Here is a 54,134-nt window from a genome sequence, read left to right on the forward strand (position 1 = left end):
CACCCGGGAAGGACTCCACCCCACCGGCCAACCGCGACAACGCCACCGCCACCCGACCATCGGGCAGCACCCGCACCCGCGGCCGGTACTCCAGCCCCGACTCCACCCGACGACCGGTCACGTACACATACGTCCCACCACCGGTCGGGGTCGACGCCAACCCGAACGACGCCCGGACATCGACATCGGTCGCCGACACCCCACCCAGATACGCCCCGGTGTTGTGACCGGCCCCCGGCAACTCGAACGACGCCACACCCGGGCTCACCGACAACCGGCTGGCCCCGGCCCACGCCGTCCACGCACCACCGACATCCGCAGACCCCAGCCCACCCGACACCACCCGGTTGAAGGCGTCACTCGCGATCGATGGCAGCCCTTCCGGGGTGTGGACGGTGACCTGGTGCTCGGTCGCGGCCGTCCCGTTGCGGTCGTCGGTGACCGTCAGCCGCACCGTGTAGGTGCCCTGCGCGGCGTAGGTGTGCGCCGCCGTGGGGCCCATACCGGTCGCGCCGTCACCGAAGTCCCACGCGTAGGCGGCGACCCGCCCGTCCTGGTCGCTGCTACCGGAGGCGTCCACCGTGGCGGTGAGGCCGGCGACGGTCGCCGTGAACACCGCCGTCGGCGGGACGTTGGCCACCGTTACCCCGGTGCCCGCCGCGTGGTGCCGGGCGACCTGTTCCGCGGTGAGCACGGTCGGGTACACCGCCACCTCGTCGATGGACCCCGGGAAGTACGGGGCCCCCGACCAGCTCCGGTCGCCACCGATCCGCCAGTAGCCGGCGGGGATCTCCTGCGCCGAGATTCCGTCCGTGCGGCTGGCGACCAGCTTCCCGTCCACGTACAGCGACAGCCCGTTCGGGCCGAGCGTCGCGACCACGTGGTGGTACGACCCGTCGTTGTAGGTCTGCTGGCTCACGAGCTCGAACGGCATCCCCGGCCAGACCGCGAAGTGCAGCCTGCCGTCCGGGTCGAGCCAGAGGTGGCGGTCGTAGTTGTTGCTCAGCCCGGTCCGCTGGTCACCGAAGCCGATGATCTTCCCCCCGGTCGTGCTCCGGGTCTCGAACCACGCCTCGATGGAGAAGGTGTGCGGGCCACGCCGCGGCGACTGGGTAGCGAAGGTTCCGCTGGTGCCGTCGAAACGGGCACCGGCGTCGGAGTCGCCGCGGAGGGCACCGGTCACGCCGCGGGTGACCCCGCCGCTCGCCCCGAGGTCGTCGACGCCGCCCTGGTCGAAGGCGGTCGCACCCGAGCGCTCCCCCAGCGGCCAGTAGCCGGTGGCTCCGTCGGCGTGCACCAGGTCTGCGTAGAGACGTGCGACCCCAGCTCCCGACGAGGTCCCCGAGGCCGTGCCGATGACCACCTCGTTGCCGTACGGGTCGGACACCGTGACGCGATAGCTGTGCGCCCCGGCCGGCACCGCGCGATCGGTCCACGCCAGCGGTGCAGCCTGCCACCACTGTGAGGAACGGGTGAAGGTGGCGACGGGCGCCGTGGCGCCGTCCCGGTACACCCGGTAGGTGAGGTACCGGTTGTCCAGATCGGTGGCGCCCTGCCAGCCCACCCGCAGCGTGCCGGCGGCCACGGGCGTGACGCTCACCGCGCCGTTGACGCGGGGACCCTGTGCGTTCGGGGCGATCGAGGGCATGGCGAAGCGGACCAGGCCCTGCTGCGCCTTTCCGTTCACCGAGGGGAACTCGCCGCCGTACAGGAGGTACTGACCGTTGCCCGAGACGCTCCAGCCGCCCTGGTACTGGCGGGTGTAGGTGCCCACCGCGAACTCGGGGAACCAGGTGAGCAACGACGGCGCCGGCTGGCCGTTGAGGTTGTTGTTGCCGAGCGTGTCGCTGCCCACGCGGCCCGAGGCGGCGAGGCTCACGGCGGTGGCCCGCTTCCAGACCTGCGGGTCCTGCTCGGGGAAACCACCGATGTTGTTGCAGCGGTGGGCGTGCGTGGCGGTGTAGAGCGCGCCGTTCATCGGGAAGCTGGAGTAGCTGTCACCGCGGCAGTCGGCGATGAACCGCACGCCACCGCCAGCGGCGTCGGCGGCGAAGGCCCCCTCGAGGTTGCCGGGGCCGTAGTAGTCGTACGCCGTGCCGTAGACGGTCGCACCATCCGTGGACAGGCTCCAGACGGCGGAGTGCGCACCCTGGTTGGTCAGCAGCTGGTTGAGGGCGAAGGCGCGGTTGGCTCCGGAGACGGGGTCGAGCGCCGCGACCGCCGTGGCACGCGCCCCGTTCATCGAGTAGAAGCGGCCGCCGACGACGACCTGGTTCCCGCCGCCGGTGACCACGATCGCCATGACCTCGTTGGAGGTCCGACTGTTGGCGGCGGTGTCCGTCGTGCCGCCGATCGCCTTGCCGTTCGCGTCGAAGAGCGGCATCCGGTTGCCGTCCGTCGGGCCCGTGCCGGGGACCGGGGCCCACGGCAGCAGCGAGCCGTCGGCCGCCGACACCGCAGCGAGCCGGGTGCGGCTGACGCCGCCCACGGCGCTCAGGCTGCCGCCGAGGTAGACGGTGGAGGCGGTGGCGGCGAGGGCGCGGACCTGCCCGTTGACACTGGGCGCGAAGTTCTCCACCAGCGCACCGGTGCGGGTGTCGTACGCGGCGATCCGGTTGCGGACCTGGCCGTCGGCGCGGGTGAAGTCGCCGCCGACGTAGATGCGGGAACCGTCCGGGGAGGCGGTGACCGCCAGGGCCTGCCCGTTGAGGTCCGGCGCGAACGACGTAACCAGCTCACCGGTGCGGATGTCGTACGCCAGCAGGTTGTTCCGCACCGTCTCCCGGGTGCCCGGGGCGGCCCCGGCCGGACGGGCCCGCGTGAACGAGCCGGCCGCGTACACGGTGTCGCCCACGACGACCTGCGCCCAGACGACACCGTTGATTTGCACCGTCGGCAGGGCGTCGGCGGAGACCGTGACCGGATCGGTCGCGCTCACCGCCGGCGGCGCCGTGTCCGCGTGCGCCACGGGCACCCCGACACCGAACGCTGCCGCCGCGAGCACACCGCTCACCAGCCCGGCCAGCGCCCGCCTGGGCACACCGCTCGACCGTTCCCCCATGGATGGACTCCCCGCTCGTCTCCGTACGCAACCGTCCACCGAGGACGGTGCCGAACACTAAGCGTGACCAGAATCCGTACGACAGGGGCCGTCACCCCACTCGATCAGGTGACGACCAGGCACTATGCACACCACAGGCGAGCCAGCGGTGACTCTCCGTGTGCAGACGGACAGAGCTCCACCCCCCGGAACGCCGACGACCCCCGCCGCCGCGACGGATCGCAGCGGCGGGGGTCGCCGGTGGGGGGGCAGGCGCCGCTCAGGGCGCAGCTCCCGTGAACAGCAGTAGCGGGGCCCCGGCCTGGTAACCGACCTCGACGGTGACCGAGTCGCGGGCGTCGGCGGGGACGGTGAACACGTAGACGCCGTCGGCGGAGGCGCCAGCGGCGACCATGCCGGTGAAGGGCCGCTGGGACGGGTCGTCCAGAGGGGACGCCGGCGCCCGGTCGGGGCCGTAGTAGAGGTTGACGGCCACGCCCGACAGCGATACCGCCGCCGATGTGCCGTTCTCGATCCGCACGGTCACCCGCAGCGCCGGTCCGGCGATGTTGCCCGGGCCGACCGCGGTCCCCTCGATCGCCTCCAGGGAGGGCAACGTCGCGACGATGCCGTTGCCCACAGGCGCCGGCGCGTCGAGCGGCACCTCCGGCAACGACGGCGGCGGAGCGTCGACGTCCTCGGTCGGTCCGGTCGGCTCGGGTGTGGGGGGCGGCGGCGGGACCGTCGGCTCCGCTGACCCCGTCGCCTCCGCGGGCTGAACCGATGACGGGGCCGCCGGATCAGCGCCGGCCGAGTTCGTCCGGTCGTCCTCACCCGTCAGGAGCAGCACCAAGCCGAGGGCCGCGACGAGCAGCACGGCCACCGCCGGGAGCAGCCACCGCCGGACGGCCGCGGCCCGCGGGGCAGGGGGCGGCGGGGGCAGCCCGTCGTCGTGGGGAGTGTTCATTGCGGCAGCCTTCCGATCTCGCCGAACCACTTGAGGCACGCCAGCGCGAGGTAGCCCGCGGTGGCGAGGAACAGCAGGGAGTAGGCGCCGACGAACACGTCGGGCGTCCCCAGCAGGACGAACACCCAGCAGAGCAGGCCGTAGTCCGTGGGCACGACCAGGAGCGAGCGGAGCACGCTGGGGCGCTCGTCGGTGCGCTCGGCCCGCGTCCGCGCCCCGTGCCGCTCGCGCAGCGCCTCGTTCAGCATGGTGCCGAAGAAGAGCACCGCGGCGACGACGCAGAACCCGAGGGGCACCAGCAGCCACACCCCCCGGGGCACCGCCTCGGAGCGGTAGAGGTGGATCAGCACGGCCAGGTGCAGTGACGAGGTCTTGGCCGCGTCCACCATGTGGTCGAGCCACTCGCCGGCGGGCGACCCGCCACCGCGCAGCCGGGCCAGCTGCCCGTCCGCGGCGTCGAACGCGTACCCGACCGCGAGGAGCACGGAGACGGCCACCCCGGTCGTCCACGACGGGCTCCCGAGCGCGAGCAGCACGATGGCCGAGGTGGTGAACACGGCGCTGACGCCCGTGACCACGTTGGGGGTCAGCCGCGCGTGGAAGGCCGCCGCAGCGAGGACCCGGCCCAGCTTGCGGTTGACGAACCGCGAGTAGGCAGGCGCCCCCTGGGCACCCTTCTGCGCCGCGGACAGGCGGCGCACCGTGGTCCGGAAGTCCTCGGCTCCCGTCGGGGCTGGCTGCGCGGCGCGGGTCGCCGTCACTGCTGAGCCCCGGGGAACGGGATGACGTCGGACGCCAGATCGGCCGGCCCGCCCGCCACCGACTCGTCCCTCGCCGCCGCCCGCGGGAAGGGGACCGGCGCAGGGAGCGGGCCGGGCTCGGGGAGGCGCCGGCCCGACGGGCGTCGGCTCGGCACCTGGCGCCCGGCCAGCCGGCGGGCGAGCTGCTCGTAGCCGGCGGCGACCGAGTCCCAGTCGTATCCCCGGGCCAGTTCGCGTGCCCGCACGCCGGCGCGGCGGACCGCGCCCGGGTCGGCCTCGGCGGCGTCCACGAGCGAGGCCACGTCCGCGGGGCTGCCGAAGAACCGGCCGGAGTCCTCGATCACCTCACGGTTGAAGTCCACGTCGTAGGCCAGGACGGCGGTACCGGCGCCGATCGCGCGCAGCAGCGAGGGGTTGGTGCCACCGACCGAGTGACCGTGCAGGTAGGTGTAGGCGTGGGCGTAGAGCTGGTCGAGCTGCTCCTGGTCCCACACGCCGCCGAGGAAGCGCACCCGCCCATCGGCGAGCCCGTGCACCCGTGCGGTGTACGCGTCCGAGTAGGGGGCGGAGCCGACCACGACCAGCGGCTTGCGCGCCCGGCTGCGCCGGTACCCGTCGACGATGACGTCGACGTGGTTCTCCGGCTCGAATCGGGCGACCACGAGGTGGTACCCGCCCGGGGTGAGCCCCAGCTCGGCGAGCTTGCCGGTGCCCGGTTCGATGATCGGGGCGCCGTAGGTCAGCAGTGTCGTGGGCACCCCGAACTCCGACCGGTAGTAGTCGGCGATGCCCTGGGCGTCGGCGATGAGGGCATCGGACCAGCGGACCGCCAGCGCCTCGGCCGCGCGGTAGTAGCGCTGCCCGATCGGGCCCCACTTGGCGCGCTTCCACTCCAGCCCGTCGACGTGCGTGGCGACCGGGATCCGGGCGGCGCGCAGGGCCGGGATGAGGGGGGCGTTGGCCGCGTTGAACACGAAGGCCGCGTCCGTGCGGTGCGCCAGCAGGTGGGCCACGGAGAGCGCCGAGTGGCTCAGCGTCTCCAGCGACCGCTTGCGGGCGGCGGGGAGGTGCACCAGCTCCATGCCGAGGTGGCGTTCGGGCCGAGCCTCCTGACCCGGGGCGGTGCGGCAGTACACGACCACCTGGTGCCCCCGCTCGGCGAGCCGGCGACCGACCTCCTCGACCGCGGTCTCGAACCCGCCGTACCGCGCGGGTACGCCGCGCGTGCCGACCATGGCGATCCGCATGGCCCCTCCGTCCGTCTCCTGGTGCAGCGGAACCGGCCACCTGGGTGCCGTTCCACGTCCTCTGACCAGGAGCTTCGTCGCCTCGCGGGCCGGGGCGGACGGTTCCGGGGGCCGGATGACCCGTGCGGGTGACGCTCGCGAGGGGGAGGTCAGTAGGCGCCGGAGCGCGACAGCACGGCCCGCCCGGTCTTCCAGAGGATCACGACGTCCAGCGCCAGCGACCAGTTCTCCACGTACCGGAGGTCCAGGCGCACGGACTCCTCCCACGAGAGGTCGCTGCGGCCGGAGATCTGCCAGAGCCCGGTGAGCCCGGGCTTGACCAGCAGCCGGCGGCTCACCGAGGAGTCGTAGCGCGCCACCTCGGCGGGCAGCGGTGGGCGCGGCCCCACCAGCGACATGGCTCCGCCGAGCACGTTGAGCAGCTGGGGCAGCTCGTCGAGGGAGAGCCGGCGCAGCAGCCGCCCGACCGGCGTGACCCGCGGATCTGCCCGGATCTTGAACAGCGGGCCGTCGGAGATGTTCTCCGCGCGCAGGGCGTCGAGCTGCTGGTCGGCGTCGACCACCATGCTGCGGAACTTCAGCATCGTGAAGGTCCGCCCACCCAGGCCGACCCGCTCCTGGCGGTAGAGCACCGGGCCGGGGCTGGTGAGCCGCACGGCCGCGGCGATGAGCAGCAGCACCGGCGAGAGGGCGAGCAGCGCCAGAGCCGCCACGGCGCGGTCCATGCCGCCCTTGACGACGCGTCGCCACCCCTCGAAGCACGGCTCCTCCACCGCCAGCAGCGGCAGCCCCTCGAAGGGGCGGATGTGCAGCCGCGGCCCGGCGACCTCGATCAGGCCCGGGGCCACGAGGAGCTCGAGCCCGGTGCCCTCCAGCTGCCAGGACAGCTGCCGCAGGTACTGCGCCGCCGTCTCGCTGGCGGAGGTGACCGCGATGGTGTCCGCCCCGTAGGTGTCGGCGAGGAGCAGGACGTCGTCCAGGCCCGCCACGGGGACGCCGGCGCGCTCGGCGACCCGCACCCGGTCGGCCGGGGTGACGGCGGCGGCGACGACCTCCAGCCCGCCGAAGCGTTCCCGCTGCAGCCGCCCGACCAGCTCCAGCACCGCACCGCCACGCCCCACGACGACGACCTTCTTCGTGCACCGGCCCTGCGCCCGGAGGGCGCGCAGCCGGGTGCGGGCGGCGTACCGGCCGAGCAGCGTGGCGGCGGTGAGGGCAGGGATGGCCACGACGACGAGCGCGCGACTCAGCTCCAGCGCGGCGGCGTAGGAGAGGAAGCTGGTCCCGCCCAGGAGCAGCAGGCCTGCGCGGCCGACACGGCGGTACTCGTCGCTGCCGGTGCCGTACGACCGTTCGGAGTAGGCACCGGTGGCCGCCAGGAGCACCGGCCAGGCCAGCACGAGACCGAGCGCGGCCCAGAAGAGCGCCGTGCCCGGCCCGGCGGGTGCGGCACGGGCCAGCAGCACGGTGCCGCTCGCGACGGCGGCCAGCACGCTCTCCACCCCGACGAGCGTCACCGTGTAGGACCGCACCCAGGCCGGCGCGGAGCGACGGGCGGGCAGCCGCGTACGCCCGGGAGCGGCGGCGGATCCGCCGGGGGCCCCCGGCAGGATCACCTCACCCGAGCTCGCCTGCTGGCGGTCCAGAAGCATGCGTCCCCCCGAACGTCACGCACCGTAGTCGGCTACTGCCGTCGGCCGGCGCGCGGCGGCCTGAGCAGGGAAGCAACCCGGCACGTAGCGGTGCTGATCGAGAGCAACCCTCACAGCGCGTCAGGGCGGGCGTCAACACGAAGCGTCACCCTGTCACCCGATAGGGCCGCGGAACGCCCGGCGACGGTCGTCAGCCGCGGGGGTGGACCTGGTTCTGCGCGGCCTCCAGGCCGCTGGTGAGGAGGAGCTCGGTGGCGTCTGCGGCCTCCACGAGCAGCAGATCCAGCTCCTTGCGCTCGGTCGCCGAGAAGTCCTTCAGCACGAAGTCGGCGGGGTCCTGCCGACCGGGAGGCCGGCCGATGCCGACCCGCACCCGCAGGTAGTCCTTGGTGCCGGTGGACCGGGTGATCGAGCGCAGCCCGTTGTGGCCGCCCTCCCCACCCCCGCGCTTGAGCCGCACCACCCCGAAGTCGATGTCCAGCTCGTCGTGGACGACGACCAGCTGCTCGGCCGGGAGCTTGTGGTAGTCGAGCAGGCCGCGCACCGGGCCACCGGACTCGTTCATGTAGGTCGTGGGCTGCGCGAGCACGACTCGCCTGCCCGCCAGCCGGCCCTCGCCGGAGACCGCGCGGGAACGGGCACCCTTGCCCGGGGCGAGCCGGATCCCGGCTCGACGGGCGAGCTCCTCGAGGACCATCGCGCCGACGTTGTGCCGGTTGCCGGCGTACGCCGGCCCGGGGTTGCCCAGCCCGACGACCAGGTAGGGCCCCTCGGGCGGCGGGGACGCCGCAGGGGCGCCGGCGGTGCCGGCGCCCCTGCGGGCCGTGCTCTCGATCAGCGGATGCCTCAGTCGTTCTTGCTGTTCTCGGCGGCGTCCATCGACTCGCCGCTGCCCTGCGCCAGGGGCTCGGGGACGACGTCGCCCTCGCCGGCGCCCTCGGCCGCCTCCGCGGACTCCTCGCGCTCGATGCCGGCCTCGGCCTCGGCGTCGGCGAGCTCGGCCTCGAGCGCCTCGGCCGTGGGCGCACCCAGGAAGCCGATGACCAGTGCCTCGGGGTCGGTGATCAGGGTCGAACCGGCCGGCAGGACCAGGTCGCCGGCGGTGATGTTCTGCCCGGCGTCGCGGCCGGTGACGTCGACCTCGATGCTGTCCGGCAGGCGCGTCGCGTCCGCCTCGATGGAGACGGTGTTCAGCTGGTGGTTCGGGATGGCGTCCGGCGCCGGCTGACCGACGACGACGATCGGCACGTCGACGGTGGTCTTCTCGCCGCGGCGGACGACCAGCAGGTCGACGTGCTCGTGCACGCGGGTCAGCGGGTCGCGCTGGACGGCCTTGGTCAGCGCCAGCTGCTCCTTGCCGTCCAGGACGATGGTCAGCAGGGCGTTGGCGCCACCGTTGCGCAGCGCCGCGGCGAACTCGCGCGCCGGCAGCGAGAGGTGGACGACGTCCTGGCCGTGCCCGTAGAGGACGGCGGGGACGCGGCCGGCGCGCCGGGTGCGGCGGGCGCTGCCCTTGCCGAACTCGGTGCGGGTCTCGGCCTCGAGACGGTAGTCAGCCACGGTGAATGTGCTCCTCGGAAGGTGGATCGGTCTGCGGGCCGGCGACCGGGCGCAGCACACCCCACGGGGCACACGCACGTCGATCACGGAGTACGGGTGGACCGTCTCCCTCGCCGGGCAACGGGAGCCAGGTTACCCCAGCCCGGTCAGCCGCCGAGCACCGCGTCGAGCACCTGCCGCGCGCAGTCGTCGACCGTCCGCCCACTGGTGCCGACGGTGACCTCGGCATCGGTCGGCGCCTCGTACGGATCGCTGATCCCGGTGAACGCCGGGATCTCCCCGCGCCGCGCCTTGGCGTAGAGCCCCTTGCGGTCGCGCGCCTCGCAGTCCGCCAGCGACGTCGCCACGTGCACCAGCACGAAGCTGCCCGGTCCGGCCTGCCGCTCGACCTCCCTGCGGACGGCGGTGCGCACCTCGGCGTAGGGGGCGATGGGGGCGCAGACCGCGACACCGCCGTGCTTGGCGATCTGCGCGGCCACCCAGCCGATGCGCAGGACGTTGGTGTCCCGGTCGGCCCGCGAGAAACCCAGGCCCGCGGAGAGGTGGTGGCGCACCTCGTCGCCGTCGAGCAGCGTCACGGTCCGCCCACCCTCGACCAGCAGCTCCACCAGGCGGGCGGCGATGGTCGACTTGCCGGCGCCGGAGAGCCCGGTGCAGAAGACGACGAGCCCCCCGGTGCGGGGCGGGGCGACGCCGAGCTCGCTGCCCAGCAGGGTCGCCCCGTACGCGGCGGCGACCTCCTCGGCCGGGACCTCGGGGCTCCCCGGCGTCACCGGGACCGGCAGGACGACGACCTCCCGCCCCCCGGTGCGGACCGGTCCCCAGGCGGCGGCACGCTGCGCCAGCGCCGCGGAGTCCGGCGGGAGCCCGGCCGCCGGCAGCAGCACCAGCAACCGGGGCGGCAGGCTCGAGACGTCGGCCGGCGGGGCACCGACCCAGGCGGCCGGGGACTGCCAGCCACGCTCGCGGAGCCGGGCCGCCACCGCGGCCGGCGGCTCCCAGCGCGGCACCTCCGCGACGGTCAGGTCCTCGCCGTCGGAGGTCGCCACGACCACGCCCTGGGCGTCCTCGTACTCCTCCGCGGCGGGCAGGTCCGGCGCGGAGCCGACCAGGCCGAAGTGGTAGCGGGCGACGGCGGCGACCTGCGCGTCACCGAGTCTGCAGCGAGCCGGCACGCCGGCCATCCTCCCAGGGGACGACCGGCGGGCGCGGACCGGTGTGTCAGCTGGCGCCGTCGAACAGGCTGGTGACCGAGCCGTCCTCGAAGACCTCCTTGATCGCCCGCGCGAGCAGCGGGGCGATGGAGAGGACGGTGAGCTTGTCGAACTGCCGCTCCGGCTCGATCGGCAGCGTGTTGGTCACGATGACCTCGCTGACCTTGCTGTTGGACAGCCGCTCGACCGCGGGGCCCGACAGCACGCCGTGCGTGGCCGTGACGATCACGTCGGCGGCGCCCGCTTCGAACAGCGTCTCGGCGGCCTTCACGATCGTGCCGCCGGTGTCGATCATGTCGTCGACCAGGATGCAGACCCGGCCCTCGACCTCACCGACGACGCGGTTGGCGACGACCTCGTTGGCGACCAGCGGGTCGCGGGTCTTGTGGATGAAGGCCAGCGGGGTGCCGCCGAGCTTGTCGCTCCACCGCTCGGAGACCCGGACCCGGCCGGAGTCCGGCGAGACGACGGTGATGTCGCGGTCGCCCCAGCGGTCGCAGACGTGCTTGACCAGCAGGTCGAGGGCGAAGAGGTGGTCGACCGGGCCGTCGAAGAAGCCCTGGATCTGGGCGGTGTGCAGGTCGACGGTCATCAGCCGGTCGGCGCCGGCGGTCTTGAACATGTCGGCGACCAGCCGGGCGGAGATGGGCTCGCGCCCGCGGTGCTTCTTGTCCTGCCGGGCGTAGGGGAAGAACGGCGCGACGACGGTGATCCGCTTGGCCGAGGCGCGCTTGAGCGCGTCGACCATGATCAGCTGCTCCATCAGCCACGTGTTGATCGGGGCGGTGTGGCTCTGCACCACGAAGGCGTCGCAGCCGCGCACCGACTCCTCGAAGCGCACGAACAGCTCGCCGTTGGCGAACTCGTAGGCGGCCGTCGGGGTGGGGGTCACGCCCAGGTGACCGGCGATCTCGTCGGCCAGCGCGGGGTAGGCCCGGCCGGAGAAGAGCATCATGCTCTTGTTCGTCGTCTGCCGGATGGCGCTCATCGGCTCGCTGCCCCTAGCTGTCGGAGTCCGCACGGGAGGGCCCGGACCGGTCCTCCCCGGGTGCCTCGGTCCGGTTCTCGGCCGCTGCCGCGGCCTCCGCAGCGGGCGAACCGGGCCGTCGGCGACGTACCCAGCCTGCCACATTGCGCTGGGGTGCCCGGGCGACGGCCATCGCCCCGGGGGGCACATCGGAGGTGATGACCGACCCCGCGGCGGTGTAGGCGCCGTCGCCCACCGTGACCGGCGCCACGAACATGTTGTCGGCGCCGGTGCGCGCGTGGTCGCCGATCGTCGTGCGGTGCTTGGCCACGCCGTCGTAGTTGACGAACACGGTGGCCGCCCCGATGTTGGTGCCGCGGCCGATCGTGGCGTCGCCGACGTAGGACAGGTGCGGGATCTTCGCGCCCTCCCCCACCTGCGCGTTCTTCGTCTCCACGAAGGTGCCGACCTTCGCCCCGGCCGCGAGGTCGGTGCCCGGCCGCAGGTAGGCGAACGGGCCGACCGAGACCCGCGGACCGATCCGCGCACCGACCGCGTGCGCCCGCACCACGGTGGCCCCCTCCCCCACCTCGGTGTCGACCAGCGTGGTGTCCGGGCCCACGTGGGCAGCATCACCCACCGAGGTCACCCCCTGGAGGTGCGTGCCGGGCTCCAGGACGGCGTCGCGGCCCACCGTCACGGTGACGTCGACCCACGTGGTGAGCGGGTCGACGACGGTGACGCCGCTGCGCATGAGCTCGGCGAGCACCCGGTCGTTGAGGGTGCGCCGGCGGGCGGCCAGCTCCACCCGGTCGTTGCAGCCGAGCACGTCGTCGGGATCCTCGGCACGCACCCCGCCGACCGGCGCCCCGTCGCCGACGAGCAGACCGAGGACGTCGGTGACGTAGAGCTCGCCCTGGTCGTTGCCGGCGTCGATGCGGCCCAGCGACGACCGGAGGACCGCGGCGTCGCCGACGTAGACGCCGGCGTTGATCTCGCGGATCGCCCGCTGCTCCGGTGTGGCGTCGCGCTGCTCCACGATCGCGCGCACCCGGCCGTCGGCGTCCCGCACGATGCGGCCCAGACCGGTCGGGTCGGCCACCTCCGCGGTGAGGACCGTGAGCACGTTCCCCGCCCGCAGGTGCTCGTCCACCAGGCGCGCCACGGTCGCCGCCCGGAGCAGCGGTGCGTCACCGTTGACCAGCAGCACCGGCCCCTCGAGTTCCGGGACCGCGGCCAGGGCGACCGCGGCCGCGTGCCCCGAGCCCAGCTGCTCCTCCTGGACGACGGGCAGCGCGGTGGGCGCGATCTGCGCCAGGTGCTCCTCGACCTGGTCGCGACCGGAGCCGACCACCACGACCGTCGCGCCGGCGCCGAGCGGCTCCGTGGCGGCGAGCACGTGGCCGAGCATGCTGCGCCCGCCCAGCGGGTGCAGCACCTTCGGGGTGGTCGAGCGCATGCGGGTGCCCTGCCCGGCGGCCAGGACGACGACGGCGGCCACCGCCGGCGCGGCGTGGGCAGGGGCCGGCTGCACGTGGGTCACGGAACTCCTCGATCGGCGTCGGCGGGTTGCGCTGGGGGACTCGGACTCGAACCGAGACTTCCCGGCTCCAAAGGCCGGCGGGCTGCCGATTACCCCATCCCCCATCCCCGGGCCGTGCCGGCCCGGAGGGCGCCGGGGAGCGGCGCCCGGGACGAGCCTAGGGCCCCGCCGGCGTGGGCAGCACCCGCGTGGGGACCGATTCCCCGCCGTCGGCTCGCCGACTCACCCGGGGTGCCGTACGTTACGGCCACGCAGCCGGGCCCCAGTGCGCGCCGGCCGATCCCCCACCGGTCGCCCTCGGAGGCCCCTTGTCTGCTCCTGCCCGCACCCGGCCCATGGCTCCTCCGCGTCCCGCGGAACCGCACGCCGGGCTCCCGGCCAACGCGATCGGCCGACGCAAGAGCGTCCTGGAGATCGTCACCCTCTACGTCTTCGTGGTGGTGCCCTTCCTCGCCCTGGCGGCCGTCGTCCCGGCCGTGTGGGGCTGGGGGCTGTCCTGGCTCGACGTGGGGCTCGCCGTCGGCTTCTACTTCTTCACGCTCCTCGGCGTGACCGTGGGCTACCACCGGTACTTCACGCACGGCTCCTTCAAGGCCAAGCGCCCGCTCCGGCTGCTGCTGGCCGTCGCCGGGTCCATGGCGGTGCAGGGCCCGGTCGTGCAGTGGGTGGCCGACCACCGGCGGCACCACGCCTTCTCCGACCGCGACGGCGACCCGCACTCGCCGTGGCGCTACGGCAGCGACGCCCGCGCGCTGCTCAAGGGCATGTTCCACGCCCACCTCGGCTGGCTGTTCGAGCGGCGCAAGACCAGCCAGGAGCGCTACGCACCCGACCTGATGAAGGACTCCGCGCTGGTCACCACCGACCGGCTGTTCGTGGTGTGGGCGGCGATCAGCCTTTTCCTCCCGGCCGTCATCGGCGGCCTGGTGACGATGAGCTGGGCCGGCGCCTGGACGGCGTTCTTCTGGGCGGGGCTGGTCCGCATCGCGCTGCTGCACCACGTCACCTGGTCGATCAACTCGGTCTGCCACGTGGTCGGCGACCGCCCGTTCGTCTCCCCGGGCCGTGACCGCGCGACGAACTTCTGGCCGCTGGCGATCCTCAGCGCGGGCGAGTCGTGGCACAACCTCCACCACGCCGACCCGACCTGCGCCCGGCACGGCGTGCTGCGCGGGCAGATCGACATCAGCGCCCGCACCATCTGGGTGTTCGAGAAGCTCGGCTGGGCCTGGAACGTCAAGTGGCCCGACCCCGTGCGGCTGGCGGCCAAGCGGCGGCTGCCCGCGGCCACCGGCAGCTGAGCTCCGGAGCCCGCGGGGCGATCCCGCGGGCTCCCGTCAGGCGGTCGGCCGGGCCCCGGGGACCGGGCCCGTGACGGCCCGCACCGTGCGGAACGCGCCGACGCCGGCGAGCTCGGCCGCGAGCCGGACGGCGGACCGCTCGTCGGCCGCGAGCGCGGCCACCGTGGGTCCCGAGCCGCTCACCAGCACGGCGCGGGCGCCGGCGTCCTCGGCCGCGCGCAGCGCCCGGCGCAGCTCCGGCCGCAGGGCCAGGGCGGCCGGCTGCAGGTCGTTGACCAGGGCAGCGGCGAGCTCCGTCGTCGAGCCCGAGCGCAGCGCGGCGAGCACCGGGTCGGCCGGCGTCGGCCCGGCCGCGTCGGGCAGCCGGCCGGCGGCGCGCATCCGGTCGAGCTCGGCGTAGACGGCCGGGGTGGACAACCCCTCCCCGGCGATGCCGAGCACCCAGTGCCAGCGCCCGCCGGTGAGCACCGGTGAGACCTGCTCCCCCCGGCCCGTGCCCAGGGCGACACCGCCGACGAGGGCGAACGGCACGTCGCTGCCCAGCTCGGCGGCGAGCGACAGCAGGTCCTCGCGGCCGGCCCGGGTCCCCCAGAGCGCGTCCAGCGCCACCAGCGTCGCCGCCGCGTCGGCGCTGCCGCCGGCCAGCCCCGCGGCGACCGGGATGCTCTTGGACACCTCCAGGTCGGCGTCGGCGCGGACGCCCGCGTGCGCGGCGAGCAGCTCCGCGGCCCGCCAGACCAGGTTGGTGCGGTCGGCGGGCACCTGTCCCGGGCCGTCGGCCGCGCCGGCCCCTTCCCCGGTCACCCGCAGGGACAGCCCCTCGCCCGGCCGCGCGGTGACGGTGTCGTGCAGCGACACGGCGAGGTAGACGGTCTGCAGCGCGTGGAACCCGTCGGCGCGCAGGGGTCCCACGCCCAGGTGCACGTTGATCTTCGCCGGCGCCCGGACGACCACCGCGTCCCGGCCGCTCACGGCTGCACCGCTCCGGTGCCGGCCAGCCGGGCGAAGTCGGCGAGGGAGAGCTGCTCACCGCGGGCGGAGGGCTCGATGCCGGCGGCGCGCAGGCGCGCCTCGGCCGCGGCGGGGCCGCCGGCCCAGCGAGCCAGCGCCGCCCGCAAGCCCTTGCGCCGCATGCCGAAGGCCGCGTCCACCACGGCGAAGGTCGCCTCCCGGTCCCCCGCTGGGGGCGGCCGGCGGACGAGGGCCACCAGCCCCGAGTCGACGTTGGGCTCGGGCCAGAAGACCCGGCGGCCGACGTTGCCGGCCCGGCGCACCTCGCCGTACCAGGCGGCCTTGACCGAGGGGACGCCGTACGCGGACGTCCCGGGCGCGGCGGCCAGCCGTTCGGCCACCTCCGCCTGCACGAGCACCAGCGCCCGGTCGAGGGTGGGCAGCAGCTCGAGCAGGTGCAGCAGCACCGGCACCGCGATGTTGTAGGGCAGGTTCGCCACCAGCGCGGTGGGCGGGGGCCCGGGCAGCTCCTGGACCCGCAGCGCGTCGGCCTGGACCACGGTGAGCCGGTCGGCGAGGTCGGGGCGGCGCGCGGCGACGGTCTCGGGCAGGAGCGCGGCCAGCCGCGGGTCGATCTCCACCGCCGTCACCTGCGCGGCGGCCGGCAGCAGGCCGAGGGTCAGCGAGCCCAGCCCGGGACCCACCTCTAGGACGACGTCATCGGGCCGCAGGTCCGCGGTCCGCACGATCCGCCGGATCGTGTTGGCGTCGTGCAGGAAGTTCTGCCCGAGGGTCTTGGTGGGGCGCAGGTCGAGCCGCTGGGCCAGCTCGCGGATGGCGGCCGGGCCCAGCAACCCGTCCGGCTGCTCGGGTGCGGTGCTCAGCGGATCAGCTGAACAGGCGGGGGCCGCAGTGCGGCCACTGGCCCGCTCCGGAGCGCTGGTACAGCAGCTGGGCGCGGTAGGTCTGCTCGTCGGCCGACGCGGCCGCCGGGTCACCGGCCCCCCCGACCGCGTTCCAGGTGGCCTGCGAGAACTGGTACATGCCGCGGTACTTGCCGGTGCCGCTGACCGCGTTCGGGCGCCCGCCGGACTCGCACGCGGCCAGCGCCGACCAGTTCAGGCCGTCGGCGGCAGGGCGGTTGGTCGGGCGGGCCTTGGTGCCGACCGTGACGTGCTCGTCGACCGGCGCGCGGGTGACGGTGCGGGAGAGCTCCTCGCGGCCGGTCTCGCGGCCGTCCTCGACGGTCACCCGGTAGGTCGTCGACTGCTCGCCGTCGACGCCCGGGACGGTCACCGTCTCGTCACCCTGGAAGGCCTCGGCGTCCTTGGTCTCCACCCGCCCGTGGGCGATGGGGGTCGTCTCGGTGACCTCGGAGACCTGCACCCGGTACACCTGCAGCCGCATGCGGTTGAGCAGGGCCTGGGACGGCCGCAGGCTGGTGCGGTCGGTCTCGCTGAGCGCGATGCCCTGCTCGGCGAGCAGGTCGCCGGCCGTGGCGGCGGTGGTGGTGACCACCCGCTCCTGCCCGTCGGCGACCAGCACGACGTCCTTCGGCGTGGTGATGCTCAGCTGCATCCCCTCCAGCGGGAGGCGATCGCTGCGGCTGGCCGAGAGCACCAGGCCGTCGGTGCGGAAGCCCAGCTGGTCCAGCGCCTCCTCGACCGACAGGGCGGTGACCTGCACCTGGCGCGAGACGCCGTCCACGGTCAGCTCGAGCGGCCGGGCCCGGGTGAGGACGACGGCGTCGCCGTCGGCCACCGCCTGATCGGGCGACGGGAGCACGACGTCGTGGGCGGTGAGCGTGAGCCCCTCGTCCTCCAGCACCTCGGCCACCGTGCCGGCGTAGGTGCCGACGTCCCGGGTCTGCCCGTCCACGGTCAGCGAGACGGACTTCTGGGCGAGGAAGAAGGCCAGCGTCCCGCCCACCAGTCCGAGCAGGACGAGGGCGAAGAGGCTGAGCTGCAAGGAGCGGCGCACGACACTTCCAGGGGTCACAGAACCCGGGCAGGAGGGTGACGGGGCCGCCGGAGCGGCCTCGGCCGCTCGGCGGCCCGGGCGGCGGCCGGCGGGTTCCCCCGCGATGGCGCCACCCGGTCGTTCCTCCACCCCGGCTGTCGGTCACGACACGATAACGAACACTCTGCGCATGGCGATGGTGCACGAGCAGTGAAGCAGCAGTCGCCGCCTCCGCTGTGTCGACTCGCCGACACGAGCAGTGACGACCGCGCCGGGTTCGGGCGCCGTGCGGGACGACCGCCGCCCGAATGCGCGGTGATCAAGCACACGGCGTAAGGGGTGCCCCGGACGGGCACGCGCCGATCTCAGCCGGCGAGCGCGACCGCGCTGGACCGCACCGGGCGCAGCCAGCTCAGCAGGAAGGCGGCCACCGCGAGCCCCGCGGCCAGCGCGGAGAAGCCCCCGGCCACGAACGCGACGGGCAGCACGTCGAAGCCCTCGCCGATCTGGTCCCCCAGGTCCAGGCCGACCCGGAGCAGCAGCGTGCCCAGCGGCAGCAGGGCGCTCACGCTCGCGGCGGCGACGACCAGGTGCGCCGTCCACGTGCGCAGCGCCTCGTCCACGGGCACGTCGGCGCCGTCGGCGGGCAGCGGACGGAGGAGGGCGCGCAGCAGCGCCACCTCGGCCAGCAACCAGGCGGCCAGCGGCACGGCGACGGCCGCCCAGGCCACGGCACCCCCGAGGTCACCCGAGGACCACAACCACCCGGCCAGCAGCAGCTCGGCGGCGACCACCACCCGCATCGTCCACACCAGCCAGCCCGAGATCTGCTCCCCCTGGCGCGGTCGCCGGGCCGGCGAGCTCAGCTGCCAGCGCGGTCGCGGCCGGGTGACCTCGGCCAGCAGGACGCCCGCCAGCGAGCCGACCACGAGCAGCGGCAGCCACAGGAACACCGAGGCCTCGGCGAGCACCACCACGCTGGCCACGATCCCGGCGATGCCCAGGAGCAGGCCCAGCCACCGCCAGCGACGGCCGTGCAGCGCCTGACGCTGCAGGACCGCGGCCCCCTCCCGGGTGGGCTGGGCCAGCTCCACCCCCGCGGCGGCGACGGCCCGCCGCCCGGCCGCCAGCCCCCAGGCGCGGGCCAGCAGGACGCCCGGCACCAGCAGAGCGACGAAGACCACGACGGCGATGAGACGACCCACGGTGTTGATTGTCGTCCTACCGGACGACACCGCCACCAATTGCCGTCCCCATTTGCGCGGAGCCCTCCCCGTCCCGCCCCGCGAGCCATCCGGGCCCCCGCTCGGCGGGACCCGCTCCGCGGTGACGGGATGGAACGGCCACCCTTCGGGGACCCGCACCGAGCGGAGCGCGGCGCGGGGGGAGGGTGGTCCTTCTACCAGCTGCCGAAGACGCGCTCGGCGGTGGCGGTGAGGGCGTGGCAGAGCTCCGTCAGGTCGGTCCCGGTCACCTCGGCGAGTGCGCGGACCGTGTGCGGCACCAGCCGGGAGGCATTGGGGCGACCCCGGAACGGCACCGGGGTCAGGAACGGGGAGTCGGTCTCCACCAGCAGCTGGCCGACCGGGGTCAGGGCCGCGGCCTCGCGCAGGTAGCCGGCGTTGGCGAAGGTCAGCGTGCCGGCGAAGGAGAGCACGTACCCGCGCGCCACGCACGCCCGCGCGAACGCCGCGTCACCGGAGAAGCAGTGCATGACGACGTGCTCGGGCGCGCCCTCGTCGTCGACGACCCGGAGGATCTCCTCGTGCGCGTCCCGGTCGTGGATGACCAGCGCGACGCCGCGCTCCTTGGCGATGCGGATGTGCGCGCGGAACGACGCCTCCTGGGCGGCCCACCCGTCGGGACCGGTGCGGAAGCGGTCCAGCCCCGTCTCCCCCACCGCCCGCACGCGCGGCAGCGCCGCCAGGCGGTCGATCTCGGCGAGCGCGTCGTCGTCCGCCTTACCCGCGCCGGCCTCGTTCGGGTGCAGCGCGACGGCGGCGAGCACGTTGGGGTGCCGGGCCGCCAGCTCGGCCGACCACCGGGACGACGCGACGTCGACCCCGACCTGCACCAGCCGCGGGATCCCGACCGCCTCCGCCGCGGCGATCTCCGCGTCGACGGCGGCCTCGGACGCCCACTCGCCGTGCTCGTCCCCGGCCGGCCGCTCCCCCAGCACGATGTCCAGGTGGGTGTGGCTGTCCAGCGCGGGCGCCGGCAGCGGCTCCGGGGACGGCGGCGCCTCGCCCCGCTTGTTGGCGCGGGCGGAGGCCGACCGGCTCACTGCGCCTTCTCCTCCAGCCGGGCCAGCTCCTCGGCGACGACGGAGTCGTCGAGCTTCTTGAAGATCGGCGTCGGCGGGGCCAGCGGGGTGCCCGACGGCGGGAGCGGGGTGGAGCCCCAGCCGGCCTGCCCCTCGTCGTAATCCCCGGTGATGATCGGGTACGGCGAGCCGTCGTCGAGGTCGGTGACCTCCTCGATCCGCGGGGCGGGCGACCACACCCCCGTGCCGCCGAGCAGCTCGTGCACCTTCTGCGCCGAGTGCGGGAGGAACGGCGTCAGCAGGGCGTTGCAGTCCTTGATCGCCTGCAGCGCGGTGTGCAGCACGGTGTCCCGGCGGGCCGGGTCCTCCTTGAGCTTCCACGGCGCCTGGTCCGACAGGTACTTGTTGGCCTCGCCGACCACGCGCATCGCCTCGCCGATGGCGGCCTTCTGCCGGTTGCGGGACAGCAGCTCGCCGACGGGTGCGAACGCACCGGACGTCGTGTCCAGCAACGCGCGGTCGGCCTCGGTGAGCTCGCCCGGGGTCGGGACGGCGCCGACGTTCTTGGCCGCCATCGACACCGTGCGGTTGACCAGGTTGCCCCAGCCGGCGACCAGCTCGTCGTTGTTGCGGCGCAGGAACTCCGCCCAGGTGAAGTCGGTGTCCTGGTTCTCCGGCCCGGCCACGGCGATGAAGTAGCGCAGCGCGTCGGCGTCGTACCGGGCCAGGAAGTCCCGCACGTAGATGACCACGTTGCGGGAGGACGAGAACTTGCGCCCCTCCATGGTGAGGAACTCGCTGGAGACCACCTCGGTGGGCAGGTTGAGCCGGCCGAGCGAGCCCGGCGTCCCACCCTTGTCGCCCTCGCCGTTGTAGCCGAGCAGCTGGGCGGGCCAGATCTCGGAGTGGAAGACGATGTTGTCCTTGCCCATGAAGTAGTAGGCGGACGCATCCGGCGTCTGCCACCACTGGCGCCAGGCGTCCGGGTCCCCGGAGCGGCGGGCCCACTCGATCGACGCCGACAGGTAGCCGACGACGGCGTCGAACCAGACGTAGATGCGCTTGTCGTTGCGGTCGCGCCAGCCGTCCAGCGGCACCGGGACGCCCCAGTCGATGTCGCGGGTGTAGCTGCGCGGCTTGAGGTCCTCCAGCAGGTTGACGCTGAAGTTCAGGACGTTGGGCCGCCAGCTCTTCCGGGTGGCGAGCCAGTCGCCGAGCGCCCGGGTGAAGGCGGGCAGGTCGAGGAAGTAGTGCTCCTCCTCGACGAACTTCGGCGTCTCGCCGTTGATCTTGCTGACCGGGTTGATCAGCTCGACCGGGTCGAGCTGGTTGCCGCAGTTGTCGCACTGGTCGCCGCGCGCGCCGTCGTACCCGCAGATCGGGCAGGTGCCCTCGATGTAGCGGTCGGGCAGGGTGCGGCCGGTCGAGGGGCTGATCGCGCCGAGCGTCGTCTTCGGGAAGACGTAGCCGTTCTTCAGCAGGCCGAGGAAGATCTCCTGGCTGATCTGCGCGTGGTTGGCCGTCGTCGTCCGGGTGAACAGGTCGTAGCTCAACCCCAGCGACTGCAGGTCGCCCACGATGATCCGGTTGTTCCGGTCGGCGATCTGCCGGGGCGTGATCCCCTCGGCGTCGGCGGCGACCGTGATCGGGGTGCCGTGCTCGTCGGTGCCGCTCACCATCAGCACCCGGTCACCGGCCATCCGGTGGTAGCGGCTGAAGACGTCGGAGGGGACGCCGAAGCCGGAGACGTGGCCGATGTGCCGCGGGCCGTTGGCGTAGGGCCACGCGACGGCGGTCAGGATGTGCCGATCACTCACGCCGGTGAGCCTAGGCGGCGCGCTCGCCGCCGGTCGCCCGGGCGGGCGGCCGACGCCGGGTCAGGGCTGCGAGACGACGCTCGACGCGGGTCCCGCCGGCTCGACGTCGACCGGCTGGAGGACCGCGAGGCCGCCCAGCACGAGGGCGATGCACCCGAGGGTGAGCGCGCACAGCGACCGGTGGACGGTCACCGGATCGGGACGGCGCACGCGGACCCGCGGCCCCCGCAGCACCCAGGCCCGGGCGGTGGGCGCGTCCACGAGCAGCAGTTTCCCGATCGGTAGCGCGAAGGCGGCCGCGAACAGCAGCGGCAGCGGCAGCCCCCCGGTCAGCGCGGTCGGCAGCGGCAGCAGGACCGCCATGCCGCCCAGCACCGACACCGCGGCGAGCTCGACCACCGAGGTGACGACGAGCAGCTTCCGGTCGGAGCCCTCGATCAGCGCCGCCCCGGCACCGGCGGTGAGCACGATCCACCCGGCCAGCACGAACAGGGCGCCGGCCACGACCCAGCCGGCCGGGCGCACCGGGGTGGCGAGCACGGCATCGGCCCGGGTCAGGCCGACCGCGAGCAGGCCGACGGCCTCGAGGACGGCGAGCACCCCCGCCGCGAGCACCGGGACCGGGATCCGCCGCGCCGCGGCATCCGGCGCGGGCCGCGCCGCGTCGAGCTGCGGCGCCCGGGCGGCGGTGCGGACGTCGAGGACGGTGCTCGCCACGAGGAATCTCTCCCTGACCGGTCGGGGGTGTCCCCCGACTGGACGGTCGATCGCAGAGGTGGCTGGAGCACCGCCCGGGCCGGCTCCCCCTTTCGGGTGGGACCGCGGTCGCCGGGCCGCGCGCAGGACGGGCCGCGTGGGCCGGGTACCCCGTGCGCGCCTACGCTCCTACTCCCGGACGACGACCCGCGAGGAAGGCGGCACCCGCGATGAGCACCCGGGACCAGCACCCGGCCGCCCCCCGGGGGCCGGTCGTCGGCGCGACAGCGGCGACCCCGCCGACCCTGCGACCCCAGCCGGCCGGCCTCCCGCACGGTCGGCCCACCCGCCGCCCGGCCGACGGCGCGGTCGTCGACTGCGCCGTCTACGTGGACGGCCGGCGGCAGGAGGCCGTGGCCCCCGACGCCGCGCTGCGGATGGCCGAGGAGCGCGGCGGCTTCGTGTGGCTCGGCCTCTACGCACCGAGCGAGGAGGAGCTGGGAGCGATCGCCGAGCGGTACGACCTGCACCCGCTCGCGGTCGAGGACGCCGTCTACGCCCACCAGCGCCCGAAGCTGGAGCCCTACGACGACGCCCTGTTCATGGTGCTCAAGACCGCGACGTACGTGGAGCACGAGGAGCTCACCGCCACCAGCGAGGTCGTCGACACCGGCGAGGTGATGGTCTTCCTCGGCCCGCGGTACGTGATCACGGTGCGGCACGGGGAGCACGGCGGCCTCGCGCACCTGCGGCAGCGGCTCGAGGAGCAGCAGGAACTGCTGTGCCTGGGGCCGTCAGCGGTGCTGTACGCGGTCGCCGACCTCGTCGTCGACACGTTCGTGGAGGTGGCGGCCGCGGTCGAGGAGGACGTCGAGGAGCTGGAGGCGTCGGTCTTCAGCCCCGAGCGCACCGACGACATCGGCCGGCTGTACCAGCTCAAGCGGGAGCTGGTGTCACTGCGACGGGCGGTCTCCCCCCTGGAGGTCCCGCTGCAGAAGCTCGCCGAGCGGCCGGTCGACGTCGTTCCCGCGGCGATGCGCTCCTACTTCCGCGACGTGCTCGACCACGCCCTCCGGGTGCGGGACCAGGTCGGTGGCCTCGACGAACTGCTCACGTCCATCCTGCAGGCATCGCTCGCGCGGACGACCATGGCCGACAACGAGGACATGCGGAAGATCTCCGCCTACGCGGGCATCATCGCCGTCCCCACCGCGATCGCCGGCATCTACGGCATGAACTTCGACTACATGCCGGAGCTGCGCTGGCCGTGGGCCTACCCGGCCGTGCTGCTGCTGATCGCAACGGTCATCACGCTGCTGTACCGCGGCTTCAAGCGCAACGGCTGGCTGTAGCCGCCTCCCCGCGCCACGGAGTGTGCACTCGTCGGGGTCACCGGCGGCGCGGTACGCCCGGGAACTGCACAGCCGCGGCCAAGCGAGCGAGGAGCTCGGCCGGTCGGTGCAGGTCCGCGGCAGTCACGAAGACGACGCGCCAACCCGCCTCCTGGAGCCGGTTGAGTCGTCGGCGGTCCCGGGCGAACTGACCGGGCTCGCCGTGCCACGCCCCGTCGTACTCGAGAGCCACCATCAACTCGGGCCACGCGAAGTCGACTCGCGCTACGAAGCTCCCTCGATGACGGACTTCGTACTGGGCGACCGGCACGGGCAGCCCGCCGCGGACGACGAGCAGTCGCAGGCGGGTCTCCTGGGGTGACTCGGCGAGCCCGTCGGCCAGCGCGCACGCGCGTCGGGCCTGCGCCGCTCCCGGGCCGCATGCGACCGCTGCCCGCCGCCGCACCTCGGCCAGGTCGATCACCCGTGCCGCAGCCAGGCGGTCGAGCGCGATGACGGCGTCGTCCCCCGGCAGGGCGGCCGCCACCCGGACGGCGGTCGCCTCGGGACTCGTGACCCGCGCGCCGAGCCACCAGCGCACGTCCTCCCCCGCCAACGTCGCCCGGCGGACCCGGATCCCGGCGACCCGAACCGGCCGGTTCGACGGGGAGGCGGTCAGCTCCACGTCGTCATCGGGCCCGGCGAGATCCACGCCCCAGAGGACGGCCGCACTGCAGCCGGTCACGACGGCGTCCGGACGCACGAGCGTCGCGGCGGCCAGGACGCGCAGCTCGTGGTCGACCACGACGTCGCGGTGGACGTAGACATCGCGGAAGAGCCGGCGCCAGGCGCTGCTGCGGAGCTGGTCCGGTGTCAGCAGGCCTTGCGCCACCGCAGCACTGCCCCGGAAGGGGCCGCCGCGGAGAGGTCGGGGCTGCATCGGGGGCCGGGGCACCGCCGAACCGTGCCGGATGCGGCGACCTGCGGGTCGGGCCTGTCCACAGGCGCCGCCGATGTGCGCTTCTCGGTGCCTGTCGCCGCTGGGAGACCCCGATCAGCGCACAGTTGCGGTCAGGTGGCCTTGGCGGCGACCACGGCGTCGAAGACGGTGCGCTTGGGCAGGCCGGTGCGCTCCATGACCGCCCGGATGGCGTCCTTGCGGGTCGCGCCCGCGGCCTCCTCGGCGGCGACGGCGGCGGCGAGCTCCGGCCCGGTCAGCTCCACCGCCCGCTGCGGCGCACCCGCGATCACGAGCGTGATCTCCCCGCGCACCCCCTCGGCCGCCCAGCCGGCGAGCTCGCCGAGCCCACCGCGCCGCACCTCCTCGTACGTCTTGGTCAGCTCGCGGCAGACCGCCGCCGGCCGGTCCTCGCCGAGGACGGCGGCGGCGTCGGCCAGCGCGTCGGCCAGCCGGTGCGGCGACTCGAAGAACACCATCGTGCGGCGCTCGTCGGCCAGCGCGGTGAACGTCGAGCGCCGCTCCCCCGCCTTGCGCGGCAGGAAGCCCTCGAAGCAGAACCGGTCCACCGGCAGCCCGGAGACCGCCAGCGCGGTCGTCACCGCCGAGGGCCCGGGCACCGAGGTGACGGGGATCCCGGCGTCGATCGCCGCCCGCACGAGCGTGTACCCGGGGTCGGAGACCGACGGCATCCCGGCGTCGGTGAGCAGCAGCACCGTCGCGCCGGAGGCCAGCGCGTCCAGCAGGCCGGGCAGCCGCGCGCGCTCCACCGACTCGTGGAAGGTGACCACCCGGCCGGTGAGCGTGACCTCGAGGTCGGCGGCCAGGCGGTGCAGCCGGCGGGTGTCCTCGCACGCCAGCACGTCGGCCGTGGCCATCGCCGCCCGCAGGCGCGGGCCGACGTCACCGGGCTGCCCCAGGGGCGCCCCACCCAGCACCAGCCGTCCGCTCACCCGTCGAGCCTGTCACGACCGGACCGGTGGCTGCGCCACCTACCCTGACCGCATGGCGGTGCTGGCGCCCGGGCGGGCGGAGTCGGACCCGCAGGCGCCCCCGCAGCCGGCCACCCCCCGGGTGCGCCGCCCGCCGTCCCCCGCGCGCCGCCGCGACGTCGTCCCCCCGCTGCCGGACGACCGGTGGACGGCCTGGACGATCGCCGCCGTCCTCGGCGCGCTGGCGCTGACCCTGCGGCTCTGGGGCATCGGCTACCCCCGGGCGCTGGTCTTCGACGAGGCGTACTACCCACCCCAGGCGCGGGAGCTGCTCACCTGGGGCTTCGAGTACAACCGCGGCTACTCCTACATCGTCCACCCACCGCTGGGCAAGTGGCTGATCGCGCTGGGCGAGCAGGCCTTCGGCTACAACTCGTTCGGCTGGCGCTTCCCGTCCGCGGTGGCCGGCTCGATCGCCGTCGTCATCCTGTTCCGGCTGGCCCGGCGGCTCACCGGCTCGACCGTCGTCGGCCTGTTCGCCGGGGCGCTGCTGCTCGTCGACGGCCTCCAGTTCACGCTCTCGCGGATCGGGCTGCTCGACATCTTCCTGCAGCTCTTCGTGCTGGCCGCCGTCTCCTGCCTGGTCGTCGACCGGGACGTGGTCCGCGCCCGGGTGCGTGCGGCCGCGCCGGTCGGCCCCACCGGCTTCCGGCTGGGCCCGCGCGGGTGGCGGATCGCGGCCGGTGTCCTGTTCGGCTGCGCCTGCGCGGTCAAGTGGAGCGGGGTCTGGTTCCTGGCCTTCTTCGCCGTCCTGTCGCTGTTCTGGGACCGCGCGGCGTGGCGGGAGGCGGGGGCGCCCCGGCCCACGCGGACGGCGGCGCGCCGGGGGTTGCCCGGCGCGCTGTGGGCGCTGGCCGCCGTCCCGGTGCTCACCTACCTGGCCAGCTTCACCGGCTGGTTCCTCGGCGAGACCTCGCAGGGCAGGGCCTGGGCGCAGCAGCACCCGGACACCGCGTTCCCGTGGGTGCCGGACGCCCTGCGCTCGCTGTGGCACGAGCACGCCGAGTGGCTGCGCTTCCACAACGGCCTGTCCAGCCCGCACCCGTGGGAGTCCGGGCCCTGGTCGTGGCTGGTCACCGGCCGGCCGATCCTGCTGTGGAACCCCCAGGGCCTCGTCGACGCCGAGGGCGATCAGGTCATCCGGTACATCCTGATGCTCGGGACGCCGACGCTGTGGTTCCTCTTCGCCCCGGCGACGCTGTGGCTGCTCTGGCGGATCGTCGCCCGGCGGGACCCGGCCGCCCTCACCGTCGCCGTCGGGATCGCGGCGGGCTGGCTGACCTGGTTCGTGAACCTCGAGCGCACGATGTTCCTCTTCTACGCGGCCCCCGCGCTGCCGTTCTTCGTCCTCGCGGTCGCCCTGCTGCTCCAGGACGTCGTGGGCCGGCCGGGCGCCGACGAGTGGCGTCGGCGGGTGGGCCTGGCCACCGCCTGCGGGTACATCGCGATCGTCGTGGCCACCTTCGCGTTCTTCTGGCCGGTGCTGACCGGGCAGCCGCTCTCGCACAGCGAGTGGGTGCAGCGGATGTGGTTCCCCTCCTGGTACTGAGCGGCCCCGCCCGCGCCCGGTGCGCCCGTCCCACCGGTCCGGTGCGTACCGGAACGCCCCGTGCGGCCGGGTTCTGGCCGACACTCGACGCGACGCGCCGAGCCCGGCCGCAGCTCCCGAACCGGAGAACCCCATGACGCCGCCATCCGCACGACCCGCCCTGCACGATCCCGCCGTGGCGCCGCCCGGCGCCGGCTCCCCGACCTGGGTGCTCGTCGAGCAGGCGCTGGTGCACAAGACCGCGCCGGACGAGGTGCTGGCGACCGAGCTGGCGACCCTCGCGGGGGACCGGACCGCCGTGGCGGCGCGCTGGCCGGCGGCGCACGGCCGGTACGACCGGCGGGCCGGGACCGTGGGCCACCTGCTGCTGGTCGTCGAGACGATCCGCCAGGCCGGGCTGTGCCTGGCCCACCGTCGGCTGGACGTCCCGCTGGGCGAGCAGTTCGTGTTCCACCGCATCAGCACCCGGCTCGCCGCGCCGCTCGCCGAGCTCCGGGGAGCCGCCCCGGCCGGGACGGTGACCGTCGTCCAGCCCACCGTCCGGCTGCGGGCGGGCCGCCCGTCGGGCGCGTCGCTGCGGGCCGAGATCTGGCACGGGGCGCAGCTCTGGGCGACCGCCGACGCCGACTACTCGTGGCTGCCGCCGGCTGTCTACGCGCGGCTGCGGGCCCTCGGCCGGGACCGCGGCGCCGGCGGCGGGACACTGGTGCCCAGGCCGCGGGACGCCGGCGAGGGCGACGGCCTCGCCCACCGCTCCCGGGTCGCCGTCGACCTCACCGACCCGACCTACTTCGACCACCCGGTCGACCACCTGCCGGGGGTGCTCCTCGTCGGCGCGGCGCTGGCCGCGGTCACGGACCGCCCCGATCTGCCCGGAGCCGCCACCCGGCTGGCCGGCCTGGACCTCGCCTTCGACCGGTTCGCCGAGCTCGACCGGCCGACCTGGGTGCGCACGGACGCCGGCAGCGGGCGATCGAACGGCGTGCCCGTGCAGCTGGGGCAGGACGACGACGTCGTCGCCCGGGGGCGGGTGTTCCTCGGCGGCTAGCTCAGGCGAGGGGCTCGGGGCGCAGCTGCGGGAGGATCAGCGCCCAGAAGGAGTCGAGCCGCGACTCCAGGTCGCGTCGAGCGCTCAGCTCCTGGGAGACCTGCTGCATCCCGAAGAAGCTGGCGACGATGACCTGGGCGGTGCCCACCGGGTCGGCCCGGTGGCTGATCTGCCCCCGCTCCTGGCCCTGGGTGATCAGCTGGGTGAGCGCGTGCTGCCAGCCGACGTAGGGCTGGGGCAGCTTCGCCAGCGCCTCCGGCGGCAGCTCGGCCATCAGCCGCTTGGAGGCGCGGGTGACCGGATCGGTCGCGAACTGGCGGCCGGCCACGTACGTGACCGCGACGAGGGCGTCGAGCGCGTCGTCGTGGGAGTCCAGGACGCCGCGCAGCATGACCGGCCACGTCTCGAACATCTGGTGGACGACCGCGACCGCCACGCTCTCCTTGGACTCGAAGTGCCAGTAGAGCGCCCCCTTGGTCATGCCGGTGCCGGCGACGATGTCGCTCAGCGAGGTGGCGGCGTAGCCGCGCTCGCCGAACTCGCGGGCGGCGACGTCGATGATCAGCTGCCGGGTGGCGGCGCTGTCACTGGCCCGCCCCCGCGCGCGCCGCGGGGCGGGTGAGGCCCCGACCGGTGACCGAACCATGGAACCGCCTCCCGTGGGGACGCCGTGGCCCCGTGTCGCGGGGCAGCCTAGCGGTCGGGAGCGGCCGATCGACCCTCCGACGCAACGACGACGGCGCCGCCGGGGGAAGAACCCCCGACGGCGCCGGTCCGTCGTCCGGTGGAGCTGAGGGGATTTGAACCCCTGACCCCCTCGATGCGAACGAGGTGCGCTACCGGTCTGCGCCACAGCCCCTTGCGCGGGAAAGACTACCGCCCGCTTCGCCCGGCCCCGCCACCGGGGCGGGGCCGGGCCCCTGCACGGTCCCGCCGCGAGCGTGCGCGCGGTGGGGGCAGGGGGTGTCTCTCAGCCGTTGGCCGCCCGGGCCGGGCGGTACTCGTCGATGTCGGCGAAACCGATGTCGTCGTCGTCCAGCCCGACGACGGCGCTGTTCTGCCATCCCATGGGCGCCGGCGTCCGCGCGGCCACCACGCGACCAGGCCGCAGGGCGTGCACCGGGGCCAGCGGGATGCTGGGGTGCGACAGGGCCGGCAGCGCCTCCTGGGCGACCGTCTCGTGCACCTCCGGCGACGTGCGCTGGACCGGCGCCGGAGCGGGCCGGGCGGCCGGGCGCGCCGGGCGCGCCGGTGCGCGGAGGGTCTGGCGCGCCGCCGCCCGGGCGGCGCGACGCGCGGCGAGCCGCTCGCGCCGGGCCACCTTGCGCAGCACCAGCACGTACCCGACGGTCGCGGCGGTGGCGACCGCCTGCAGGATCCACAGCCACGGCGTGACCAGCAGGGCGCCGGCCAGCGACGCGAGGGTGAGCAGCACCAGACCGCCCAGCACCCGGCGGCGCACCGCGTGCACGTCCACCTTGAGCTCGCCGGTGGTGCGCAGGACCTCGCGGTCGATCGACACCCGCTCGGTCGCCGCGTGCCGCACGGCGTCGGCCGCGCGACGCCGCTGCAGGGTCCGCCCCGAGTCAGCAGGCTCGCCCCGGCCCTCCTGCGCGTCGCCGCGGGTCACCACCATGGGCACCAGCACGACGAACCACAGCACGACCAGAGCTGCCAGAAGCACACCCGATCCCATACGACACCACCTGTCACATCAGTCACTCGCCAGGCGAGGCTAAGCAGGGACGGCACCGGGAACCGGGAGGCGCGCGGGCGTGTCGCTGATGTGTTGTGGGACCGGTGTGACGGGAGACGGCGTGTCCGCCGCGCACGGCCCCGCGACGGCGACCACCCGTGCTATGCCGCGAGTCGATCAGTCGACGGGTCGACCCGGCCCCGACCGCTGCCAGCGGTCGAGCACTCCCCGCGGGAGATCCTCGGCGAGCAGCGCGTAGCCCAGGTGGTCCCGCCAGTCGCCGTCGATGTCGAGGTAGCGGCGCAGCAGCCCCTCCTGCTGGAAGCCGAGCCGCTCCACCAGCCGCCGGCTGGGCAGGTTCTCCGGCCGGATGTCGGCCTGGAGCCGGTGCAGACCGGCCGGACCGAACGCGTGGTCGCACACCAGGGCCACGGCCAGCGAGGCGACCCCGCGACCGGCCACCGAGCGGTCGATCCAGTAGCCGAGGTACCCGGCCCGCAGCGCCCCGCGCACGATGTTGTCCACGGTCACCTGCCCGGCCAGCCGACCCTCGACCCGGACCACGAACGGCAGCGCGGTGCCCAGCCGAGCCCGTCGGGCCATCACCCGCCGCATCGCCCGGTACGCCCCCGGTGTGTGCCGGGCCCGCCACGAGACGGCGGCGGTCGGCTCCCAGGGGCGCAGCCAGTCCTCGTTGGCCAGCCGCACCCGGCTCCACTCCGCCGCGTCCCCGCGGCGCGGTGGGTGCAGCTCCACCGGTCCCCAGGCGAGCCGGGCGGGCCAGCCGGGGTGCAGCAGCGGATCGGTCACGGCGGGCTCGGGTCAGCCGCCGAGCAGCAGCGGCATGACCGTGACCAGCCCGCCGGCGGCCACCTCGGTGACGTCCTCGTCGATGACGATGAGGCAGTTCGCCCGGGCCATCCGCGCCAGCAGGGCGTCGGTGGCCTCGCCCACCGGCTCGACGACGTAGCCGCCGTCGGGGTGGCGCATCACCGTGCCGTGCAGGTACTGGCGGTACCCGAGCGGGGAGAGCAGCTGCTGCCCGGAGATCGCCTGCACCGTGCGCCGGAACAGCTGCCGCTTGCCCAGCATCAGGCGGATGGCGGGGCGCACGAAGACCTCGAAGGAGACCAGGGCGGCGACCGGCTCCCCCGGCACGCAGATGACCGGCACCTGGTCGCGCCCCAGCCGGCCGAAGCCCTGCGCGGGACCGGGGTGCATCGCCACCTGGCGGAAGCGCATCTCGCCCAGGCCGGCCAGCGCCTCCTGCACCATGTCGAACCCGCCACCGGCGAAGGTGCCGGCGATCAGCACCAGGTCGCTGCGCAGCAGCTGGCTCTCGAGCACCTCGGCCAGGCGCCGCTGCTCCCCGGGGAGGATGCCCCAGCGGTAGGCGTCGGCGCCGGCGTCCCGGGCGGCGGCCGCCAGGGCGTAGCTGTTGACGTCGACCACCTGCCCCGGGGTGAGAGGGGAGGTGATGTCCACCAGCTCCGGGCCGGCACTGAGCACCGCCACGCGCGGCCGGGGCCGCACGAGGACGCGGTCCCGCCCGACGGCGGCCAGCAGGCTGATCTGCGCCGGCCCGATCGGGGTGCCGACGTGCACGGCCGGATCCCCCGGGTCGACGTCGTCGCCGGTGCGGCGCACGTAGCTGCCCACCGGCGGCGCGGCCTGGACGGCGACCCGCGCCGCACCGTTGTCGGTCCACACCGCCGGGACGACGACGTCGGCACCGGTCGGGAGCATCGCGCCCGCGGCGACCCGCATGGCCAGCCCGGGGCCGATCGACGACGGCGCGCTGGCACCGGCCACGCTCTCCCCCACGACGGGCAGCTCGACCGGCTGCGCCACCGTGGCCCCGGCGACGTCCTCCGCGCGGGCCGCGTAGCCGTCGAGCGCGGCCTGGTCGAAGGCCGGCAGCGCCCGCTGGCTGACCACGTCCTCGGCGCAGAGCAGCCCCTGGGCGTCGAGGACGGCCAGCTCGATCGGGTCCGGCTGCGGCACCGCGGCGAGGATCTCGTCGAGGTGCCGCTCGACGGTGCGCACGTGCGGGGAGACGTCCGAGCGGCCGTCGGCCGGCAGCGGCACCGGGCCGGTGAGGGCGCGCTGCGCCGGCACCTGGTCGACCGGGGCTACGACCGGACCGGTCCGCCGGGGTGGGGCCATGGGCATGTCGACCTGGGCGGTGTCCCGGTGGCCCCGGAACTCCCCGCCCCCGTTGCTGTCGTCGTCGCTCTGCCCGGACATCCCCACCACCGTCGTCCCGCCGTGCCGTCTGCCGACACCGGCCCGTGCGGCAGCGCCGGACCCGGACGGGTCCGGCGCGGGGCCGCGGGTCCGATCGTGCCCTCGTGGGCGCCGGTCAGGACGACGACGCGCCCTCGGCGGGCAGCTCCGTGACGAAGTCGCGCAGCCAGCCGCGCAGCGACGGGCCCAGGTCGTCCCGCTCGACGGCCAGCCGGATGACCGCCTTGAGGTAGTCGAGCTTGTCACCGGTGTCGTACCGCCGGCCGCCGAAGACCACGCCGTGGACGGGTGCGCCGCGCTCGACGAGGGTGGCCAGCGCATCGGTCAGCTGGATCTCGCCGCCGCGGCCGGGCGGGGTCTCGCGCAGCACGTCGAAGATCTCCGGCGCCAGCACGTAGCGCCCGATGATGGCCAGGCTGCTGGGGGCCTCGTCGACCGGCGGCTTCTCGACCAGGCCGGTGACGGCGACGACGTCGCCGCCGTCGGCGGTCGGCTCGACCGCCACGGCGCCGTACTTGTCGATGTTCTCCCGGCCGACGTCGAGCAGGGCGATCACCGAGCCGCCGTGCTCGGCCTGGACGGCCAGCATCTGCTCGAGCAGGTGGTCGCGGGCGTCGATCAGGTCGTCGCCCAGCAGCACGGCGAACGGCTCGTCCCCGACGAAGGCGGCCGCCTGGAGCACCGCGTGACCGAGCCCGCGCGCCTCGCCCTGCCGGACGAAGTGCACCTGCGCGACCTCGGTGGACTCGTGCACGGCCGCGAGGCGCCCGGCGTCGCCCTTCTTCTCCAGGGCGGCCTCGAGCTCGGGGGTGCGGTCGAAGAAGTCCTCGATGGCGGCCTTGTTGCGGCCGGTGACCATGAGCACCTCGGGCAGGCCGGCCCGGGCCGCCTCCTCGACGATGTACTGGAGGGCCGGCCGGTCGACGACCGGCAGCAGCTCCTTGGGGACGGCCTTGGTGGCCGGCAGGAAGCGAGTGCCCATTCCTGCGACGGGGATGACCGCCTTCCGGGCCGTACGGGTCTGGGGCATCGACATGCTCCGCAGCCTAGCTAGCCTGCGCGGATGGGCACGTCGGCAGAGTGGGGCGCGGCCAAGGCCGCGCTCCGCGCGGAGCTGCTGGGACGGCGCGCGTCCCGCCCGGCGCGTGAGCGCGCGGCGGCCGCCCGGACGGTCGCCGCGACGCTCGCCGGGCGGCTGGCCGGCGTCCCCACGGTCGCCGCGTTCGTGCCCGACGCGACCGAGCCCGGGCACGGCCACCTCCCGGCGGCGCTCGCCGACGGGGCCCGCCTGCTGCTCCCGGTCGTACCCGCCCACGGCCGGGAGCTGGACTGGGCGGAGCACTCCGGGGAGCTGGTGCCCGGGCGGTTCGGTCTGCTCGAACCGGCCGGGCCGCGACTGGGCCCGGCCGCGCTCGCGGCGGCCGGCGCCGTCGTCGTCCCGGCGACGGCGGTGGCCCGGGACGGGACGCGGCTGGGCCGCGGCGGCGGCTACTACGACCGCGCCCTGCGGCACGCCCGGCCGGAGGCGGTGCTGGTCGCGGTCGTCTTCGACGACGAGCTCGTCGACCGGTTGCCGAGGGAGCCGCACGACGTGCGGGTGACGGCGGTGGTGACGCCGTCGGGCGGATGGCAGGCGCTACCGGCGGGTCACTGACACAGTGGGCGCACCCCAGCCCCCGACGCCGTGGGAGTGCCCGTGTCGACCGAGATCGTCACCATCCTCGCGCTGGTCGTGATCTTCGCGATCGCGACGTTCCTGCCGATCAACATGGGGGCGCTGGCGTTCGTCGCCGCGTTCGTCGTCGGCACGCTGTCGGTGGGGCTGAGCACCGACGACATCATCAGCGGGTTCCCGGCCGGGCTCGTGCTGACGCTGATCGGCGTCACGTACCTGTTCGCGATCGCGCAGAACAACGGCACCGTGGACCTGCTGGTCCGCGGCGCGGTGAGGATGGTCGGCGGCCACGTCGCCGCCATCCCGTGGGTCATGTTCTTCGTGACCGCGGTGCTGACCGCCATCGGGGCGCTCTCCCCGGCCGCGGTGGCGATCATCGCGCCGATCGCGCTCACCTTCGCCGCGCGGCACGACATCAGCCCGCTCCTGATGGGGATGATGGTCATCCACGGCGCCCAGGGCGGCGGCTTCTCCCCCATCAGCGTCTACGGCGTCACCGTGAACCGGATCGTGGCCGACGAGGGGTTGCCCAGCAGCCCGGTGGCGGTCTTCCTCGGTGCGCTCTTCTTCAACATCGCCATCGCGCTGGCCCTGTTCTTCGTCCTTGGCGGCCGGCAGCTGCTCGGGCGGAAGGTGGCCGCCGAGCCGCTCGCGCACACCGAGCACGCGCACGGCACGCTGGTCCGCGGCCACGGTGCGGCGCCCGGCCCCGCCGTCGGTGGGGACGACGACGAGCACATCCACCCCGACCGGCCGGCGCCCGTCCGCTTCGAGCAGATCCTGACGCTCATCGGGCTGGTCGTCGTCGCCGTCCTGGCGCTCGCCTTCGACCTGGACATCGGCTTCGTCGCGATCACGGTCGCCGTCGTCCTGGCGCTGTTCTCCGCGCAGCAGCACAAGGGCGCGGTGACCCAGATCAGCTGGTCGACCATCCTGCTGATCGCCGGTGTGCTGACCTTCGTGTTCGTGCTGGAGGAGGCCGGCACCATCGACTACGTCGGCGACGCGGTCATCGGGCTCGGCGTACCGCTGCTGATCGCCCTGCTGCTGGCGTACATCGGCGGCGTGGTGTCGGCGTTCGCCTCGTCGACGGCGATCATCGGCGTCGCCATCCTGCTCGCCGTGCCGTTCCTGGAGGCCGGTGACATCAGCGCCATCGGTGTCGTGGTCGCCCTGTCCGTGGCCTCGACGATCGTCGACGTGAGCCCGTTCTCGACGAACGGCGCGCTGGTGCTGGCCAACGCCCAGGACGTCGACCGCGACCGCTTCTACAAGCAGATCCTGGCCTACGCGGCCATCGTCGTGGCCGTCGGACCGCTGCTGTCGTGGCTGGTGTTCGTCGTCCCCGGCTGGCTGTGACCCCCTGCGCAGGACCTTTGCCAGAAATACCTCAGCGCTGAGACACTTCTGGGACGCGGCCGCCGCGGCCGCGCCCCCGAGCGAGGGAGCACATCATGCCCGGACCGCTGGACGGCGTCCTCGTCGTCGACCTGACCCGAGCCCTCGCCGGGCCGCACGCCGCGATGATGCTGGGCGACCTCGGTGCCCGCGTCATCAAGGTGGAGACCCCGGGCACGGGGGACGACACCCGTGGCTGGGGGCCGCCGTTCGTGGAGCCCGACTCCGGCGAGCGCGAGTCGACCTACTTCCTGGCGGCCAACCGCAACAAGGAGTCGATCACCCTCGACCTCAAGGACGAGGCGGACAAGACGGTGCTGACCGGGCTGCTCCAGCGCGCCGACGTGCTGCTGGAGAACTTCCGCCCGGGCACGCTGGCGCGGCTGGGCTTCGGTACCGACGTGCTGGCCGAGCTCAACCCGAGGCTGGTGACGCTGGCGATCAGCGGGTTCGGCCACGACGGCCCGGAGGGCGGCCGGGCGGGCTACGACCAGATCGCCCAGGGCGAGGCCGGGCTGATGTCGCTCACCGGCCCCGGGCCCGACGAGCCGCAGCGGGTCGGCGTCCCGATCGGCGACCTGCTGGCCGGCATGTACGGCGCCTACGGCGTCCTCGCCGCGCTGATCGAGCGGGGGCGGACGGGTCGCGGTCAGGTGGTGCGCACGTCGCTGCTGGCCGCGATCGTCGGCGTGCACGCCTTCCAGGGGACGGCGTGGACGGTGGCCGGGCAGGTCGGGCGCGCGCAGGGCAACCACCACCCCTCCATCGCGCCCTACGGCCTGTTCCGCTGCGCCGGGGGCAGCGTGCAGCTCTCCTGCGGCAGCGAGTCGCTGTGGCGCAAGCTGTGCACCGAGTTCGGCCTGGACGCCGAGGCCCCGGGCCTGGCCACCAACGGCGAGCGGGTGCAGCGCCGCGACCAGGTGATCGCGCTGCTGGAGGAGGCCTTCGCCGCCATCTCCCCCGAGGACCTGCTCGCCCGGCTGGCCGCGGCCGGGATCCCCGCCGGCAAGGTGCGCACGATCGACGAGGTCTACGGCTGGGACCAGACCCTCTCGCAGGGTCTGGTGATCGACGTCGAGCACGCCACGCTGGGCGACCTCCGGCTGCCCGGGCCGCCGCTGCGCTTCTTCTCGGCCGGACCGGACGGCGAGACCGAGACCACGCGGCGCGACCACACCGCTCCCCCGGTGCTGGGCGCCGACGGCGACGCGATCCGCGCCTGGCTGAACGGTCCGGTGGCGTGACCGGCGGGACAGCCCGCCCGGACGCCCGGACCCTGCGCGACCTGGTGCTCGACCCCGGGTCGTGGCAGTCGTGGGACTCCCCCATCCCGCCCCGCGACGTCGCCGAGGGCTACGCCGCGGAGCTCGCCCGGGCCGCCGAGAAGAGCCGGCAGGACGAGTCGGTCATCACCGGGGAGGGACGGCTGCGCGGCCGCCGCGTCGCCGTCGTCGCCGGGGAGTTCGGGTTCCTGGCCGGGTCGATCGGGGTCGCCGCCGCCGAGCGGCTGATCGCGGCGGTGGAGCGGGCGACCGAGGAGGGGCTGCCGCTGCTGGCGGCGCCGGTCTCCGGGGGCACCCGCATGCAGGAGGGCACGGTCGCCTTCCTGCAGATGATCGGCATCACCGCCGCCATCGCCCGGCACAAGGAGGCGGGGCTGCCCTACCTGGTCTACCTGCGCCACCCCACCTTCGGCGGGGTGCTGGCCTCGTGGGGGTCGCTCGGCCACGTGACGATCGCCGAGCCCGGCGCCTCGATCGGCTTCCTCGGCCCCCGGGTGTTCGAGGCGCTGTACGGCGAGCCGTTCCCGGCCGACGTCCAGACCGCCGAGAACCTGGCCGAGCACGGCCTGATCGACGCCGTCGTCCCGCCCGAGCAGATCGCCGAGGTCGCCGACCGCGCGCTGCGCGTGCTCTCGGCCCGGCAGACCTGGCACGTCGACGTCCGGGACGCCGAACGCCCGACGCCGGCGGACGGGACGGACGCCGACGACCCCGAGGACCACCGCACCGCCTGGGACGTCGTGACGGCATCCCGGCGCGAGGACCGCCCCGGTGTCCGCCGGCTGCTGCGCACCGCGGCCACCGACGTCGTCGGGCTCTCCGGCACGGGTGCCGGCGAGAAGGACCCCGGCCTGCTGCTGGCGCTGGCCCGCTTCGGCGGGGCCCCGTGCGTGGTGCTGGGGCAGGACCGGCGCGGGCAGTCGATGTCGGCGCCGCTGGGCCCGGCGGCGCTGCGGGAGGCCCGCCGCGGCATGCACCTGGCCGAGCAGCTCCGGCTGCCGCTGGTCACGCTGATCGACACCCCCGGCGCCGCGCTCTCCCGCGACGCCGAGGAGGGCGGGCTCGCCGGGGAGATCGCCCGCTGCCTGCACGACCTCGTCGTCCTGAAGGCACCCACCCTGGCCGTGCTCCTCGGCCAGGGCACCGGCGGTGGGGCGCTCGCGCTGGTGCCTGCCGACCGGGTGCTGGCCGCGGCCAACGGCTGGCTCGGCCCGCTGCCGCCCGAGGGCGCGTCGGCGATCGTGCACCGCACCGTGGACCGGGCCGACGAGATGGCCGCGGCCCAGGGCGTGCGCGCCACGGACCTGTGGCGGGCGGGGATCGTCGACCGGGTGGTGCCCGAGCGACCCGACGCCGCGGACGAGCCGACCGAGTTCTGCCTGCGGCTGGGCCGGGTGCTGGGCGAGGAGCTGGCCGGGCTGCTCGGCCGCGACGACACCGAGCGCTTCCGGACGCGGCTGCACCGCTACCGCCACCTCGGCCGCTGAAAGAGGACCCCTCCTCCCCACCCCTCGCACGCTCGGGGCGGTGCCCTGGAGGGGGCCGACGGGGCGGACGTGAGCCAGGACGGCGCCGGGGGCCAGCGCCCCGTCGGCGGCCCTGGGACGATGGCACCGTGAGCGACGGCGAGGCCAGGACCGACGTCCCCGGGGAGGCGGACGCCGCGCGGAGGGACCCCGTGGTCCGCCCGGCTCCGCACCGGTGGCTCTGGTACGCCCTCGGCGGTGGGCTCCCCGAGCGGCACCGGGGCTGGGTTCTGCACGACACCACCACGAGCACCTGGTGGGCGCGGCACGTGGTCCGCACCCTGGTCCAGCTGTCCGTCCCCATCGCGCTCGTCGTGGCGTTCCTCCCCGCGCCGCTGGGGCTGCGACTGGCGGTCGCGGGCGGCGGGATCTTCCTGGGGCTGATCTTCTCGCTCGCCTACATGCCCGAGACCACCGAGAACCGGGTGGTGAAGGCCGGCTACCCCGCCGGCACCGCGACCGCCGCCCGCGACCGCGCCGGCCTCGCGAGCCAGCGGGCCGAGAGCGAGCGGAAGCGGGCGGCGGCGGCCCGGCGGGCCGCGCGGTACCGGGAGCGCCTGGACCGCTGACGCGGGCGGCGCTCCGTGGCACGATCCTGCGCGTGACCAGCGGACCGGCCGCGGACCCGCACCTGCGCGACCTCGTGCGGCTGCGCCGCGTGCGCGACCGGATCGACCGGGAGTACGCCCAGCCGCTGGACGTCGCGGCGCTCGCCCGCGGCGCGCACATGTCGGCCGGGCACCTGAGCCGGGAGTTCAAGCGCGCCTACGGCGAGTCCCCCTACGCCTACCTCATGACGCGCCGCATCGAGCGGGCGATGGCGCTGCTCCGGCGCGGCGACCTGACCGTCACCGAGGTCTGCTTCGCGGTCGGCTGCTCGTCGCTGGGCACCTTCAGCACCCGCTTCACCGAGCTGGTCGGGGTGCCGCCGAGCACCTACCGGCGCGAGGCCGCAGCGGCGACGGCGGGAATGCCCTCGTGCACCGCGAAGCAGGTGACCAGACCGGTCAGGAATCGAGAAGCGCAGGCAGCCGCGCCGTCCCTAGCGTGACCGCCATGGACCTCACCGTGCACCACACCTTCCTCCCCCACGACGACCCGGAGGCCTCGCTGGCCTTCTACCGTGACGCCCTCGGCTTCGAGCTGCGCAACGACGTCGGCTACGACGGCATGCGGTGGCTCACCGTGGGCCCGGCCGACGAATCGGCGACGTCGATCGTCCTGCACCCGCCGACCGCCGACCCCGGGATCACCGAGGACGAGAAGCGCGCCATCGCCGAGATGATGGCCAAGGGCACCTACGCGTCGGTCGTCCTGGCCACCAAGGACCTCGACGGCGCCTTCGACCGGATCCAGGCCACCGGCGCCGAGGTGATGCAGGAGCCGACCGACCAGCCCTACGGCGTGCGCGACTGCGCCTTCCGCGACCCCGCCGGCAACACCGTCCGCATCCAGGAGCTCCGCTGAGAACCACCGCCCCGGGCAGTCACCCCTGTCGGACGCCGCTGGTAGACAGCGGGCCCTCGCCACGCCGGCGGGGGCCCGCACGGATGGAGGCACGATGAGCACGCTGACCGAGTCGCCGACCGCGCACGTCGCGGACAGCCACGACCTGATCCGGGTCGTCGGGGCCCGGCAGAACAACCTCCGGGACGTCACCGTCGAGATCCCCAAGCGGCGGCTGACCGTGTTCACCGGCGTCTCCGGGTCGGGCAAGAGCTCGCTGGTGTTCGGGACGATCGCCGCGGAGTCGCAGCGGATGATCAACGAGACCTACAGCGCATTCGTGCAGGGCTTCATGCCGTCGCTGGCGCGGCCCGACGTCGACGTCCTCGAGGGCCTGACGACGGCGATCCTCGTCGACCAGGAACGGATGGGCGCCAACCCGCGCTCGACGGTGGGCACCGCCACCGACGTCAACGCGATGCTGCGCATCCTGTTCAGTCGGCTCGGGGAGCCCTCCCTCGGCTCGCCGAACGCCTACTCGTTCAACATGCCCTCGGTGTCGGCCAGCGGGGCCATCACCGTCGAGCGCGGCGCCGGGACGAAGGCCGAGAAGGTCACCTTCACCCGGCTCGGCGGCATGTGCCCGCGCTGCGAGGGCATGGGCTCGGTCACCGACATCGACCTGACCGCGCTCTACGACGACCGCAAGTCGCTGTCCGACGGCGCGCTCACCGTTCCCGGCTACAGCATGGACGGCTGGTACGGCCGGGTCTTCAGCGGCGCCGGCCTGCCCATGGACAAGCCGATCGCCGAGTTCTCGAAGAAGGAGCTGCACACCCTCCTCCACGCGCAGCCCACCAAGGTCAAGGTGGACGGGGTCAACCTCACCTACGAGGGCCTCATCCCGAAGATCCAGAAGTCGATGCTCGCCAAGGACGTCGACGCCATGCAGCCGCACGTGCGGCGCTTCGTCGAGCGGGCCGTCACCTTCACGACCTGCCCCGACTGCGACGGCACGCGGCTGAGCGCCGAGGCCCTGTCGTCGAAGATCCGCGGCAAGAACATCGCCGACCTCTGCCGGATGCAGATCAGCGACCTCGCCGGCTGGCTGCGCGACCTCGACGAGCCCACCGTCGGGCCCCTGCTGGCCGGGCTGCGGCACACCCTCGACTCCTTCGTCGAGATCGGGCTGGGCTACCTGTCCCTGGACCGCCCGGCCGGCACGCTCTCCGGCGGCGAGGCGCAGCGCACCAAGATGATCCGCCACCTCGGGTCGTCGCTGACCGACGTCACCTACGTCTTCGACGAGCCGACCATCGGGCTGCACCCGCACGACATCCAGCGGATGAACGACCTGCTCCTGCGGCTGCGCGACAAGGGCAACACCGTGCTCGTGGTCGAGCACAAGCCCGAGACGATCGCGATCGCCGACCACGTCGTCGACCTCGGCCCCGGCGCCGGCACCGAGGGCGGCGAGGTGGTCTTCGAGGGCACCGTCGAGGAGCTGCGCCGCAGCGGCACCCGCACCGGCCGCCACCTCGGCGACCGGGTGTCCCTCAAGCCGGAGGTGCGCACGTCGACCGGCGCCCTGGAGATCCGCGGCGCCCGGCAGAACAACCTGCGCGGTGTCGACGTCGACGTCCCGACCGGCGTGCTCACCGTCGTCACCGGCGTGGCCGGCTCCGGCAAGAGCTCGCTGATCCACGGCAACCTGGCCGGCCGGGACGGCGTGGTGGTCGTCGACCAGTCGGCGATCCGGGGGTCGCGCCGGTCCAACCCGGCGACCTACACCGGACTGCTGGAGCCGATCCGCAAGGCGTTCGCCAAGGCCAACGGCGTGAAGCCGGCCCTGTTCAGCGCCAACTCCGAGGGTGCCTGCCCGACCTGCAACGGCGCCGGGGTCATCTACACCGACCTCGGCGTCATGGCCACGGTCGAGTCCACCTGCGAGGAGTGTGAGGGCAAGCGATTCCAGGCCGCGGTGCTGGAGTACTCGCTGGGCGGCAGGAACATCGCCGAGGTCCTCGCGATGAGCGTGGCCGAGGCCGAGGAGTTCTTCCGCGGTGGGGAGGCGCGCACGCCCGCGGCGCACGCGATCCTCGACCGGCTCGCCGACGTCGGGCTGGGATACCTCACCCTCGGTCAGCCGCTCACCACCCTCTCCGGCGGCGAGCGGCAGCGGCTCAAGCTGGCCACCCGCATGGCGGAGAAGGGCGGGATCTACGTCCTCGACGAGCCGACGACCGGCCTGCACCTGGCCGACGTCGAGAACCTCCTCGGCCTGCTCGACCGGCTGGTCGACGCCGGGACGACCGTCATCGTCATCGAGCACCACCAGGCGGTCATGGCGCACGCCGACTGGATCATCGACCTCGGTCCCGGCGCGGGGTCCGAGGGTGGCCTGGTCGTCTTCGAGGGCACCCCGGCCGACCTCGTCGCCGCTCGCTCCACCCTCACGGGGCAGCACCTCGCGGAGTACGTGGCCGGCTGAGGCGGAACGCCTGGTCGATGGCGCTATCATCGCCGCATGACGATGATCGTGGCCGGCGACGACCGGAACACCCGCGCCGAGGCCCCGGTCGACGAGTCGGCGGCCCTCACCGCTGCGGCCTGCCTGTTCCGCAGCCTCGGCGACCCCAGCCGGCTCGCCATCGTGCGCCACCTCGCCCTCGGGGAGCACAAGGTCGTCGAGCTCACCCGCCACCTGGGGCTGGCCCAGTCCACCGTCTCGGCGCACCTGGCCTGCCTCCGGGACTGCGGCCTGGTCACCTCCCGCCCGCAGGGGCGGGCGTCGCTGTGGTCGCTGGCGGCGACGCCGGAGGTCCTCGAGCTGCTCGCCGCCACGGAGCGGCTGCTGGCCGCCACGGGGGACGCGGTCACCCTCTGCCCCACCTACGGCGAGGTGGCACCCCGGTGAGCGCAGCGACCACCGCTCCCGCCCCCATCGCAGCCGAACGCGCCCGGCTGGGCCGTCGCGCCCAGCTGCTCGCGGGGGCCGCCGTCACCTACAACGTCGTCGAGGCCGTCATCGCGATCACCGCCGGGCTGGTCGCCGGCTCGGTCGCCCTCGTCGGGTTCGGGCTCGACTCCGTCGTCGAGGTCTCCAGCGGGCTGATCATCCTGTGGCAGTTCCGCCACCACCTCCCGGAGACCCGGGAACGGCTGGCGCTACGGCTGATGGCCTGCTCGTTCTTCGCCCTGGCCGCGTACGTCACGTTCGAGTCGGTGCGCGCGCTGCTGGTCGGCGGCGACCCCGACGCCTCGCCGGTCGGCATCGGCCTGGCCGCCGTCTCCCTGGTCGTCATGCCGTTCCTCTCCTGGGCCCAGCGCCGCACCGGCCGGGCCCTGGGGTCCAGCGCCGTCGTCGCCGACTCCACGCAGACGCTGCTGTGCACCTACCTGAGCGCCGCCGTCCTTGCGGGGCTGGTGCTCAACGCCTGGCTCGGCTGGAGCTGGGCCGACCCGGTCGCCGGCCTGGTCATCGCGGCGGTCGCCCTCCGCGAAGGCATCGAGGCGTGGCGCGGCGAGGGCTGCTGCGCGCCCACCCGCCCCGGTCCGGACGCCGAGGTGGACAGCTGCTGCGGGGGCCCGGGGACCACGCGGTGAGCGGCGGGCACGCCCACGCCCACGCCGGCGGCCCCGGCGACCGCCGGCGCCTGGTGGTCGTGCTGGCCCTGACGGCGAGCGTGCTCGTCGTCCAGCTGGTCGGGGCACTGGTCTCGGGCTCGCTCGCCCTGCTCGCCGACGCCGCGCACGCCGCCACCGACGCCGCCGGCCTCGCGATCGCCCTGGTCGCGGCCACCCTGGCCCTCCGGCCGGCGACGTCCCAGCGCACCTGGGGCTACCGGCGGGCCGAGGTGCTCGGCGCGACCCTGCAGGCCGCCGTGCTGCTGGCGGTGGGCGGGTACATCGCGGTCGAGGCGGTCGGCCGGCTGGCCGACCCACCGGAGATCACCCCCACCGCCGTGCTGGTCTTCGGCGGGATCGGGCTGGCCGCCAACGTGGCCGGGATCGTGGTGCTCGCCCGCGGCGGGCGCAGCGGCAACGTCAACATGCGGGCGGCGCTGCTGGAGGTCGTCAACGACGCGCTGGGCTCGGTCGCCGTCCTGGTGGCGGCGGTCGTCGTCGCGCTGACCGGCTGGCAGCGCGCCGACGCGGTCGCCTCGCTGGTCATCGTGGCGCTGATCGTCCCGCGCACCCTGGCGCTGCTGCGCGAGACGGTGTCGGTGCTGCTGGAGAGCAGCCCGCCCGGCCTGGACCTCGACGCCGTCCGCACGCACCTGCTCGCGCTGCCGCACGTGCTCGGGGTGCACGACCTGCACGCCTCGCAGATCACCAGCGGGCTGCCCGTGCTCTCGGCGCACGTCGTCGTCGAGGACGGCTGCTTCCACGACGGCCACGCGCCGCAGGTCCTCGACCAGCTCCAGGCCTGCCTGGCCGAGCACTTCCCGGTCGCCGTCGAGCACTCCACCTTCCAGCTCGAGACCGCAGCGCACAGCCACCACGAGCCGGCCGCCCACCACTGACCCGCCCGCTATCGTCGGTCGACGCCGGACCACCGAGGAGCGCCGTGAGCACTGGTCCCGCCTTGACCCGCCGGCTGGGCACCGGCGATGCGGTCGTCATCGGGCTCGGCTCGATGATCGGCGCCGGGGTGTTCGCCGCCTTCTCCCCCGCCGCACAGGCAGCGGGGGCCGGCCTGCTGATCGGGCTCGCCGTCGCCGCGGTGGTGGCCTACTGCAACGCGACGGCGTCGGCGCAGCTGGCCGCCCAGTACCCCACCTCCGGCGGCACCTACGTCTACGGCCGGGAGCGGCTCGGCGAGTGGTGGGGGTTCCTGGCCGGGTGGGGGTTCGTCGTCGGCAAGACCGCCAGCTGCGCGGCCATGGCGCTCACGTTCGCCGCGTACGCCGCACCGGCGGGCTGGGAGCGGCCGGTGGCCGTGGCCGCGGTGCTGGGCCTGACCGCCGTCAACTACCGGGGCGTGACCCGCACCGCCGGGCTGACCCGGATCATCGTGGCCGTCGTGCTCACCGCGCTGGCCGTCGCGGTCGCCGCAAGCTTGCTGGGCGGTGCGACGGCCGCCGGCGGGCCGGTGGCGTGGACGTTCACCGACGGCGGGCTGCACGGGATCCTGCAGTCGGCCGGCCTGCTGTTCTTCGCCTTCGCCGGCTACGCGCGGATCGCCACCATGGGCGAGGAGGTGCGCGACCCCGGACGGACGATCCCCCGGGCGATCCCCCTGGCGCTGGGCATCGCCGTCGCGGTCTACGCGGTGGTCGCCGTGACCCTGCTCGCCACGCTGGGCCCGGACGGCGTCGCCGCCACCTCGGCACCGCTGGCCGCGGCGGTGGACGCCGGCGGGTGGGCGTGGGCGGAGCCGGTGGTCCGCGTCGGCGCGGCAGCGGCCGCGCTGGGCGCGCTGCTGGCGCTGGTCGCCGGCATCGGGCGCACCGGCCTGGCGATGGCCCGCCAGGGCGACCTGCCCCGGTACCTGGCCGCGGTGCACCCGCGCTTCTCCGTGCCGCACCACGCCGAGCTCACCCTCGCCGCGCTGGTCTGCCTGCTCGTGCTCACCGTCGACCTGCGCGGCGCGATCGGCTTCTCCTCCTTCGGCGTGCTGCTCTACTACTTCGTGGCCAACACCGCGGCCTTCACCCAGGACCGCGCGCACCGCCGGTTCCCCCGGCCGCTGCAGGTGCTCGGTGCGGTCGGCTGCCTGGTGCTGGTCGCCGCACTGCCCGCGCAGGCGGTGGTCGGCGGCGTCCTCGTGTTCGCCGTCGGCATCGCCTACCGCGCCGTCCGGCTGCGGCTCGCCGCGCGGTAGGCAGCCTGTTCACGCGGCCGCGGGCAGCGGCACGCTTCTGGACCGCGACCGGCCCAGCACGCCGACCGCCGCCCAGGAGAGCCCGCCGCGCAGACCGCCGCCCAGCACGAACTCCACGCCGACGCCGAGCCAGGAGAGGACGAAGCCGGTGGCGACGACGGACCAGCCGACCTCGGCGGCACGTGCGGCGGCCGCTCGCGCAGCCGCGATCGCGCCCGCGGCGAGCAGCGCGAGCGGGAGCAGCGCCACCCGGTTCCAGCCGACGTAGTGCAGACCCAGCCATGCACCGTCCCAGGTGGTCATCACGCCGTAGCGGGACGGCACCCACGTCGCTGCGCCGAGCACGAGCAGGACCGCGGCGGGGGTCGGGAGCGACCGGTCGGATGTGTGCACCCGGCGATCCTGGCGGGGCGCCGGCCCGCGCGTCACCGCCTCCGCGCGCGAGGCGGTGACGCCCCCGTCCGGGCGACGCGCGTCCCACCCGCCCCCGTGGACGTGGACGGCGGGTCCCCGCATGGCGCATCATTGGCAGTCTCCGGGCGGGAGTGCCAGCCCGGACCCCTACCTCCGCTCGACCAGGGAGAGCCACGACGTGCCCACGTACCAGTACGCCTGCACCAACGCCGAGGGCAAGCACGAGTTCGAGGTGGTGCAGTCCTTCACCGACGCCCCGGTGAGCGAGTGCCCCGAGTGCGGCGCCGCGGTGCGCAAGGTCTACGGCTCGGTCGGCGTCGTCTTCAAGGGCTCGGGCTTCTACCGCACCGACAGCCGGTCGAACGGCAAGTCGTCGGAGAGCACGGGCAGCAACGGGGCCTCGACGGACACCTCGTCGTCGACCCCGGCCAAGGAGAGCTCGTCGAGCTCGGCCTCCACCTCGTCGACGACGCCGTCGACGTCCGGCAGCGGGGCCAAGGCCGCCACCACCTGAGGTCGGCGGTCCGGGGCCCTCCACAGCGCCGCCCGCGGTCCACAGCTCCCGCCGGCCGGCTGCAGGGCCGCCGCCGGCTCGGGCAGGGTCGGCGCATGCTGCGCCTGCGCCGACCCCGGTTCCCGCTGCTGACGGCCCGCCGGCTGGCCGCCGCGCTGCTCGCTGCGCTCGCGCTGGCCCTCGCGCTGCGCCCGGCGCCCACCCCGGCCGACGGGGAGCAGCCGCGCACGGCCCCCGTCGTGGTGGCGGCCACCGACCTGCCGGCCGGCACCAGCCTGACCCACGAACACCTGGCCCTCGTCCGGCTGCCGCGCGGTGCGGTGCCCGACGGCGCGGTGGGCGTCGCGGATCCCCTGGTGCGGCGCGTGCTCGCCGGGCACGTCCGCCGGGGGGAGCCGCTCACCGACGCCCGGCTGGTCGGCGCCGGGCTGACGGCCCTGCTGCCCCCCGGCCAGGTGGCGGCTCCGGTGCGCCTGGCCGACCTGGCGGTCGCGGCGCTGCTGCGGGCCGGCGACCGGGTGGACGTGCTGGCCACCGGAGCGGGCCCGGGGCCGGCCGAGCGGGTGGCGGCCGGGGCGCTGGTCCTCGCCGCCCCGACCGGGGACGCCGGTGAGCCGGGCGCCGGGTTGCTCGTCCTCGCCGTCGACGAGGCCACCGCGGCCCGGATCGCGGCCGCCGCGGCCACCGCAACGCTCACCGTCAGCCTGCCGCCCCCGACCTGAGATCGCCGGCCGGGTGTGGCTGGATGATCGGGTGCTCAACGGTTTCAAGGACTTCCTGTTCCGCGGCAACGTCGTCGACCTGGCCGTGGCCGTGGTCATCGGCTCGGCGTTCACCGCGGTGGTGACCTCGTTCGCCGACTCGTTCCTCCGGCCGCTCATCGAGCTGCTGGGCGGCGGGGGCGAGTTCGGGGGCGTGCTGGTGCTCGACGGTCAGCGGTTCACCTGGGGCGCCTTCCTCAGCACGGTGATCACGTTCGTGCTGACGGCCGCGATCGTCTACTTCCTGGTCATCCTGCCGGTGCACCGGCTGTTCGCCCGCCGGGCGCGCGGCGAGGAGCCCGGCCCCGTCGGACCGACGGAGCTGGAACTGCTGGTCGAGATCCGGGACCTGCTCCGCGCGCAGCAGGTGGGGACCGGCTGGAACGGCCCTTCTGCAAGGTCCCGCCGCGAGCCAGCGAGTGGCGGGGAGCAGGAGGGTCCTTGATCAGTCGCTGCCCCAGTGCGGCGGCCGGTCCTCGAGGTAGCGCCGATCGGCCTCGGCGCCGTCGGCCGGGCGCTCCCCCCAGCCCACGTCGCTGTCGTCCGCCGCCCGGTCCAGCCGCAGCGGTCGCGCGGGCGGCCGGGCCGGTGCCTCGGCGGGGAGCGGCTGGCCGAGCCCCTCGAGCACCTCGGCTGCGGGGAGCGCGGCGAGCACCGCACCCGGCACCGCGAGCTTGGCGCCGCGGGTGCCCGAGCCGACGACCACGAGCTCGGCCGCCGCCACCGCCGCGTCGACGAGGACCGGCCAGGTGGCGGGCAGCCCGACCGGGGTGATGCCCCCGTAGGCCATGCCGCTCTCGGCCACCGCGACGTCCTGCGGCGCGAACGACGCCTTGCGGGCGCCGAGGTGGCGTCGCACCAGCCCGTTGACGTCGGCGCGGGTGGTGGCGAGGACCAGGCAGGCGGCCAGCGTCGTCTCCCCGGCGCGGCGGGCGGCGACGACGACGCAGTTGGCCGAGGCGGCGAGCGGCACCCGGTAGGCCTCGGTGAAGGCGGCGGTGTCGGCGAGGTCCTCGGCGATCTCCGCGACCCAGGCCGGCCCGGCCAGGGCGGGCAGCGCGGCGGCGACCGGCGGGGCCAGGAGGTCGGGGCGCCCGGCGGCCGGCAGCCAGCGCAGCGAGCCGAGGACAGGGGCAGCGGGGTCGGGCATGCCCCGATCCTGCGGCACGGCGTCGGCGCGCCGCAGCCGGGTCCCGTGGCGGGATCCCGGCGACGCGTGGCCGGTACCCGGCTGTCGGCCTGCCCGGGCGCGCGCCAGGATGGCGCCATGATCGGTCAACTGCACTCCGTCGTGATCGACGCGCCCGACGCACACGCCCTGGCCGGCTTCTACGCCGACCTCCTCGGCATGCAGATCAGCCGGGGCGGGCCCGGGGACGACTGGGTCGTCGTCACCGGCGCCGGGTACCGGCTGGCCTTCCAGCAGGCGCCGGACCTGCGGCCGCCGGACTGGCCGGACCCCGAGCACCCGCAGCAGTTCCACCTCGACGTCCGGGTCGCCGACATCGAGGAGGCCGAGCCGAAGGTGCTGGCCCTGGGCGCCCGGAAGCTGCCCGGCGGCGGGGGCGACTTCCGGGTCTACGCCGACCCGGTCGGCCACCCCTTCTGCCTGGTGTGGGACGCGTGAGCGGTCCCCCGGTGGACCCGACGGCGGCGGCCGGCGCATTCGTCTCGGCGATGAGGTTCCACGTCGCCGAGGCCACCGGCACGCGGGTGACCGGGCACGTCGATCTCGGGCCCGACCAGCACACGCCGTGGGGCGTCGTGCACGGCGGGCTGTACTGCTCGGTCGTCGAGTCGGCGGCCAGCATCGGGGCCAGCCTCGCGGTGCGGGACCGCGGGCAGTTCGCCGTCGGCGTCAACAACAACACCGACTTCCTCCGCTCGATGACCGGCGGCCGGGTCGACGTCGTCGCGGAGCCGGTGCAGCAGGGGCGCACCCAGCAGCTGTGGCAGGTCGCCCTCACCCGGGAGGACGGCGCGCTGGTCGCCCGCGGGCAGGTGCGGCTGCAGAACGTGCCGCTGCCCGCTTAGGCCAGCACCGCCGGGTCGAGCACGACCTGGAAGAGCGCACGCGGGTCCTGGAGGGTCGCGGGCGGCCGGGCCGCCGCCCGCGGCACCACCCGGTCGAAGCGGGCCGGGCGGCGGTGCGGCAGCAGCTCCCGGCCCTGGAACAGGTACTCCCCCACCACCTCGCCGAGGAGCAGCCCGGCGCCGTGCTCGATCGGCAGCGCGACCGGATCACCGGGCCTCATCTCGTCGAGGAAGGCCGACAGCTGGCGCAGGTCCTTGGCCGGGCGGCGACCCGAGATCTCCTTGGACAGCGCCCGCAGCTCGGTGGGGTCCAGCCCGGTGGCGTCGACGTCGATGCCCGACTGGACGCCGAGCCCGACGACGCCCGCCGCCAGGCAGGCGCCCAGCTCGTTGTGCGCGCGCGGCCGGACCACCCACACCCGCACCCCGTCGGGCTCCGGGGTCGGGGGGACGTCGTCCGGCCCCGGCCATACGTAGGGCAGGTCGTCGGGCTCGGGGCCGAAGAGCTCGGTGAAGCGGGCCCGGTAGAACTCCGGGTCCTTGGCGATCAGGTTCGACCGGTGCGAGCGGTGCAGCTCCTCGTCCCCCACCCAGGAGGGCAGGAGGCCGGCCGCCGCCAGCTCCGCCTGCGGCACGCCGACGACGTCGGGCGCGAACTCACCGATCAGCGTCTCGGTGGTGTCGGCGAAGCCGCGCTCGCGCCAGACCCGGACCATGGCCAGGCCGTAGGCGACCAGCGCCGGTGTCCGGCCGCGCCACATCGCGACGACGGGGTGGCTGGCCCAGCCGTAGTCGGGCAGCTCGAGCGCGCGCAAAATCTGCAGCGTCTCCACCCGCTGCTTGCCCAGCCGCGGCGAGTCGAGCAGCCGCGCGCTCTCCTCGAAGTCGGCCACCGGCACGAAGGTCTGCATCGCGGCGGTTCCTGCCCCTCCGAGCAGGTGGTGAATCTTCGATCCTGGTCGGCCTCCTGCAGGGACCCGCTGCGAGCCTGCGAGCAGTGGGGGCAGGGAGGTCCTTCCTCAACCGCCGAGCGGCCGCAGCGCCGCCGACCGGCTCATCCCAGCCGGCCGGCCAACTCGGGCAGGACCACGCCCAGCGGAGCGTCGACCTTGAGCGTCGCCTTCGCATCGCCCCGGGTGGGCCCGGAGTTCACGATGGCGACGGGGATCCCCCGCTTGGCGGCGTGGATGACGAACCGGTAGCCGCTCATCACGGTCAACGACGAGCCGAGCACCAGCAGCGCCCGCGCGTCGTCGACCAGCGCGAAGCAGGCATCGACCCGGTCCCGCGGCACGGTCTCGCCGAAGAACACGACGTCGGGCTTGAGCGGGCCGCCCCCGCACGCCAGGCAGCCGACCATCACGAACCCGTCGAGCGCCTCGTCGGGCAGCTCCGCGTCGCCGTCGGGGTTGACCTCGTCGACCGGCTCGGGGCGGAACCCGGGATTGGCCGCCCGCAGCCGCACGTCGAGGTCGGCGCGGGAGGCGACGTCCCCGCAGGCCAGGCAGACGGTGCGGTCCAGCCCGCCGTGCAGCTCCAGGACGTCGCGTGCCCCGCCGGCCTGGTGCAGCCCGTCGACGTTCTGGGTGATCACCTCGGCCACCGCACCGGCCCGCTGCAGCGCGGCGACGGCCCGGTGCCCGGCATTGGGCTGCGCCCCGGCGATCTGCCGCCAGCCGACGAAGCTGCGCGCCCAGTAGCGGTGCCGTCCGCGGGGGTCGCGGGTGAACGTCTGGTACGTCATCGGGGTGTGCCGGCGCAGCGACCCGGTGGCACCCCGGTAGTCGGGGATGCCGGAGTCGGTGGACAACCCGGCGCCGGAGAGGACGACGGTCCCGCCGCCGCCGAGCAGGCCGACGAGCTCGGGGAGGCCCTCGACGGTGGAGGTCGCTACGGTCACCCCGCCATCGTCCCTGCCGCGCGGCGGATGCGCCGCCGGCCCGATCGAGGAGGCCGACCGTCGTCCCCACGCCGACCCCCCGGACCACCGACCGCCGCGAGCCCGCACGTCGCCGGAGCACCGCGTGACCGGCTGGTGGTGGGACGTCATCGGCCTGGCGATCGTCGCGTTCGCGGTCGTCGACGAGGCGCGGACGACGCTGGCGGTGGCCAGTGGCCCGGGCCCGCTCACCCGGCTGATCACCGACGCGGTGTGGCGGCTGGCCCGGCGACCGGCGGTGGCGGAGGCGGCTCCGGTGCGCTTCGTGGGCGGCCCCGGCGTCGTCCTCGTCGCAGCGACCCTCGGCGCCTGGTTCAGCCTGCTCTGGCTCGGCTGGTCGCTGGTCTTCCTCGGTGACGAGGACGCGGTCGTCGGCGCGTCGAGCGGGGCGCCGGCGTCGGTCTGGGAACGGTTCTACTTCGCCGGCTACAACGTCGCCACCCTGGGCAACGGCGGCTACCAGCCCGCCGGGGCCGGCTTCCAGCTGGCCACCATGGCCGCCGCGCTCAGCGGGATGCTGCTCATCACGCTGGGCGTCTCCTACCTGACCTCGGTGATCTCCGCCGTGGTCGGCAAGCGGAGCTTCGCCTCGCAGATCACCGGGTTCGGGAACACCGGCACGGAGATGGCCACGGGCCTGGTCGCGGCGGGGACGGCGCTCCCGGCGGTGGTGCCCTTGTCGTCGCTGTCCGCGACCTTGGCGACGCTGGGGCAGCAGCACCGGGCGTACCCGCTGCTGCACGCCTACCGGCCGCGGACGCCCGAGCTCGGCACCGCCCCCGCCGTCGCGGTGCTCCTGGACGCGACCCTGGTGCTGTCGTCGGCGGCCGACCCGGCCGGCCGGCTCCCCGCCGGGCTGCGCCGGTCGGTCGTCTCCTCCGTGCAGCAGTACGTCGACCACGCCCCCGCGACCGGGAGCGAGCGCACCCGGACGGCGCCGCCGCTGGACGCCGCGGGGATCGGCCGGGCCGGGCTGGGGGTCGACCCGGCCCAGCTCGCCGCGCTGACCGCGGAGCACGCCCAGCTGCGGGACCAGCTGGCCCGCCGGATCGGGGCGGCCGGTTACCGATGGCCCGGCGGTGACCACGCGTCGTCCTGACGGACGGCGGTTCGGGGCTCAGCCGGCGGCGACCGCTTCCTCGAGCCGGGCCAGCATCGCGTCCTGGATGCGGGCCAGGCCCTTGGGGGCGAAGGTGCGCTCGAAGAACCCGCCGATGCCGGTGGCACCGGTCCACGTGGTGCGGGCCCGGACCGTGCTGACCCCCGCGTCGGCGGCGGAGACGGTCCAGGTGGTCACCATGCTGGAGTTGGTGTCGGTCTCCACGAGCGCCCCGTCGGAGGTCTCGGTGACGACGACGTCCTGCTCGCGCACCCGCTTGGAGGTGGCCTGCAGGCGCCAGTGGACCTTCGTGCCGGCGCCCTGGCCGCCGGCGTCCACGCGGTACTCGCTGTACTGCTCGGGGAGCACCGCGGGACGGGTGACGGCGTAGTCGGCGAGCGCGGCGCGGACGACGTCCGCCGGTGCGCGCAGGACACGTTCGGTGGTGGCGACGACCTGACCCATGCACCCATCCTGCCCGCCGGCCGACCGGCTACGCCTGCCCCTCCTCGGTGTTGAGGTAGGAGCAGCGGAAGCGGGCGCCGGCCATCGCCTCGGTGAAGCGTGCCTCCCACATCGGGTCGTCCGCCGGGAAGCTGTCGAACACCCGCTCCTCGAGCACCTCCGGGTGTCCGTCGGGACCCGGACAGCTGCGGCGCAGCAGCACCCGCGTCATCCCGTCCACCTCGTCGTGGGCGGCGTGCCAGTGCGCTGCGGCGACCGCCCGCGCCCGCCACTCCCGTTCGCGCCCGGGCAGCAGCCGGCCGGCGGCCGGCCACGGCTGAGGCGTCGAGACGATCCAGACGACGATCCCGGCCAGCAGCAGGAGCAGCAGTGCAGCCGCCAGGACGCCGACCATGCCCAGCACGGTAACCCCGCGAGCGGCCGCCCGGCCGGTTCCGCTGAGCCGCTCCGGCTCAGCCGGCGACGGCCTGCGGCAGCGCCACGGCCGCGACCCGTTCCTCGGTCGCCGGAGAACGCACCGGGGGAACCTAACGCCGACTCCGGCCGCCCGCCGCCCCGGCCTCGTGGCCCCCGGGTCAGATCTCGACGGGAGCGGCGGTCAGGTCGTGCGCCCCGCAGGTGCAGCCGTTGCGGGCGGAGAGCACCAGCGAGACGGCGTGCGCCCGGTCGCGGGCGCCGAGCTTGCGCAGGATCGCCTTCACGTGCGACTTCACCGTGTCCTCGGAGATGAACAGGTTCTCGCCGATCGTGCGGTTGGACTGGCCCAGGACGAGCTCGTCGAGGACGTCGGACTCCCGGCGGGTCAGCGGCACCGCGGGGGTGAGCTCGCGGGCGACCGGGGCGGCCGCGCCCGGCTCCACCCGACGGATCTGCGGGTCGACGACGGTGCGACCGGCGCGGGCGGCCAGCACGGCCCAGCCGAGCAGCGTGGCGGAGGTGTTCATCAGCAGGTAGCCGCGGATGCCGGCGGCCAGTGCCTCGTTGACCACGGCCGGGTCCTCGGACGTCGCCACGGCGACGATCGCCGTCCGCGGGAAGCGGCGGCGCAGGTCGCGGCAGGCGGTCAGCGTGGCGCTGCGCCCGGAACCGAGCTCCACGACCACCGCGTCCGGGCGGGCGGACTCGGCCAGCACCAGGGCGCGGCGGGGCTCCCCCGGCGCACCGACGACCTGCATGCCGGCGGTCTCGTCGATCATGCCGACGAGACCTCGGCGCAGGACGGGTGCGTCGGCGAGGACGAGAACCCGGGTGACGCCGGCACTGGGGATGGACACGCTAGTTGCTCCGCTCACGTTCGGTGACGACCTGACGTGACCTCCATCGACCGGGTGAACGCACTGCTTGAGCACCACACCGTCTGCCGGCACGTGCCTGGGTCGGCAGACACCACCGAGCGGCTGCGCCCCCGGTCCCGTGCGGAGCCGACCGGTGCGGTGGTCGCCCGTCGCGGCGCGGTGCCATCGTGCCGCCGGCCGTCCCGGATCCCGCGGACTGCGGGAGTCCCGGATCCCGCGGACTGCGGGAACAGGGACGCCGCAGCCGCGGGCCCAGGGCGCGGGTGGCGCGCCGTCAGTCCGTGACCACCAGCTCCGTCGTGTTGGTGGCGCGGTCCCAGGTGATGTAGCCGTTCTGGAAGTCGCTGCGCCGACCGCCGGGCACGTCGTACTCCCCGCTGACCGGGTAGCCCAGCGGCCCCATCTCCCAGCCCGAGCGCTCCCAGCGGTCCCGGATCTCCCCGTACACCTCATGCGCCCCCGTGCTCGGCGACCAGTAGATCGAGCCGCCGCCGTAGCCCCCGGCGAAGTGGTTGTACCGGCCCTCACCGTCCGCGGTCCCGAGCTCCCCGGTGATCGGGTAGCCCAGCACGCCCTGCTCCCAGCCCAGCTCCTCCCAGCGGTCCCGGATCTCCCCGTACGTCTCGTGCGCACCGGTGCTCGGCGACCAGTGGATCGAGCCACCGCCGTAACCCCCGGCGAAGGCGTTGTACCGGCCCA

Annotated in this window: 54 protein-coding genes and 2 tRNA genes; 22 read left to right on the plus strand and 34 right to left on the minus strand. The window is 74.9% G+C overall.

Annotated features, from left to right (window positions below):
- The 11 genes from ACI8AP_RS18585 to ACI8AP_RS18635 form a co-directional block, all read right to left on the minus strand.
- Positions 1 to 3,061, minus strand: a 3,061-nt coding sequence (locus tag ACI8AP_RS18585; protein WP_456590849.1) for a LamG-like jellyroll fold domain-containing protein, incomplete at its 3' end; no start/stop codon positions are given.
- A 259-nt stretch (positions 3,062 to 3,320) separates the two neighbouring features.
- On the minus strand, positions 3,321 to 4,007 hold the full coding sequence (locus ACI8AP_RS18590; RefSeq protein ID WP_456590850.1) for a hypothetical protein: 687 nt from the start codon (positions 4,005 to 4,007) through the stop codon (positions 3,321 to 3,323).
- A complete protein-coding gene (locus ACI8AP_RS18595) occupies positions 4,004 to 4,708 on the minus strand; it encodes a CDP-alcohol phosphatidyltransferase family protein (RefSeq protein WP_456590851.1) in 705 nt (234 codons plus the stop codon). Before ACI8AP_RS18595 ends, ACI8AP_RS18590 begins: the two co-directional genes overlap by 4 nt.
- A gap of 56 nt (positions 4,709 to 4,764) precedes the next feature.
- Entirely contained in the window at positions 4,765 to 6,015 is a 1,251-nt protein-coding gene (locus ACI8AP_RS18600) for a DUF1972 domain-containing protein (RefSeq protein ID WP_456590852.1), read from the minus strand.
- A gap of 149 nt (positions 6,016 to 6,164) precedes the next feature.
- Positions 6,165 to 7,667, minus strand: coding sequence for a sugar transferase (locus tag ACI8AP_RS18605; RefSeq protein ID WP_456590853.1), 1,503 nt, complete (start codon positions 7,665 to 7,667; stop codon positions 6,165 to 6,167).
- A 190-nt stretch (positions 7,668 to 7,857) separates the two neighbouring features.
- Positions 7,858 to 8,502 (minus strand): aminoacyl-tRNA hydrolase, encoded by a 645-nt coding sequence (gene pth / locus ACI8AP_RS18610; protein WP_456590901.1) that lies wholly within the window; start codon positions 8,500 to 8,502, stop codon positions 7,858 to 7,860.
- Positions 8,503 to 8,513: 11 nt separating this feature from the next.
- Positions 8,514 to 9,227, minus strand: coding sequence for a 50S ribosomal protein L25/general stress protein Ctc (locus tag ACI8AP_RS18615; RefSeq protein ID WP_456590854.1), 714 nt, complete (start codon positions 9,225 to 9,227; stop codon positions 8,514 to 8,516).
- 146 nt (positions 9,228 to 9,373) lie between these two features.
- Positions 9,374 to 10,402, minus strand: a complete 1,029-nt coding sequence (gene cysC / locus ACI8AP_RS18620; RefSeq protein ID WP_456590855.1) for an adenylyl-sulfate kinase — start codon at positions 10,400 to 10,402, stop codon at positions 9,374 to 9,376.
- Positions 10,403 to 10,448: 46 nt separating this feature from the next.
- Positions 10,449 to 11,429: a ribose-phosphate diphosphokinase gene (locus tag ACI8AP_RS18625; protein ID WP_456590856.1), complete on the minus strand. Its 981-nt coding sequence runs from the start codon at positions 11,427 to 11,429 to the stop codon at positions 10,449 to 10,451.
- Between the two features lie 13 nt (positions 11,430 to 11,442).
- Complete coding sequence (gene glmU, locus ACI8AP_RS18630; RefSeq protein ID WP_456590857.1) at positions 11,443 to 12,951, minus strand: bifunctional UDP-N-acetylglucosamine diphosphorylase/glucosamine-1-phosphate N-acetyltransferase GlmU; 1,509 nt, start codon at positions 12,949 to 12,951, stop codon at positions 11,443 to 11,445.
- 31 nt (positions 12,952 to 12,982) lie between these two features.
- Positions 12,983 to 13,055 (minus strand) — tRNA-Gln (locus ACI8AP_RS18635).
- Between the two features lie 231 nt (positions 13,056 to 13,286).
- On the opposite strand from ACI8AP_RS18635, the gene ACI8AP_RS18640 reads away from it, so the two are divergent.
- Positions 13,287 to 14,252, plus strand: coding sequence for an acyl-CoA desaturase (locus tag ACI8AP_RS18640; protein WP_456590858.1), 966 nt, complete (start codon positions 13,287 to 13,289; stop codon positions 14,250 to 14,252).
- Between the two features lie 36 nt (positions 14,253 to 14,288).
- On the opposite strand, the gene ACI8AP_RS18645 is transcribed toward ACI8AP_RS18640, so the two are convergent.
- The 7 genes from ACI8AP_RS18645 to ACI8AP_RS18675 all read right to left on the minus strand — a co-directional run bounded on the left by ACI8AP_RS18645 (position 14,289) and on the right by ACI8AP_RS18675 (position 21,959).
- Positions 14,289 to 15,224 carry a 4-(cytidine 5'-diphospho)-2-C-methyl-D-erythritol kinase gene (locus ACI8AP_RS18645; RefSeq protein WP_456590859.1) on the minus strand — a complete coding sequence of 312 codons (936 nt, stop codon included), beginning with the start codon at positions 15,222 to 15,224 and terminating at the stop codon, positions 14,289 to 14,291.
- Positions 15,221 to 16,057, minus strand: a complete 837-nt coding sequence (rsmA, locus tag ACI8AP_RS18650; protein ID WP_456590860.1) for a 16S rRNA (adenine(1518)-N(6)/adenine(1519)-N(6))-dimethyltransferase RsmA — start codon at positions 16,055 to 16,057, stop codon at positions 15,221 to 15,223. Before rsmA ends, ACI8AP_RS18645 begins: the two co-directional genes overlap by 4 nt.
- Positions 16,058 to 16,091: 34 nt before the next feature.
- Positions 16,092 to 17,183, minus strand: a complete 1,092-nt coding sequence (locus ACI8AP_RS18655) for a ubiquitin-like domain-containing protein (RefSeq protein ID WP_456590861.1) — start codon at positions 17,181 to 17,183, stop codon at positions 16,092 to 16,094.
- Positions 17,184 to 17,527: 344 nt separating this feature from the next.
- Positions 17,528 to 18,367 (minus strand): hypothetical protein, encoded by an 840-nt coding sequence (locus tag ACI8AP_RS18660; RefSeq protein ID WP_456590862.1) that lies wholly within the window; start codon positions 18,365 to 18,367, stop codon positions 17,528 to 17,530.
- 194 nt (positions 18,368 to 18,561) lie between these two features.
- Positions 18,562 to 19,446, minus strand: a complete 885-nt coding sequence (locus ACI8AP_RS18665; RefSeq protein WP_456590863.1) for a TatD family hydrolase — start codon at positions 19,444 to 19,446, stop codon at positions 18,562 to 18,564.
- Entirely contained in the window at positions 19,443 to 21,242 is a 1,800-nt protein-coding gene (gene metG, locus ACI8AP_RS18670) for a methionine--tRNA ligase (protein WP_456590864.1), read from the minus strand. Before metG ends, ACI8AP_RS18665 begins: the two co-directional genes overlap by 4 nt.
- A gap of 60 nt (positions 21,243 to 21,302) precedes the next feature.
- Entirely contained in the window at positions 21,303 to 21,959 is a 657-nt protein-coding gene (locus ACI8AP_RS18675; RefSeq protein WP_456590865.1) for a hypothetical protein, read from the minus strand.
- Positions 21,960 to 22,168: 209 nt separating this feature from the next.
- Between ACI8AP_RS18675 and corA the strand changes: the two genes are divergently transcribed.
- The gene (gene corA / locus ACI8AP_RS18680; RefSeq protein ID WP_456590866.1) at positions 22,169 to 23,290 is read left to right on the plus strand and encodes a magnesium/cobalt transporter CorA; all 1,122 of its coding nucleotides are present in this window, start codon (positions 22,169 to 22,171) and stop codon (positions 23,288 to 23,290) included.
- Positions 23,291 to 23,327: 37 nt separating this feature from the next.
- Here corA and ACI8AP_RS18685 read toward each other — a convergent pair whose 3' ends face one another.
- Together ACI8AP_RS18685 and rsmI are read right to left on the minus strand one after the other, a co-directional pair.
- A complete protein-coding gene (locus tag ACI8AP_RS18685; protein ID WP_456590867.1) occupies positions 23,328 to 24,161 on the minus strand; it encodes an endonuclease domain-containing protein in 834 nt (277 codons plus the stop codon).
- 179 nt (positions 24,162 to 24,340) lie between these two features.
- Positions 24,341 to 25,180: a 16S rRNA (cytidine(1402)-2'-O)-methyltransferase gene (gene rsmI / locus ACI8AP_RS18690; RefSeq protein ID WP_456590868.1), complete on the minus strand. Its 840-nt coding sequence runs from the start codon at positions 25,178 to 25,180 to the stop codon at positions 24,341 to 24,343.
- A gap of 52 nt (positions 25,181 to 25,232) precedes the next feature.
- Here rsmI and ACI8AP_RS18695 point away from each other — a divergent pair, with 52 nt between their 5' ends.
- Both ACI8AP_RS18695 and ACI8AP_RS18700 read left to right on the plus strand, forming a co-directional pair.
- Positions 25,233 to 26,768: a dolichyl-phosphate-mannose--protein mannosyltransferase gene (locus ACI8AP_RS18695; protein WP_456590869.1), complete on the plus strand. Its 1,536-nt coding sequence runs from the start codon at positions 25,233 to 25,235 to the stop codon at positions 26,766 to 26,768.
- A 175-nt stretch (positions 26,769 to 26,943) separates the two neighbouring features.
- Positions 26,944 to 27,816: an AfsA-related hotdog domain-containing protein gene (locus ACI8AP_RS18700; RefSeq protein ID WP_456590870.1), complete on the plus strand. Its 873-nt coding sequence runs from the start codon at positions 26,944 to 26,946 to the stop codon at positions 27,814 to 27,816.
- A gap of 1 nt (position 27,817) precedes the next feature.
- Here the strand turns inward: ACI8AP_RS18700 and ACI8AP_RS18705 are convergent, their stop codons facing one another.
- The 6 genes from ACI8AP_RS18705 to galU all read right to left on the minus strand — a co-directional run bounded on the left by ACI8AP_RS18705 (position 27,818) and on the right by galU (position 32,795).
- Positions 27,818 to 28,462 (minus strand): ScbR family autoregulator-binding transcription factor, encoded by a 645-nt coding sequence (locus ACI8AP_RS18705; protein WP_456590871.1) that lies wholly within the window; start codon positions 28,460 to 28,462, stop codon positions 27,818 to 27,820.
- 139 nt (positions 28,463 to 28,601) lie between these two features.
- Positions 28,602 to 28,675, minus strand: a tRNA-Ala gene (locus ACI8AP_RS18710).
- A 111-nt stretch (positions 28,676 to 28,786) separates the two neighbouring features.
- Positions 28,787 to 29,500, minus strand: coding sequence for a hypothetical protein (locus ACI8AP_RS18715; RefSeq protein WP_456590872.1), 714 nt, complete (start codon positions 29,498 to 29,500; stop codon positions 28,787 to 28,789).
- 189 nt (positions 29,501 to 29,689) lie between these two features.
- Positions 29,690 to 30,322 (minus strand): GNAT family N-acetyltransferase, encoded by a 633-nt coding sequence (locus tag ACI8AP_RS18720; protein ID WP_456590873.1) that lies wholly within the window; start codon positions 30,320 to 30,322, stop codon positions 29,690 to 29,692.
- A 12-nt stretch (positions 30,323 to 30,334) separates the two neighbouring features.
- Positions 30,335 to 31,759, minus strand: coding sequence for a molybdotransferase-like divisome protein Glp (gene glp / locus ACI8AP_RS18725; protein ID WP_456590874.1), 1,425 nt, complete (start codon positions 31,757 to 31,759; stop codon positions 30,335 to 30,337).
- A 115-nt stretch (positions 31,760 to 31,874) separates the two neighbouring features.
- The gene (galU, locus tag ACI8AP_RS18730) at positions 31,875 to 32,795 is read right to left on the minus strand and encodes a UTP--glucose-1-phosphate uridylyltransferase GalU (protein WP_456590875.1); all 921 of its coding nucleotides are present in this window, start codon (positions 32,793 to 32,795) and stop codon (positions 31,875 to 31,877) included.
- Positions 32,796 to 32,822: 27 nt separating this feature from the next.
- On the opposite strand from galU, the gene ACI8AP_RS18735 reads away from it, so the two are divergent.
- The 12 genes from ACI8AP_RS18735 to ACI8AP_RS18790 all read left to right on the plus strand — a co-directional run bounded on the left by ACI8AP_RS18735 (position 32,823) and on the right by ACI8AP_RS18790 (position 44,914).
- On the plus strand, positions 32,823 to 33,413 hold the full coding sequence (locus ACI8AP_RS18735) for a 5-formyltetrahydrofolate cyclo-ligase (RefSeq protein WP_456590876.1): 591 nt from the start codon (positions 32,823 to 32,825) through the stop codon (positions 33,411 to 33,413).
- Between the two features lie 42 nt (positions 33,414 to 33,455).
- Entirely contained in the window at positions 33,456 to 34,793 is a 1,338-nt protein-coding gene (locus tag ACI8AP_RS18740) for an SLC13 family permease (RefSeq protein WP_456590877.1), read from the plus strand.
- A 95-nt stretch (positions 34,794 to 34,888) separates the two neighbouring features.
- Positions 34,889 to 36,076, plus strand: coding sequence for a CaiB/BaiF CoA transferase family protein (locus ACI8AP_RS18745; RefSeq protein WP_456590878.1), 1,188 nt, complete (start codon positions 34,889 to 34,891; stop codon positions 36,074 to 36,076).
- Positions 36,073 to 37,602 carry a carboxyl transferase domain-containing protein gene (locus tag ACI8AP_RS18750; protein ID WP_456590879.1) on the plus strand — a complete coding sequence of 510 codons (1,530 nt, stop codon included), beginning with the start codon at positions 36,073 to 36,075 and terminating at the stop codon, positions 37,600 to 37,602. The genes ACI8AP_RS18745 and ACI8AP_RS18750 overlap by 4 nt, the downstream gene beginning before the upstream one ends.
- A gap of 128 nt (positions 37,603 to 37,730) precedes the next feature.
- A complete protein-coding gene (locus tag ACI8AP_RS18755) occupies positions 37,731 to 38,210 on the plus strand; it encodes a DUF5313 family protein (protein ID WP_456590880.1) in 480 nt (159 codons plus the stop codon).
- Between the two features lie 32 nt (positions 38,211 to 38,242).
- Positions 38,243 to 38,692, plus strand: a complete 450-nt coding sequence (locus ACI8AP_RS18760) for a helix-turn-helix transcriptional regulator (protein WP_456590881.1) — start codon at positions 38,243 to 38,245, stop codon at positions 38,690 to 38,692.
- A 5-nt stretch (positions 38,693 to 38,697) separates the two neighbouring features.
- Positions 38,698 to 39,108, plus strand: a complete 411-nt coding sequence (locus ACI8AP_RS18765; protein ID WP_456590882.1) for a VOC family protein — start codon at positions 38,698 to 38,700, stop codon at positions 39,106 to 39,108.
- Positions 39,109 to 39,202: 94 nt separating this feature from the next.
- Positions 39,203 to 41,578 (plus strand): ATP-binding cassette domain-containing protein, encoded by a 2,376-nt coding sequence (locus tag ACI8AP_RS18770; RefSeq protein ID WP_456590883.1) that lies wholly within the window; start codon positions 39,203 to 39,205, stop codon positions 41,576 to 41,578.
- 42 nt (positions 41,579 to 41,620) lie between these two features.
- Entirely contained in the window at positions 41,621 to 42,004 is a 384-nt protein-coding gene (locus ACI8AP_RS18775; RefSeq protein WP_456590902.1) for an ArsR/SmtB family transcription factor, read from the plus strand.
- Positions 42,001 to 42,693 carry a cation diffusion facilitator family transporter gene (locus tag ACI8AP_RS18780; protein WP_456590884.1) on the plus strand — a complete coding sequence of 231 codons (693 nt, stop codon included), beginning with the start codon at positions 42,001 to 42,003 and terminating at the stop codon, positions 42,691 to 42,693. The genes ACI8AP_RS18775 and ACI8AP_RS18780 overlap by 4 nt, the downstream gene beginning before the upstream one ends.
- Positions 42,690 to 43,613, plus strand: coding sequence for a cation diffusion facilitator family transporter (locus tag ACI8AP_RS18785; RefSeq protein WP_456590885.1), 924 nt, complete (start codon positions 42,690 to 42,692; stop codon positions 43,611 to 43,613). Before ACI8AP_RS18780 ends, ACI8AP_RS18785 begins: the two co-directional genes overlap by 4 nt.
- Before the next feature lie 44 nt (positions 43,614 to 43,657).
- Positions 43,658 to 44,914 (plus strand): APC family permease, encoded by a 1,257-nt coding sequence (locus ACI8AP_RS18790; protein ID WP_456590886.1) that lies wholly within the window; start codon positions 43,658 to 43,660, stop codon positions 44,912 to 44,914.
- A gap of 9 nt (positions 44,915 to 44,923) precedes the next feature.
- On the opposite strand, the gene ACI8AP_RS18795 is transcribed toward ACI8AP_RS18790, so the two are convergent.
- Complete coding sequence (locus ACI8AP_RS18795) at positions 44,924 to 45,307, minus strand: hypothetical protein (protein ID WP_456590887.1); 384 nt, start codon at positions 45,305 to 45,307, stop codon at positions 44,924 to 44,926.
- Between the two features lie 199 nt (positions 45,308 to 45,506).
- Here ACI8AP_RS18795 and ACI8AP_RS18800 point away from each other — a divergent pair, with 199 nt between their 5' ends.
- From ACI8AP_RS18800 to mscL, 3 genes are all read left to right on the plus strand, one after another.
- On the plus strand, positions 45,507 to 45,842 hold the full coding sequence (locus ACI8AP_RS18800; RefSeq protein ID WP_456590888.1) for an FmdB family zinc ribbon protein: 336 nt from the start codon (positions 45,507 to 45,509) through the stop codon (positions 45,840 to 45,842).
- A gap of 95 nt (positions 45,843 to 45,937) precedes the next feature.
- Positions 45,938 to 46,564 (plus strand): Flp pilus assembly protein CpaB, encoded by a 627-nt coding sequence (gene cpaB / locus ACI8AP_RS18805; protein WP_456590889.1) that lies wholly within the window; start codon positions 45,938 to 45,940, stop codon positions 46,562 to 46,564.
- A 31-nt stretch (positions 46,565 to 46,595) separates the two neighbouring features.
- Positions 46,596 to 47,048, plus strand: a complete 453-nt coding sequence (gene mscL / locus ACI8AP_RS18810) for a large conductance mechanosensitive channel protein MscL (protein WP_456590890.1) — start codon at positions 46,596 to 46,598, stop codon at positions 47,046 to 47,048.
- Here mscL and ACI8AP_RS18815 read toward each other — a convergent pair whose 3' ends face one another.
- Entirely contained in the window at positions 47,049 to 47,753 is a 705-nt protein-coding gene (locus ACI8AP_RS18815; RefSeq protein WP_456590891.1) for a YbaK/EbsC family protein, read from the minus strand. It abuts the gene before it with no gap.
- 117 nt (positions 47,754 to 47,870) lie between these two features.
- Between ACI8AP_RS18815 and ACI8AP_RS18820 the strand changes: the two genes are divergently transcribed.
- Both ACI8AP_RS18820 and ACI8AP_RS18825 read left to right on the plus strand, forming a co-directional pair.
- Entirely contained in the window at positions 47,871 to 48,230 is a 360-nt protein-coding gene (locus ACI8AP_RS18820) for a VOC family protein (protein WP_456590892.1), read from the plus strand.
- On the plus strand, positions 48,227 to 48,637 hold the full coding sequence (locus ACI8AP_RS18825) for a PaaI family thioesterase (protein ID WP_456590893.1): 411 nt from the start codon (positions 48,227 to 48,229) through the stop codon (positions 48,635 to 48,637). Before ACI8AP_RS18820 ends, ACI8AP_RS18825 begins: the two co-directional genes overlap by 4 nt.
- Here the strand turns inward: ACI8AP_RS18825 and ACI8AP_RS18830 are convergent.
- Both ACI8AP_RS18830 and ACI8AP_RS18835 read right to left on the minus strand, forming a co-directional pair.
- Positions 48,634 to 49,548: an MSMEG_6728 family protein gene (locus ACI8AP_RS18830; RefSeq protein ID WP_456590894.1), complete on the minus strand. Its 915-nt coding sequence runs from the start codon at positions 49,546 to 49,548 to the stop codon at positions 48,634 to 48,636. The genes ACI8AP_RS18825 and ACI8AP_RS18830 overlap by 4 nt on opposite strands.
- 143 nt (positions 49,549 to 49,691) lie before the next feature.
- Positions 49,692 to 50,537 (minus strand): NAD-dependent protein deacetylase, encoded by an 846-nt coding sequence (locus ACI8AP_RS18835; protein WP_456590895.1) that lies wholly within the window; start codon positions 50,535 to 50,537, stop codon positions 49,692 to 49,694.
- Between the two features lie 124 nt (positions 50,538 to 50,661).
- Between ACI8AP_RS18835 and ACI8AP_RS18840 the strand changes: the two genes are divergently transcribed.
- Complete coding sequence (locus tag ACI8AP_RS18840; RefSeq protein ID WP_456590896.1) at positions 50,662 to 51,675, plus strand: ion channel; 1,014 nt, start codon at positions 50,662 to 50,664, stop codon at positions 51,673 to 51,675.
- Between the two features lie 18 nt (positions 51,676 to 51,693).
- Here ACI8AP_RS18840 and ACI8AP_RS18845 read toward each other — a convergent pair whose 3' ends face one another.
- The 4 genes from ACI8AP_RS18845 to ACI8AP_RS18860 form a co-directional block, all read right to left on the minus strand.
- Positions 51,694 to 52,140, minus strand: coding sequence for an SRPBCC family protein (locus tag ACI8AP_RS18845; protein WP_456590897.1), 447 nt, complete (start codon positions 52,138 to 52,140; stop codon positions 51,694 to 51,696).
- Between the two features lie 28 nt (positions 52,141 to 52,168).
- On the minus strand, positions 52,169 to 52,534 hold the full coding sequence (locus ACI8AP_RS18850) for a hypothetical protein (RefSeq protein ID WP_456590898.1): 366 nt from the start codon (positions 52,532 to 52,534) through the stop codon (positions 52,169 to 52,171).
- Between the two features lie 181 nt (positions 52,535 to 52,715).
- Entirely contained in the window at positions 52,716 to 53,414 is a 699-nt protein-coding gene (locus tag ACI8AP_RS18855; RefSeq protein WP_456590899.1) for a LuxR C-terminal-related transcriptional regulator, read from the minus strand.
- A 295-nt stretch (positions 53,415 to 53,709) separates the two neighbouring features.
- Positions 53,710 to 54,134, minus strand: a 425-nt coding sequence (locus tag ACI8AP_RS18860; protein WP_456590900.1) for an LGFP repeat-containing protein, incomplete at its 5' end; no start/stop codon positions are given.

This window comes from Blastococcus sp. SYSU DS1021 (assembly GCF_054050995.1).

Coding starts and splice junctions, on each gene's coding strand:
- corA (WP_456590866.1), top strand. CDS start 22,169: ATGAGCACCCGGGACCAGCACCCGGCCGCCCCCCGGGGGCCGGTCGTC.
- ACI8AP_RS18695 (WP_456590869.1), top strand. CDS start 25,233: ATGGCGGTGCTGGCGCCCGGGCGGGCGGAGTCGGACCCGCAGGCGCCC.
- ACI8AP_RS18770 (WP_456590883.1), top strand. CDS start 39,203: ATGAGCACGCTGACCGAGTCGCCGACCGCGCACGTCGCGGACAGCCAC.
- ACI8AP_RS18850 (WP_456590898.1), bottom strand. CDS start 52,534: ATGGTCGGCGTCCTGGCGGCTGCACTGCTGCTCCTGCTGCTGGCCGGG.
- ACI8AP_RS18775 (WP_456590902.1), top strand. CDS start 41,621: ATGATCGTGGCCGGCGACGACCGGAACACCCGCGCCGAGGCCCCGGTC.
- ACI8AP_RS18590 (WP_456590850.1), bottom strand. CDS start 4,007: ATGAACACTCCCCACGACGACGGGCTGCCCCCGCCGCCCCCTGCCCCG.
- ACI8AP_RS18605 (WP_456590853.1), bottom strand. CDS start 7,667: ATGCTTCTGGACCGCCAGCAGGCGAGCTCGGGTGAGGTGATCCTGCCG.
- ACI8AP_RS18815 (WP_456590891.1), bottom strand. CDS start 47,753: ATGCCCGACCCCGCTGCCCCTGTCCTCGGCTCGCTGCGCTGGCTGCCG.
- ACI8AP_RS18745 (WP_456590878.1), top strand. CDS start 34,889: ATGCCCGGACCGCTGGACGGCGTCCTCGTCGTCGACCTGACCCGAGCC.
- glp (WP_456590874.1), bottom strand. CDS start 31,759: ATGTCCGGGCAGAGCGACGACGACAGCAACGGGGGCGGGGAGTTCCGG.
- ACI8AP_RS18625 (WP_456590856.1), bottom strand. CDS start 11,429: ATGAGCGCCATCCGGCAGACGACGAACAAGAGCATGATGCTCTTCTCC.
- ACI8AP_RS18600 (WP_456590852.1), bottom strand. CDS start 6,015: ATGCGGATCGCCATGGTCGGCACGCGCGGCGTACCCGCGCGGTACGGC.
- ACI8AP_RS18765 (WP_456590882.1), top strand. CDS start 38,698: ATGGACCTCACCGTGCACCACACCTTCCTCCCCCACGACGACCCGGAG.
- ACI8AP_RS18820 (WP_456590892.1), top strand. CDS start 47,871: ATGATCGGTCAACTGCACTCCGTCGTGATCGACGCGCCCGACGCACAC.
- ACI8AP_RS18640 (WP_456590858.1), top strand. CDS start 13,287: ATGGCTCCTCCGCGTCCCGCGGAACCGCACGCCGGGCTCCCGGCCAAC.
- ACI8AP_RS18845 (WP_456590897.1), bottom strand. CDS start 52,140: ATGGGTCAGGTCGTCGCCACCACCGAACGTGTCCTGCGCGCACCGGCG.
- cpaB (WP_456590889.1), top strand. CDS start 45,938: ATGCTGCGCCTGCGCCGACCCCGGTTCCCGCTGCTGACGGCCCGCCGG.
- galU (WP_456590875.1), bottom strand. CDS start 32,795: ATGTCGATGCCCCAGACCCGTACGGCCCGGAAGGCGGTCATCCCCGTC.
- ACI8AP_RS18830 (WP_456590894.1), bottom strand. CDS start 49,548: ATGCAGACCTTCGTGCCGGTGGCCGACTTCGAGGAGAGCGCGCGGCTG.
- ACI8AP_RS18705 (WP_456590871.1), bottom strand. CDS start 28,462: ATGGTTCGGTCACCGGTCGGGGCCTCACCCGCCCCGCGGCGCGCGCGG.
- ACI8AP_RS18735 (WP_456590876.1), top strand. CDS start 32,823: ATGGGCACGTCGGCAGAGTGGGGCGCGGCCAAGGCCGCGCTCCGCGCG.